The organism is Tepidimonas sp., from assembly GCF_046292505.1.
Taxonomy (GTDB): Bacteria; Pseudomonadota; Gammaproteobacteria; order Burkholderiales; family Burkholderiaceae_C; genus Tepidimonas.
Genome location: NZ_JBKBQX010000010.1, coordinates 1 through 55,806 on the forward strand (window position 1 = coordinate 1; position 55,806 = coordinate 55,806).

Sequence of the window (55,806 nt, forward strand, 5' to 3'; positions counted from 1 at the left end):
CGGTGGAAAACGGCCAGTTCCTCGGCAAAGCACAGGTCCAGCATGCGGTCGGCCTCGTCGAGGACGACGTGCTGCACCGCATCCAGCCGCAAATGGCCGCCGCGATGCAGGTCCAGCAGGCGCCCTGGGGTCGCCACCACCACGGCCGCGCCGGCCAGGCGCTGCAACTGCACCGCGTAGGGCATGCCCCCCACCACGGTCGCCACGCGCAGCCCGCGTGTGTGGCGCAGCAGGTCCACGGCGTCGTGCGCGACTTGCTGGGCCAGCTCCCGCGTGGGGCACAGCACCAGCGCCTGCGGCGCCGCGGGCTCGAAGCGACCGCGGCCCGGCCCGCGGCCGCGGCGAACGGACTCGCGCACGGGCTCGGCCCCAGCCTGTCGGCACAGGGCATCGAGCACGGGGAGCAGGTAGGCGGCGGTTTTGCCGCTGCCGGTCTGGCTGGACACCATCAGGTCGGCACCGTCCGCATCGCGGGCCAGCGCCGGCGGGATGGCCGCCTGTTGCACGGGGGTGGGCTGCACATAGCCAAGGTCGGCCACGGCGCGCAGCAGGGGGTCGGCAAGGCCGAGCGCGGCAAAGCCGCCGTCGCAGCCGATGGCTGCAGAGGTAGAGGGGTTCATGGTTGGGATCCGTCAGGTTGTCATCACATCGACCACCAACGAATCAATCCTTCCACGGGACCGGCAAGCAGCAGATGCAACAAAAAACCGGCGCCGATTGGGCGCCGGGTGGGCGAATTATGGCACAGATTTGGCGTCAGCGGGTCAACAGCAGCTCCACCACCCGGAACAGCACCGCCGCCAGCACGGCCGTCGCAGGCACCGTGACGATCCACGCCGCGACGATGCGCAGCACCACCGAGCGCTTGACGATCTCCTGCTTGTACGCCTTTTTGAAAGCCTTGCGCTCCTTCTTGCTGAACCAGTCCGGCGCCAGCTCGCCGCGGCGCTCCAGCTCCTTGGCGCGGCGTTTCATCTCCGCCAGCATGCGCTTCTTCTCATCCACGGGCGCGGCTTCGAAACGGGCCAGATACGCTTCGACGGCCTCGCGGTCCTCACCTTGGTGTGCAGCACGGACGACCGCTTCCATCTTGGCATAGTTGACTTTGAGCAACTCGCGCAGAAAGCCGACGCCGAACACCGCACCGATCGACACGTGGGTGGTGGACACGGGCATGCCAAGCTGGGACGCGACGATCACCGTCAACGTCGCCGCCATGGCGATGGCGTACGCGCGCATGCGGTCCAGCTCGGTGATCTCCTTGCCCACGGTCATGATCAACTTGCCGCCGTACAGCGCCAGCCCAAGCGACAGCCCCAGCGCCCCCAGCACCAGGATCCACAGCGGTGTTGCCGCCTTGGCCACCACGGCCCCGTGCAGAACCGCCTCGTAGATGGCCGCCAGCGGCCCGATCGCGTTGGCCACGTCGTTGGCGCCGTGCGCAAAGCTGAGCAGCGCTGCAGCAAACACCAGCGGCCACGTGAACAGCTCGTTGACCGCGGACTTGGTCCCGGGCAGCGCGGCGGCTCGGCGTGCAATGGGCGCGCGGATGACCGCATAGGTCAGCGCGGCAGCGACAAAGCCCATCACGACCGCCTGCCAGAACCCGATCTTCATGACGTTATTCAGGCCCTTGAGCAACATATACGTCGCGAAGGCCCACGCCATGGCGGCGATCAGCAGCGGCACACGGCGCCCGGCCGCCGCTGCCATATCGGCCTGATAAGTGATGGAGCGCTTGATCAAGTACAGGACAGCCGCCGCGACGGCCCCACCGAACAGGGGAGAGATGACCCAGCTCGCCACGATGGCGCCGATGGTGCCCCAGTTGACGACGGCCCAGCCACCTGCGGCTATCCCCGCGCCGGCCACCGCCCCGATGATGGAATGGGTCGTCGACACCGGCGCCCCGAGCACCGTGGCCAAGTTCAGCCACAACGCCCCAGCCAGCAAGGCGGCCAACATCAGCCAGGTGAAGCGCTGGGGTTCGGCGAAAGAGCGCATGTCGATGATGCCGCCCTTGATGGTGCCGACGACGTCGGCACCTGCCACGATGGCGCCCAGCGCCTCGAACAAGGCCGCCACGAGGATCGCTCCGCCGAGCCCGATGGCACCGGAGCCGACCGGCGGCCCCATGTTGTTGGCCACGTCGTTGGCGCCGATGTTCATCGCCATGTAGGCGCCGATGGCCGCGGCAATGATCAAAACCCACAGGGCCTGGGTGGACAGCCCCACCACGGCTTTGACCGAGATAGCGGCATACAAACCGGCTGCGACCAGACCGGCGACGGCCGCGGCGAGCCGCAGCGACTGCTCGAGCTGCTCACGGCCCGACCGGGTAACGGGGGACAGGATGGCGGACATGATGACGTGTCACAGAATAGTCAAAATTCCGTGAGCATACACCGGGCCGCCTGGCCCGCCGTTTCAGGCCGACAAGCGCAGGAAATGTTCGCGGTAGTGCGCCAGCTCGTCGATGGATTCGTGCACGTCGGCCAGTGCCGTGTGGCGCTGCTGCTTCTTGAACGCGCCATAGACCTCCGGCCGCCAGCGCCGCGCCAGCTCCTTGAGGGTGCTCACGTCCAGATTGCGGTAGTGGAAATAGGCTTCCAATCGCGGCATGTAGCGGACCAGAAAACGGCGGTCCTGGCCGACACTGTTGCCGCACATGGGCGATGCGCCCTTGGGCACGTAGCGCCCGATGAAGTCGAGCAACTGCTGCTCGGCCTCGGCCTCGGTCACCCGGCTGGCCTTGACCTTGTCGATCAGGCCGCTGCGCCCGTGCGTACCCTTGTTCCAGGCGTCCATGGCGTCGAGCACGGCGTCGCTCTGGTGGATCACCAGCACCGGCCCCTCGATGCGCGGGTGCAGGTGCGGACCGGTGACCACCACGGCCACCTCCAACAGGCGCTCGGCCTCGGGGTCCAGGCCGGACATTTCGCAGTCGATCCAGACCAGGTTCTGGTCGCTCTTGGGCAAGGTCAGGGCCTCGGCGGACAGCGGTTCGGGCAGGGTATTGGGGCTCGTCATGGCGCCTATTGTCGCCGACGCGCGGGCGCGACATTGGCTAGACTGCGTGCATGGACACCGCCCTGCCCGCGCACCTGCTCTGGACCTGGACTTTCGTGGCCCTGCTGGTGGCCAGCCTGCTGCTGCGGGGTTGGCTGTACGCCCGCCACATCGGGCACGTTGCGCGTCACCGCGACCGGGTACCCGAGGCATTTGTCCCGCACGTCAGCGCCCAGCAGCACGCCAAGGCCGCCGCCTACACGATCGACAAGACACGGCTGGCGTTGGCCGAGGCGGTCTGGAGCGCAGCCATCCTGGTCGGCTGGACCCTGCTCGGCGGGCTGGACTGGCTGAATCAGGCGCTGCTGCGGTGGCTGGGGGATGGCCTGACGCAACAGGTCGCGCTCGTCGGGGCTTTCTTCGCCATAGGCTCGTTGCTGGAGCTGCCGCTGGCGTGGTGGCGCACTTTTCGGCTGGAAGCCGCCCACGGATTCAACCAAATGACGCTGGGTCTGTGGCTGGCCGACGGGCTCAAGGGCGCGGTCGTGGCGGCGGCCCTGGGCCTGCCGCTGGCCGCGTTGGTTCTGTGGCTCTACGACGCCGCGGGCGACACCTGGTGGCTGTGGGCCTGGCTGGCCTGGATGGCCTTCAACACCACGCTGTTGCTGCTCTATCCCCGCATCATCGCGCCGCTGTTCAACCACTTCGAGCCGCTGGCCGACGCTCATTTGCGCGAGCGCGTCGAGTCTCTGCTGGCCCGCTGCGGCTTTCGCGCCGCGGGGGTGTATGTGATGGATGGCAGCCGGCGCAGCGCGCACGCCAACGCCTACTTCACCGGCTTGGGGCCCGCCAAGCGCGTGGTGCTGTTCGACACCCTGCTGCAGCGCCTGGATGCGGACCAGATCGATGCCGTGCTCGCGCACGAGCTGGGGCATGCCCGCCACCGCCATGTGCTCAAGCGCCTGATCTGGATGGGGCTGGGCAGTGGAGCCGCGCTGGCGCTGCTGGGCTGGCTGTCGCAGCAGTTGTGGTTTTACTTCGGCCTGGGGGTGACGCCCACCCTGACCGGCAGCAACGCCGCCCTGGCCCTGTTGCTGTTCGGGATGGTGCTGCCCCTGGCGGGCATATTCGTCGCGCCGCTGTTCAGCGCCCTGTCCCGCCGCGACGAATACCAAGCCGACCGCTACGCCGTGCAGCAGACGGGGGCGAGCGCGCTGGCGGGTGCCCTGCTCACGCTCTATCGCGACAACGCCAGCACGTTGACGCCGGACCCCTGGTTCGTGCGCTTCTTTTATTCCCATCCCCCGGCGGCGGATCGGTTGTTGCGCCTGGGCCCCACCGGGGAGTTGACATGAACCGGCGCCGCGACGCCGCTGCCCCCCCGCCCGGCGCGCACGACGGCCTGGTCGTCGCCACCTATGGCCGGCACCTGCTGATCGAGACGGCCGACCGCACCCGCACGCGCTGTCACCCGCGCGGCAAACGCCAGGAGGCCGTGGTGGGCGACCGGGTGCGCTGGACACCCTCCGGCGACGAGGGCGTCATCGATGCCGTGCTGCCGCGTCGCAACCTACTGTTCCGCCAGGACGCGCTGCGCACCAAAATGTTCGCCGCCAACCTGGATCAGGTGCTGGTGCTGCTGGCGGCGGAGCCGACGTTTGCCGAACCCCAGCTCGCCCGCGCGCTGATCGCGGCTCGGCAAGCCGGGATCGAGCCGCTGATCGCCCTGAACAAACGCGATGTGCAGCCCGCCTTCGCCGAGGCGTGGGCGCGTCTGGCGCCCTACCGCGCCATGGGCGAAACCGTGCTGCCGCTGCAATTGCAACCGGAAGACGCCGCCACCGCCGCCGATCTCGCTGCATTGACCGAGCGGCTGCGCGGACGGGTGACCCTCGTGATGGGGGCCTCCGGCGTGGGCAAAAGCACCCTGGTCAACCGGCTGGTGCCCCATGCGCAGGCCGACACGCAGGCCATCTCGCGCGCGCTGGGGACCGGCCGCCACACGACCACCCGAACGACCTGGTACTGGCTGGACGACGGGCACGGCGGCGCGCTCATCGACTCGCCGGGATTCCACGAGTTTGGGCTGCACCACATTGCCCCCGAGGCCCTGGCACGATGGATGCCAGACTTGGCCCCCTATGTCGGGCAGTGCCGCTTTCACAACTGCACTCACCGGCGCGAACCCGGCTGCGCGATTCAGGCGGCCATCGCCCCGCACGGTCCCGTCGCCCCACACCGCTGGCGGCTGTACCAGGATCTGTACGAGGAACTGGCCGCGGCGCGTGCGCCCTAAACCCAGGCGCTGTGCGTCAGAAGATGCGCGCCAGCAGCGCCAGCGCCAACAGCAGCAGCCACAGCACGACACTGCGCCACACCAGCCCCACCACACTGGCCAGATGGGCGAGTTGCGGCTCGGGCAAATCGGCCGCCAGGGGCTCATCCCCGACGACCCCGCGGAACAGGCGCACCTGAATGGCGCCTTCGGCGACCGACAACAGCAGGTCGTCGCTGGGCTCGCGCCAGGGCCGGCGCTGCTGCCGCCAACGCTCCAAAGCATCCTCGAAATGCCCCACCACGGCGAACCCCAGAACGGTCACGCGCGCCGGCCCGGCGTCGATCCAACACCACGCCCGCTGAGCCAGCCGGGCCACCGGCTCGCTCACCGGGGCATCCGGACGCCGCGTGCCGCCCCAGGCCTGAGCGAGCCACGCGGCCAAGCGGTACAGAACCGCACCCGCGGGCCCCAGGCCCAATGCGGCCAGCACCACAAACCAGACGAACACCCCAAACACATGTCTGTGCGACGACAGGATGGCATGGGCGATGACGCGCCGCAGCAACTCCTCACGCGGCCACTCGACGGCGTCGCTCCCCTGCCACTGAGCGAACAGGGCCCGCGCGCGCACCTCGTCGCCCGACTCCAGCGCCGCGCGAATCGCCGTAAAGTGGTGGCTGAACTGGCGAAAGCCCAAGGTGACATACAGCACCGCCACCGTCCACACGAAGGCCAACAAGCCGCTGGCCTGCGCCAGCAGAGCATGGATGAGGGCGGTCACCAGAACCGGCAATCCCAGCGCCACCGTCCAGACCAGCCAGCCGTGCACCGCATGCCCGGCGTCGAACTGGCGCTGCACCCAGGCCGCCCAGGCCCCGGCGGCGCCCAGCCAAGGCGCCTGCGGCCCGGCACACCGCGCCTGGTCGAGCACGAGGGCGATCAGGACCGCGAAAAATGTCATGCGCGGATCATAGCGGTCGCTGCGGCCAGAAGAAACCGATACAGGTTGCGCAGCATGCCCGCGGTGGCGCCCCAAATGAAGCGCTGGCCCAGCGGATCGTCGTAGGGCATGGACAGCCAGCGCCGCGTCACGCCACCCCAATCGATCTCATGGTGACGATGGTGACGGGGGTCCATCAGAAAATCCAGCGGCACCTCGAAGGCCTCGGCCACCTCCTGCGGATTCGGGCGCCACGGTCCGCTCGGGCGCACCAAACCGACCACCGGCGTGATCTCGAAACCCGAGCCGGTCGCATACACCGGCAGGGTGCCGAGCGGCTCCACCCATTCCGGGGCCACGCCGACCTCCTCCGCCGCCTCGCGCAAGGCGCAGCGCACGGGATCGCCCGCATCGCCGGCATCCAGCTTGCCCCCCGGGAAGGCCACCTGTCCGGCGTGCGTGGGCAGGTGCGCGGTGCGCTGCGTCAGCAGCACCGTCGGCCGCGCGCGCCAGACCAGGGGCACCAGCACCGCCGCGGGCTTGGGCGGGCCATCGACCCAGCGCGGCTCGGCGCGAATCTCGGGCGTCCACACCGGCGGCCGGGCAAACCAGACGCGCAAGTCCTGCTCACCCAGTCGCTCCACGGGCACGCGGGGCAGCCCGTCGTCCTGGGCAACCACGGGCACCTGGCGGGGATCGAACGCGGGCAGGGTCAAGGTCATCTCCGTTGTCGGCCCGATTGTGCCGCGGCCCGCTCATGCATGAATTGCATGGCCGCATGGGAAACCGGCTTTGGACAAGCCCGGCGGGCACGCCTATGCTGCGCGCCATGTTCAACTCTTGCATCGGATGACATGAGCTTGCATCCCGACACCGCCCCCCGCCACGCCCTGCCGTCCTACCTGGATCCGCACCACCTGGGCCCCTGGGGCATCTTTTTGCAACAGGTGGATCGCGTCACCCCGCACCTGGGCAACCTCGCGCGCTGGGTGGAAACGCTCAAGCGACCCAAACGCATCCTGGTCGTGGACGTACCGATTCAAATGGACGACGGCTCCATCGCGCACTTCGAGGGCTATCGGGTGCAGCACAACACCTCGCGCGGGCCGGGCAAAGGGGGCGTGCGCTTTCACCAGGACGTCACGCTCTCCGAAGTGATGGCGCTCGCGGCCTGGATGTCGATCAAAAACGCCGCCGTCAACGTGCCCTTTGGCGGCGCCAAGGGGGGGGTGCGCGTCGATCCCAAACAGATGTCCATGGGCGAGCTGGAGCGACTGACCCGCCGCTACACCAGCGAGATCGGCCTCATCATTGGCCCCACCAAGGACATCCCCGCACCCGACGTGAACACCAACGAACGCGTCATGGCCTGGATGATGGACACCTACTCGATGAACGTCGGGGAGACGGCCACCGGGGTCGTGACCGGCAAGCCGATCAGCCTGGGCGGCTCGCTCGGCCGCCACGAGGCAACCGGCCGCGGCGTCTTCACGGTCGGGGCAGAGTCGGCGCGGCGCATCGGGCTGGACGTGGCCGGTGCGCGGGTCGCGGTCCAAGGCTTCGGCAACGTGGGGGGCATCGCAGCCAAGCTGTTTGCCGAGGCCGGCGCCCGCGTGGTCGCCGTGCAGGACCACGCCGGCTGCGTGTACCGGGAATCCGGCTTGGACGTGCCGGCCCTGCTCGGCCACGTCAAACGCACGGGCAGTGTCGCCGGCTTCGAGGCGGCCGAGTCCCTGGAGCGCGACCGCTTCTGGGACGTGCCCTGCGACATCCTGATCCCGGCGGCCCTGGAGCAGCAAATCACCGCCGTCAACGCCCACCGCATCACGGCCCGCCTGATCATCGAGGGCGCCAACGGCCCGACCACCCCCGATGCCGACGACATCCTGCGCGACCGGGGTGTGCTCGTCGTGCCGGACGTGGTGGCCAACGCCGGGGGTGTGACGGTCAGCTACTTCGAGTGGGTGCAGGACTTCTCGAGCTACTTCTGGAGCGAGGAAGAGATCAACGAGCGCCTGATCCGCATCATGAAGGGCGCGCTGGACGCCGTGTGGCAGGTGGCCGAAGACAAGGGGGTGAGCCTGCGCACCGCCACCTTCATCGTCGCCTGCGAGCGCATCCTGCGTGCGCGCGATCTGCGCGGGCTCTACCCCTGACGCGCCGCGCTGGCCCCGCCCGGGGCCGCGCTATTGCAGCGGCCCCTTGAGGAGCGGCAGATCCGGCAGCGGCAGCACAGGGACGCCCTCCTCCAGCAAGGCCGCGGCCTCGCCGGGCGTCGCGACACCGCGGATGCTGCGCGCCTCGGCCTCGCCGTGGTGGATGGCCCGCGCCTCGGCGGCAAAACGCTCGCCCACGTCCTCGCTGTCCTGCACCCAGGCACGCAGCGCCCGCAAGACCTGGGCCTGCTGCTCGGGCGACAGGGGCGCCGATCGTTCCGCTGGCGCGACTTGCGGGGCCGTGGACCGCGGCTCCTCGGGCGGCTCGGCACGCCGGGTCTGCACATACGGCGCGCTCAATTGCTTTTCGATCGCCTGATCACCACACACGGGGCATTCGAGGAGGCCGCGCGCCGACTGGTCACGAAACTCCTCTTCCGAGGCAAACCAGCCCTCGAAACGGTGCCCGTGGGCGCAGGCCAGATCGAGCACCTTCATGGATGCCCCTGCTCGACGGCCGGTACCCCGCGCCAGGCCTCGGCCGGTCGCCACTCCAGCGGGCAAGCACCCGTTGACACGCTCTGCCACCACAACAGCGCGGCCAGCGTCTTGCCGTCGGTGACTTCACCGCGCCACACCGCTTGCAGCAGCGCCGCGGGGCTAACCGCCAGCACGTCCAAAAATTCCCCCTCGTCGAGCCGGCGCTCGCCCTCGCGCAGCGCGCGGGCAAACCAGATTTCAATGACCTCGTCCGAATACCCGATGGCAGGATGCAACACGCCCGCGCGCGCCCACTCACCGGCTTGGTAACCCGTTTCTTCGCGCAACTCGCGCTCGGCACAAGCAAAGGCCGACTCCCCCGCATCCCGCTTGCCGGCGGGGAACTCGATCATCGCGCGCCGCACCGGATAGCGGTACTGCCGCTCGAGCACCAACCGCCCGTCCACCAACATCGGCACGACCAGCACCGCCCCCGGATGGCGGAGGTATTCGCGCGCGGCCTCGCGGCCATCGGGCATTTGGACACGGTCCCGGCACAGCGACAGAAAATGCCCCTGCCACACCGTCGAGGTCTCGCGGCAGACTTCGACCAGGTGCGCGGGATGTCGCTCGGGCACGAGCGCGGCATCGGACACGGCGGCCCTCCAGAGCCCTCAGCGGCGCATCAGGTAGCGAAACACGAACCCCGGAAAGGCCAAGGTCAGGAACATCGATGCCGTGACGGCATAAAACTCCCAGCCCTGCGGGTAAATCTGCCCGAGGTTCTGCTCCAGCCCCAGGGCCGCGGCCCCGACGGCGAAATACAGCACCGTCAGTTCCCCCACACGCCCCCACAACGGCTTGACGCCACCGCGGACGGGCCACAGGGCCATCCAGCGCTCGTTGACGAAGGGCAAGTTGGCGCCCGCCAGCGCCAGGGCGATCACCAGGCCGACGGCCAAATCCAGACTCATGCGCGGACTCTAATGCGCCTCAGAAGACCGCGCGAACGGCCTGGATACACAGCGTCATCAGCCCCCCCGGCAGCAAGCCCAGGATCAGGACCAACGCCCCGTTGACGGACAAGACCGCGCGGACCTGCAGCGGCGCCTGGATCGGTGCGGTCTGCGCCGGCGCATCGAAATACATCACCTTGACGACGCGCAGGTAGTAGAACGCCCCCACCAGCGACGCCAGCACAGCGAACACCGCCAGCCCGACGTAAAGCCCCGCGCCCGCCGCCAGCAGCGCCTGCAGCACCGCCAGCTTGGCGTAGAACCCGACCAGCGGCGGCACCCCCGCCAACGAGAACATGCACGCCGCCAGCACCCCGGCATACAGCGGGCTGCGCTGGTTGAGGCCGGCGAAGTCGGCAATCTCCTCCGACTCGAAGCCTTCGCGCGCCAGCAGCAGCATCACGCCAAAGGTCGCCAGCGTCGTCAACACATAAGTCACGACATAGAACATGGCGGCGCCGAACGCCCCGCCCATGCCGGCGCGATCCCCGCCAACCACGCCGCCCACCAGCGCCAGCAGCATGAAGCCCATCTGCGCGATGGTGGAAAACGCGAGCATTCGCTTGAAGTTGCGCTGGGCCACCGCCGCCAGGTTGCCGACCAGCAGCGACGCCACGGCCAGAAAGGCCAGCATCTGCTGCCAATCGGCCGCCACCGCGGGCAGCCCCTCGGCCAACAGCCGCACCAGAATCGCAAACGCGGCCAGCTTCGGCGCGCCGCCGATCAGCAGCGTGATCGACGTGGGCGCGCCATGGTAGATGTCCGGCACCCACATGTGGAAAGGCACCACGCCCAGCTTGAACGCCAGCCCCGCCACCACGAACACCACGCCCAGCATCAGCACCTGCGGCTGGGCCACCCCCGCCTCGACAGCACGCGCCACATCGGCGATACCCAGGCTGCCAGTGGCGCCGTACACCAGCGACAAACCGTAGAGCAGAAAACCGCTGGCCAGCGCGCCGAGCACGAAGTACTTCATCGCCGCCTCGGTGGCGCGCACATCGTCGCGCCGCAACGCCACCAGCGCATAGCTGGAGAGCGTCAGCAGCTCCAGGCCCAGGTAGATCACCAGGAAGTGGTGGCCGCTGATCATGATGAACATGCCCAGCAGCGCGAACATGGACAGCGTGAACAGCTCGCCGCCGCGCAGCATGTCGCGCGCGCCCGCATACGGCCTCGCATAGACCAGCGTCACCATCAGTGCCACCGTCGCGAAGCACTTCAGCCACGCGGCCATGGGGTCGCTGACGATCATCCCACCAAAGCCCGTGAGGGTCTGGCCGCTGACGGCCAGATAGCCCTCCAGCACCGCGACCACGGCCAGCGTGAGCTGCGTGAGGCGGAACGTCGCATCGCGCAGCGGGGTATTGACGAACAGATCGAAAAGGGCGATCACACACGCCATCCCGAGCAACAGCAGCTCGGGGGTGGCCGTGGCCCAGCTGACAGCATCAATCATGTGACGAACGCTTTCTCGAATGGTTGGCCAGCACGGTCAGCCCAGCTTGGAGACGGCCACGTGCTGGAGAAGCTGCTGCACCGCCGGATCCATCGCGTCGGTGAACGGCTTGGGGTGGATACCGAAGTACAGCACCATGATCGCCAGCAGGGCCAGCATCAGAAACTCGCGCGCATTGATGTCTTTGAGGGCCTTGACGTGCTCATGCACGGGCGCGCCCATGTAGACCCGCTTGAACATCCACAGCGAGTACGCCGCTCCGAAGATGAGCGAGGTCGCCGCCAGCAGCCCGACCCAGAAATTGGCCTTGACCGCCGCCAGGATCACCATCCACTCGCCAACGAAGCCGGCCGTGCCCGGCAGGCCGGCGTTGGCCATCACGAACAGCAGGGCGAAAGCGCCGAACGCGGGCATGGTGTTGAGCACGCCGCCGTAGTCTTTGATCTCGCGCGAATGCACCCGGTCGTACAGCACGCCGATGCACAGGAACATCGCCGCCGACACGAAGCCGTGCGCGATCATCTGCACGATGGCGCCCGACAGCCCCAGATCGTTGAAGACGAAAAAGCCCAGCGTCACAAAGCCCATGTGCGCCACCGACGAATAGGCCACGAGCTTTTTCATGTCCTGCTGCACCATCGCCACCAGGCCGACGTAGATCACCGCCACCAGGGACAGCGCGATCATCAGCCCTGCCCACTGGTGGGCGGCATCCGGCGTGATCGGCAGCGAAAAGCGCAGAAACCCGTAGGCCCCGAGCTTGAGCATGATCGCCGCCAGCACGGCCGAGCCGCCGGTGGGCGCCTCGACGTGCACGTCCGGCAGCCAGGTGTGCACCGGCCACATGGGCACCTTGACCGCAAACGCCGCCAAGAAGGCGAAGAACAGCGCCGTCTGCACACCGCCCGCCAACGGCAGCTTGTGCCAGGTCGCCAGATCGAAACTGCCGCCCGAGGCGTTGTACAGATACACCAATGCCACCAGCATCAGCAGCGAGCCCAGCAGCGTGTAGAGGAAGAACTTGAACGCCGCGTAGATCTTGTTCGGGCCGCCCCAGATGCCGATGATGATGTACATCGGGATCAGCGTCGCCTCGAAGAAGATGTAGAACAGCATCGCATCCAGCGACGCGAACACCCCGATCATCAGGCCCGACAGGATCAGGAACGCGCCCATGTACTGGTGAACGCGCTCGGTGATCACCTCCCAGCCCGCGATCACGACGACGACGGTGATGAACGCCGTCAACAGGATCAGCCAGAGCGAAATCCCGTCCACCCCCAGGTGGTAATGGACGTTGAAGCGCTCGATCCACGGCGCCTTCTCGACGAACTGCATCGCGGCGGAGCCGACCTCGAAGCCCGTGTAGAGCGGCACGGTCACGGCCAGCCCCAACAACGCGCCGACAAGCGCCAGCCAGCGCACCGCGTTGGCGTGCTCGTCGCGACCGATCGCGAGCAGCACGACGCCAAAAAAGATCGGCGTCCAAATCGCAAGGCTCAACAAACCCATGCTGTCGTTCTCCTTATTTGGCGAGCCAGACGAAATAGGTCATGAAGGCCAGGACGCCAAGAATCATCACGAAGGCGTAGTGGTAGAGGTAGCCGGTCTGCACACGGCGCACCAGCCCCGCGACCGCCCCGACGACCTTCCAGCTCAGATTGACGATCCCGGCCTCGATCACGCCGCGATCGCCCCCCTTCCATAAGCCGACGCCGATACCGCGCGCGGCGCGCGCGATCACGTTCTCGTTGATCCAGTCCATGTAGTACTTGTTTTCCAGCACCACCACCAGCGGCCGCAGCGCCTGCGCGATCCGTCCGGGCAGTTCAGGGCGCACCATGTACAGGTACCAGGCCAACACCGCCCCGGCCAGCGCCAGGTAGAACGGCGGCGTGCTGAAGGCGTGCAGCGCCATCGCCAGCGGGCCGTGGAAGATCTCGGCGAACTTGGCCATCGCCGGATGTTGGTCGGCGTGCACCTCGATCGAGGCGGCCAGGAACTCGCCAAACAGCATCGGCTGGATCGTCAGGAAGCCGATCACCACCGAGGGCACCGCCAGCAGCAGCAGCGGCGCCGTCACCACCCACGGCGACTCGTGCGGCTTGCCATCGCCGTGGTCATCGTGATCGCCGTGATGGCCGTGGTGCGCATCCGGATTCTGGTCGTAGCGCTCCGCGCCGTGGAAGACCAGGAAATACACGCGGAACGAATAGAACGCCGTCACGAACACCCCGGCCAACACCGCGAAGTAGGCAAAGCCCGAGGCCGGCAGGTTGCTGAAGTGCACCGCCTCGATGATCGCGTCCTTGGAATAGAAGCCCGAGAACAGCGGCGTGCCGATCAGCGCCAGCGTGCCCAGCAAGAAGGTGATCCAGGTGATCGGCATGTACTTGCGCACGCCGCCCATCCAGCGGATGTCCTGGTTGTGGTGCATGCCGATGATGACCGAGCCGGCCGCCAGGAACAGCAGCGCCTTGAAGAACGCGTGCGTCATCAGGTGGAACACCGCCACCGAGTAGGCCGACGCCCCCAGCGCCACCGTCATGTAGCCGAGCTGCGACAGCGTCGAGTACGCCACCACGCGCTTGATGTCGTTCTGGATGATGCCGAGGAACCCCATGAACAGCGCGGTGATGGCGCCAATCACGAGGATGAAGTTCAGCGCCGCATCCGACAGCTCGTAGATCGGCGACATGCGCGCGACCATGAAGATGCCGGCCGTCACCATCGTCGCCGCGTGGATCAGCGCCGAGATCGGCGTCGGGCCTTCCATCGAGTCCGGCAGCCAGACGTGCAGCGGGAACTGCGCGCTCTTGCCCATCGCGCCGATGAACAGGCAGATGCCGATCACCGTCACCAGCATCGCCTCCTGCCCGAAGACGTACCAGGGGAACTCGATCGTGGCGAGCTTGCCGGCCTGATCGAAGATCTCGTTGTAGTTCAACGTGCCGGTGTAGGCCGCCAGCAATCCAATGCCGAGGATGAAGCCGAAGTCGCCGACCCGGTTGACGAGGAAGGCCTTCATGTTGGCGAAGATCGCCGTCGGCTTGTTGAACCAGAAGCCGATCAGCAGGTACGACACCAGGCCCACCGCCTCCCAGCCAAAGAACAGCTGCAGCAGGTTGTTGCTCATGACCAGCATGAGCATCGAGAAGGTGAACAGCGAGATGTAGGCGAAGAAGCGGTTGTAGCCCGGGTCGTCCTCCATGTAGCCGATGGTGTAGATGTGCACCATCAGCGACACGAAGGTCACCACACACATCATCATCGCGGTCAGCCCATCGACCAGGAAGCCGACCTCCATCTTCAGGCCGCCGATGACCATCCACTCATAAATCGTCTGGTCGAAGTAGGCGCCGTCGAGCGCGACGCGCTTGAGCGTGATCGCCGACAGGATGAACGAAACCAGCACACCCAGAATGGTCAAGCTGTGCGACCAGCGCCGGCCGATCCAGTTGCCGCCAAACTTCGTGCCCAGAATGCCGGCGGCGGCGGACCCGATCAACGGGGCCAGCGGCACGGCCAGCAGCATGCTTGCAGAGAGTGTCGTCATGGTGAGGGTCGCGTGGTATCCGGGATGCGCCTCAACCCTTGAGGGTGTTGAGCGTCTCGACGTCGATCGACGACTTGTTGCGGAACAGCAGCACCAGGATCGCCAGGCCGATGGCCGACTCCGCCGCTGCCACGGTCAGGATGAAGAAAACGAACACCTGCCCGTGCAGATCGCCCAGGTAATGCGCGAAGGCGACGAAGTTGATGTTGACGGCCAGCAGCATCAGCTCGATGGCCATCAGCAGCACGATCAGGTTCTTTCGGTTGAGGAAGATGCCCACCACCGACAGCGCGAACAAAATCGCGCCCACCGACAGAAAGTGCCCGACCCCAAGGGATCCGAGTGCGTTCATGCTTGCTCCTCCTTGGCCGCCTGGGGTGCGGCCGTCCGCGTCGCGGGCACGTTGAGCACCTGCAAGCGGTCGGCGGCCTTCACGCGCACCTGCACCCCCGGATCGACGGTCTTGGTGTCTTTGCGCCCGCGCAGGGTCAAGGCGATGGCGGCGATCATGGCCACCAGCAGGATGACGGCGGCTGCCTGAATCGGATACAGATACTCACTGTAGAGCAGGCGCCCCAGTTCGTAGGTGTTGCGGTGATCCGCCGCATGCATCGCCCCGGTCACCGACGGGCTGGCCGTGGCGGTGGGGAAGCCGGCCCACAGCACCGCGATCAGCTCGACGCTGACCAACGCCCCCAGCACCAACGCCAGCGGCAGGTGTTTCCAGAAGCCGGCGCGCAAGGCATCGACGTTGATGTCGAGCATCATCACCACGAAGAGGAACAGCACCATCACCGCACCGAGGTACACGAGCACCAGCGCGATGCCCAGGAACTCGGCCTTGAGCAGCAGCCACAGCGCCGCCGCCTGCGAGAAGGCCAGCATCAGATACAGCACCGCATGCACCGGGTTGCGCGCCGTGATGACGCGAAACCCGGCGAACAGCAGCACCGCCGAGAAGAAATAGAAAAAACCGGAGACGAAGTCCATGATGTGCTCGTGCGGTGACGGTGATCAGCGGTACTTCGCGTCGGCCGCCTTGGCCGCCGCGATCTCCTTCTCGTAGCGATCACCGACGGCCAGCAGCATGTCCTTGGTGAAATACAGATCGCCGCGTTTCTCGCCGTGGTATTCGAAGATGTGCGTCTCGACGATCGCATCGACCGGGCAGGCCTCCTCGCAAAAGCCGCAGAAGATGCACTTGGTCAGGTCGATGTCGTAGCGCGTGGTGCGGCGGGTGCCGTCCTCGCGCTGCGCCGACTCGATGGTGATGGCCATCGCGGGACAGACCGCTTCGCACAGCTTGCACGCGATGCAGCGCTCTTCGCCGTTTTCGTAGCGGCGCTGCGCGTGCAGGCCGCGAAAGCGCGGCGACAGCGGGGTCTTTTCCTCGGGGAACTGCACCGTGACCTTGCGGCGCAGCGCATAGCGGCCGGTCAGGGCCATGCCCTTGAACAGCTCCACGAGCAAAAAGCTCTTGAAAAAATCTTTGAGCGAGAACGGAGCGACGGCGGTGGCGGACATGGAACGGCCCTCCTTCACTTCCAGGGATTCCACGACGTCTGCATCACGGCGCCGACCAGCAGCAGCCAGATCAGCGTCACCGGGATGAAGATCTTCCAGCCCAGACGCATGATCTGGTCGTAGCGGAAGCGCGGGAACGTGGCCCGGATCCAGATGAACATGGACACCACGACGGTGGTCTTCAGGCCCAGCCAGACCCAACCCGGAATGGCGTTGAACACGGCGCTGTCGATGGGCGGCAGCCACCCGCCCAGGAACATCAGCACCGCCAGGATCGACACCAGCCACATGCTGGCGTACTCGGCGAGGAAGAAGATCGCAAAGCCCATACCCGAGTACTCGACCATGTGCCCGGCGACGATCTCGGCCTCGCCCTCGACCACGTCGAAGGGGTGGCGGTTGGTCTCGGCGACCGCCGAGATCAGGTAAACCATGAAAATGGGCAGCAGCGGCAGCCAGTTCCACGACAGGAAGTTCAGCCCCATGTCGGCCGCCACACCGCGCGATTGCGAGGCGACGATCTCCGACAGATTCAGGCTGCCGGCGGTCATCACCACCACCAAGAAGCAAAAGCCGATCGCGATCTCGTAGCTGACCATCTGCGCCGAGGCGCGCAGCGCACCCAGGAAGGCGTACTTGGAGTTGGACGCCCAGCCGGCGATGATGACGCCGTAGACCTCGATCGACGTGATGGCCAGAATTACCAGCAGGCCGGCGTTGACGTTGGCCAGCACGACGTCCGGCCCGAACGGAATGGCCACCCACGCTGCCAGCGCGGGCATGATGGCCATGATCGGCCCCAGGCGGAACAACCCACCGTTGGCCGCCGTGGGGCGGATCAATTCCTTGGTCAACAGCTTGAGCGCGTCGGCGATCGGTTGCAGCAAGCCGAACGGCCCGACACGGTTGGGCCCAAGACGCACCTGCATGAAGCCGAGCAGTCGCCGCTCCCACCACGTCAGGTAGGCCACCAGCAGCATCAGCGGAGCCAGCAACACGACGATCTTGAGCAGGATCCAAATCACCGGCCAACCGGCCTGCGTCCACCACGCCGCCGTGCTGAGGTGGAGCCCTCCTTGATAGATCGCGTCGATCATGCGCACACTCCTTCAGCGGCGGCCCGGGCCGCACGGCCATCCGCCGTCGCCTGCAGCGCGGGCGCGCGCCGCACCAGCGCATCCAACTGGTAGATGGCGGCCACACAGGGCTCGCCCTCGGCCAGCGTCAGGTCGATGCCCGCGACCGTGACGCGGTTGTTCAGCCGTTCGGCCGGCACGACGTCGCCATGGGCCACACCCGGCAGCACCTGGGCCAGCACCTCCTGCGACGAGGTCTGCTCGAAGCCGGGCAGCCCCAGCAGATTACCCAGCACGCGCAGCACCTTCCAGCCGGGGCGGGTTTCGCCGAGCGGCTTGACCACGGCCTGGAAGCTTTGCAGCCGCCCCTCGGCATTGACGAACGAGCCGGAGGTCTCGGTAAACGGCGCCACCGGCAACAGCACATCGCTGATGTCGAGGTTGGTCTTGAAGGGGCTCAACGTCACGACCAGCTCGGCGTCGGCCAGTGCGGCACCGTCGCCCGCGGTATCGGCGCCCGGCTCCACGCCCAGCAACACGGCGGCCTTGAGCGCGCCGCCCATCATGCGCCGCGCATCCAGCCCACCCTCACCCGGCAACACGCCGACGAGTTGGGCGCCCACGGTGTTGGCCGCCTCGGTCAGGTAGCCCCAGCGGGCACCGGTCTGCTCCGCGATCCACTGTGCCAGGGCCAGCAGCGATGCCGCGCGGGCATGGTGTGCCGCGGCATTGCCCAACAGCACGGCCTTGCGCTCGCCGCCGAGCAGCGACTGCGCAACCGCCCGGGCGGCGTCGTTGGCGGCAACACCTTCCGCCCCCGCGGGGACGGCGACGCCCTTGGCTTCGGCCACCGCAGCGGCGACGGCGGCCAAGGCGGCCACCCAGTCGGCAGCCGGTGCGGTCAGCACGCGGTGCAGGGGTATCGCCCAATCGACAGCCCGCCCTGCCAGCGCCGACACCTGAGCCCCCTTGCGGGCCGCTTGTCGAATGCGCTGCGCAAACAACGGATGGTCTTTGCGCAGGTTGGAGCCGACGACGAACACCCGCTCCAGCGTGGACAGATCGGCAATCGGCAGACCCAGCCAGCGGGCCTGACCCGCCGGCGCAGCGTGGTCGAACGCGGCGGCACGCAACCGGTGGTCCAGGTTGAGGGAGCCCAATCCGGCCATCAGCGCACGCGCCAGCGCCAGCTCCTCGACGGTGGCATGGGGGCTGGCCAGCAGACCGATGGCGCCCGCGCCGTGCTGCTCGCGCACGCCTTTCAGGCCATTGGCGACGTACTCCAGCGCGGTTGGCCAGTCCACCGTGCGCCATTCGCCGCCCTGTTTGATCATGGGCTGCGTCAGCCGGTCCGGCCCGTTGAGCGCCTCGTAGCTGAAGCGGTCGCGGTCGGCGATCCAGCACTCGTTGACGGCTTCGTTTTCCAGCGGCACGACGCGCAGCACCCGGTCGCCCTTGACCTGCACGATGAGGTTGGCGCCGGTGGAGTCGTGCGGACTGATGCTCTTGCGCCGCGACAGCTCCCAGGTGCGCGCGGCATAGCGGAACGGCTTGCTGGTCAGCGCGCCCACCGGGCACAGGTCGATCATGTTGCCGGAGAGTTCCGAGTCCACCGTCTGGCCGACGAAGGTCTCGATCTCGGAATGCTCACCGCGGTGGCTCATGCCGAGTTCCATGACGCCGGCGATCTCCTGCCCGAAGCGCACGCAGCGGGTGCAGTGGATGCAGCGGCTCATCTCCTCCATCGAGATCAGCGGCCCGACGTTCTTGTGGAAGACGACGCGCTTTTCCTCTTCGTAGCGCGAGCGCGTGCCGCCGTAGCCCACCGCCAAGTCCTGCAACTGGCACTCGCCGCCTTGGTCGCAGATCGGACAGTCCAGCGGGTGGTTGATGAGCAAAAACTCCATCACCGCCTTCTGCGCCTTGATGGCCTTGTCGCTCTTGGTGCGCACGACCATGCCCATCGTCACCGGCGTGGCGCAGGCGGGCATGGGCTTGGGCGCCTTCTCCACATCGACCAGACACATGCGACAGTTGGCCGCGATGGACAGCTTTTTGTGGTAGCAGAAGTGCGGCACGTAGACGCCCGCCTTTTCGGCCGCATGCATGACCATGCTGCCGGGCGGAACCTCCACCTTCTTGCCGTCGAGTTCGATTTCAACCATGGAGGCGCTCACTTCAGACGTAGGCCGGGACCATGCAGGTCTTGTGTTCGACGTGGTGGACGAACTCGTGGCGGAAGTGTTTGATCATCCCGCGCACCGGCATCGCCGCCGCGTCGCCCAGCGCACAGATCGTGCGGCCCATGATGTTTTCGGCCACGTTGTCGAGCAGGTCGAGATCGCTGGGGCGACCCTGGCCGTTCTCGATGCGATCGACCACCCGCCACAGCCAGCCCGTGCCTTCGCGGCACGGCGTGCACTGGCCGCAGGACTCGTGCATGTAGAAGTAGCTCAGCCGCTGCAGCGACTTGACCATGCAGCGCGTGTCGTCCATCACGATGACGGCGCCCGACCCCAGCATGGAGCCCGCTTTGGCGATGGCGTCGTAGTCCATCGTGCAGTCCATCATGATCGAAGCGGGCAGCACTGGCGCCGAGGACCCACCCGGAATCACCGCTTTGAGCTGACGCCCGGCGCGCACGCCACCGGCCAACTCCAGCAGTTTGGCAAACGGCGTGCCCAGGGGAATTTCGTAGTTGCCGGGCCGCTCGACGTCCCCGCTGACCGAGAAGATCTTGGTGCCGCCGTTGTTGGGCTTGCCGACTTCCAGATAGGCCTGGCCGCCGTTGCGGATGATCCAGGGTACCGCGGCGAAGGTCTCGGTGTTGTTGATGGTGGTCGGCTTGCCGTACAGGCCAAAGCTGGCCGGAAACGGCGGCTTGAAGCGCGGTTGACCCTTTTTGCCCTCCAGCGACTCGAGCAGCGCGGTCTCTTCCCCGCAGATGTAGGCGCCGAACCCGTGGTGGGCGTAAAGCTGGAAGCTGAAACCGCTGCCCAGGATGTCGTCGCCCAAGTAGCCGGCGGCACGCGCCTCTTCCAGCGCGGCCTCGAAGCGCTCGTAAACCTGGAAGATTTCCCCGTGGATGTAGTTGTAGCCGACCGAGATGCCCATGGCATACGCCGCGATCGCCATGCCCTCGATGACGATGTGCGGGTTGTGCATCAGGATGTCGCGGTCCTTGCAGGTGCCGGGTTCGCCCTCGTCCGAATTGCACACGAGGTACTTTTGGCCCGGAAACTGGCGCGGCATGAAGCTCCACTTGAGTCCGGTGGGGAAGCCCGCGCCACCGCGCCCGCGCAGGGCGCTGGCCTTGACCTCGGCAATCACTTGATCGGGCGTCAGGCCCTCGCCGCCGTCCTTGCCCAGGATGCGGCGCAGCGCCTGGTACCCGCCGCGCGCCTCGTAGTCCTTCAGGCGCCAGTTGGTACCGTCCAGACCCGCGTAGATCTGCGGCTGGATGTGGCGGCCGTGGAAGCAGGTTTGCACACCGGTCGCCTGGAACTGCTGCAGGAGTTGGTTGACGTTCATGCCTGGCCCTCCGCAGCCGTGGCGCGCAGGCCGTCGACCAGTTGGTCCAGCCGCTCGGTCGTCATGAAGCTGCACATGTGGCGGTCGTTGACCAGCATCACCGGCGCATCGGCGCAGGCACCCAGGCACTCACAGGGCTGCAGGGTGAAGATGCCGTCGGCCGTGGTCTCGCCCGGGCGAATGCCCAGCTTGTCGGCCAGATACTGCAGCGCCTTGGCGCCGTCACGCAACTGGCACGGCAGGTTGGTGCAGACGTTGAGCTTGAACCGCCCGACCGGCTGCTGGTTGTACATGTTGTAGAAGGTCGTGACCTCGTGCACGGCAATCGGGGCCATGCCCAGGTAATCGGCCACGGCCCGCTCGGCGGCCGGGCTGACCCAGCCCTGCTCCTGCTGCACGATGGCCAGACACGCCATCACCGCGGACTGACGCTGGTCGGCCGGGTATTTGGCGACCTCGCGCGCGAACCGGGCCAGCGTCGCCTCGGACAGCACCATCGGCTCGACGGTGCGGGATTCGGTGCTCATCGGTCGATCTCTCCAAACACGATGTCCATGGTGCCGATGATGGCCACGGCGTCGGCCAGCATGTGGCCGCGCGCCATCTCGTCGAGACAGGACAGATGGGCGAAGCCCGGTGCGCGGATCTTCAGGCGGTACGGTTTGTTGGCACCGTCGCTGACCAAGTAGATGCCGAACTCGCCCTTGGGATGCTCGACCGCCGCATAGGCCTCACCCTCGGGGACGTGGAAGCCTTCGGTGAAGAGCTTGAAGTGGTGGATCAGCTCTTCCATGTTGGCCTTCATCGCCTCGCGTTTGGGCGGTGCGACCTTGGTGTTGTCGGTGATGACCGGCCCCGGGTTGGCGCGCAGCCAGTCCACGCACTGCTTGATGATGCGGTTGGACTGGCGCATCTCCTCCATGCGCACGAGGTAGCGGTCGTAGGTGTCACCCGTCTTGCCCACGGGGATGTCGAAGTCGAGCCGGTCGTACACCTCGTAAGGCTGCTTTTTGCGCAGGTCCCAGGCGATGCCGGAGCCGCGCAACATGGGGCCGGTCATGCCCATGGCCAGCGCCTTCTCGGGCGACACGACACCGATACCCACGGTGCGCTGCTTCCAAATGCGGTTGTCGGTCAGCAGCGTGTGGTACTCCTCCAGGTACTTGGGGAAACGCTGCGTGAAGTCGTCGATGAAGTCCAGCAGCGAACCCTGGCGGTTCTGGTTGAGTTCCTCCAGCGCACGCGCGTTGCGAATCTTGCTGACCTTGTACTGCGGCATCGTGTCCGGCAGGTCGCGGTAGACCCCGCCAGGGCGGAAATAGGCCGCGTGCATGCGCGCGCCGGACACGGCCTCGTACATGTCGAACAGGTCCTCGCGCTCGCGGAAGCAGTACAACAGGATCGTGGAGCTGCCGCAGTCGTTGCCGTGCGAGCCCAACCACATCAGGTGGTTGAGCAGACGCGTGATTTCGGCAAACATCACGCGGATGTACTGCGCGCGGATGGGCACCTCGATGCCCAGCAGCTTTTCGATCGCCAGGCAGTAGGCGTGCTCGTTGCACATCATCGAGACGTAGTCCAGCCGGTCCATGTACGGCAGCGACTGGATGAACGTCTTGTGCTCGGCGAGCTTTTCGGTGGCGCGGTGCAGCAGACCGATGTGCGGGTCGGCGCGCTGCACGACCTCGCCGTCGAGCTCCAGCACCAAACGCAGCACGCCGTGCGCGGCCGGGTGCTGCGGACCGAAGTTCAGGGTGTAGTTCTTGATGTCAGCCATGACGGATCTACCCTCGGGGCGCGCGGCCCGTCAGTGCAGCCCCCCGTACGCGTCTTCGCGGATGATGCGCGGGGTAATTTCGCGCGGCTCGATCGTGACCGGCTCGTAGATGACACGCCGCCGCTCGGGGTCGTAGCGCATCTCGACGTGGCCGGACAGGGGGAAGTCTTTGCGGAACGGGTGGCCAATGAAGCCGTAATCGGTGAGGATGCGACGCAGATCCGCATGGCCTTCGAACACGATGCCGAACAGGTCGAACGCTTCGCGCTCGTACCAGTTGGCCGAGGGCCAGACCGACGTCACAGAGTCGATGACTGGAAAGTCGTCATCGGGGCAGAAGGTGCGCACCCGCACGCGCTGGTTCAGGCTGACCGACAGCAGATGGGACACGACGGCGAAGCGCGGACCTTCCCAGGCGCCGTCGCGATAGGTCGAATAATCCACACCACACAAGTCGAGCAGTTGCTCGAAGCGGCAACCCGGGGCGTCGCGCAGGATGCGCATGGCCTCGAGGTACTGCGACGCCGGCACCACCACGGTCACCTCACCGCGGGACAGGGTCACGCTCTGGGCCCGCTCGCCGAGGGCGGCGGCCACGGCGTCGCGTACCGCCTCCTCCGCCGGACGGACGGATTGGGAAGCGAGCGCCGCCCAGTCGGCGGCTTGCATCGTCGAGGTCATGGATATTCCTCCTCAGGCACCGCGCCGGGTCGCCCCGTCAGACACGGGCGATGGTGTTGGTGCGGCGAATCTTGTGCTGCAACTGGATGATCCCGTACAGCAGCGCCTCGGCCGTCGGGGGGCAGCCCGGCACATACACATCGACGGGCACGATGCGGTCGCAGCCGCGCACCACGGAGTAGCTGTAGTGGTAGTACCCGCCACCGTTGGCGCACGACCCCATGGACAGCACCCACCGCGGCTCGGCCATCTGGTCGTACACCTTGCGCAGCGCGGGCGCCATCTTGTTGCACAGCGTGCCGGCGACGATCATCAGATCGGATTGCCGGGGGCTGGCACGGAACACCTCGGCACCAAAGCGGGCGATGTCGTAGCGCGCCGTCGCGGCGTGCATCATCTCCACCGCGCAGCACGCCAGCCCGAAGGTCATCGGCCACAGCGATCCGGTCTTGGCCCAGTTCACCACGGCGTCATAGCTGGTGGTGAAAAAGCCTTCCTTGAACACGCCTTCGATCATCTGTCGCTCCCAGGTACTGCCTGTCGTTTCGCCTACCGTGCCGCCTTTCGCGCCGACTCACTCCCAGTCGAGCGCGCCCTTCTTCCACTCGTAGACGAAACCCACCACGAGGATCATCAGGAACATCACACCCGCCCAGAAGCCCGTCGCACCGATGTCGGCAAACGCCACCGCCCAGGGAATCAAAAAGGCGATTTCCAGATCGAACAGGATGAACAGGATGGCCACGAGGTAATAGCGCACATCGAACTTCATGCGCGCGTCCTCGAAGGCCTCGAAACCGCATTCGTAGGGGGAGTTTTTCTCGGGATCCGGACGATTCGGGCCGAGCAAGTAACCAAATACCTGTGGGAGTACTCCGACACCCAAGCCCACCAGAATGAACAGAAATACGGGAAGGTACTGCTCAAGGCTCACAGGCGTCTCCGGAAAAAAGCGCCCTGCGGGCGCTTCATCGGTATCTGGATTGGTGCCGACGGCGAGACTCGAACTCGCACAGCTTTCGCCACTACCCCCTCAAGATAGCGTGTCTACCAATTCCACCACGTCGGCAAGGGGACATCGTCGAGCGCTGGATTTGGCTGCACCGCTCCAGCTGCGAACCGTGCATCGACGATATTGGAGATTGTACCCGGAAAAGTTCCCCTTTCCGGGGCACGCGGGCGCGGTCGCCCGCGACTGCGGTCTCACTGACCCGGAATCTGCGCCGCCCCCCCTGCCGGCGACTGGGCCGGGGCGGTGCCAGAGGCGCCAGGGGTTACCGGAGCGGCCGGCGCCACCGGGACGGCCGGCACGCTTTCGAGCACGCTGCCGGAGCCAGTGGCCTTCGGGCGCTGGTAGCCCATGAAAGCCAGCGCCAGCGTCGAGGCGAGGAAGACCGTCGCCAGCACGGCCGTGCTGCGCGACAGGAAATTGGCACCGCCCGACGCGCCGAACAGGCTGGCCGACGCCCCACCCCCAAACGCCGCACCGGCGTCGGCGCCCTTGCCGTGCTGCACCAGCACCAGACCGATCATGGCCAGTGCGGACAGCACCTGCACCACCATCAACAACGTGAACAGCACGTTCATGAAGACTCCTGAAAGTTGACAAACAATCCGATCGGCGCACCCCGGTCAGGGCGCCGCCGCGATGATGTGGAGGAACTCGGTGGCCTTGAGCGACGCGCTGCCGATGAGTCCCCCGTCGATGTCGGGCTGGGCCAGCAGCGCCGCGGCGTTGGCGGCGTTCATGCTGCCGCCGTAGAGGATGCGCACGCGCCGGTCACTGGTCGCCGCCGCGCGCAGTTGCGCGCGCAGCACGGCGTGGACCGCCTGGGCCTGCTCGGGCGTGGCGGTGCGCCCCGTGCCGATCGCCCAGACCGGCTCGTAGGCGACCACGATTTCGGTGACGCAATGGCCCACGGCATGGATGACCGCGGCGAGCTGGCGCTTGACGACCAGTTCGGTGTCGCCCTGCGCGCGCTGGGCCTCCGTCTCGCCGACGCACACGATGGGGGTAATGCCGCAGGCCAGCGCGCGCTGCGCCTTGCGGGCGACCGCCTCGTCCGTCTCGCCATGGTACTGGCGCCGCTCGGAATGGCCGACGATGACCCAGCGGCAGCCGAAGTCGCGCAGCATCGTCGCGCTGACCTCGCCGGTGTAGGGGCCGGCCTCATGCGCCGAGACGTCCTGCGCCCCCCAGGTCACGGGGCTGCCGGCGCACAAGGCCTGCGCCTGCCCCAAATACGGGGCCGGCACGCACACGGCCACATCGGCGCGCGCACCGGCCGCCAACCCGTCGCGCAACGCGCGCAGCAACGCGTCGTTGTCGGCCAGGTTGCCGTGCATTTTCCAGTTGCCCGCGATCAGCTTGCGCACCCCAATCCTCCTGCGCGGCGTCAGGCCGCGGCACCCGTCCAGTCGAGCACGATCTTGCCGATGTGCTGGTTGCTCTCCATCAGGGCATGGGCGTGCGCCGCCTGCCCAGCCGGAAAGACGCGGTGCACCACCGGGCGGATCGCCCCGCGCTCGATGAGCGGCCAGACGTGCTGGCGCAGTTCACGCGCGATGGCGGCCTTGAACGCCACCGACCGTGGGCGCAAGGTGGAGCCGGTGATGGTCAGGCGCCGGCGCAGCACTTTGCCTGCGTCGAACGCTGCGTCGGTTCCGCCCTGCACCGCGATGATGACCAGCCGGCCGTCCTCGGCCAGGCAGTCGATCTCCCGCGCGACGTAGGGACCTGCGACCATGTCGAGGATCACGTCGACGCCCCGCCCACCCGTCAGCCGCGCCACTTCGGCCACGAAGTCCTGACTGCGGTACAGGATGGCCTGGTCGGCGCCCAGGCGCACACAGGCCTCGGCCTTTTCAGCCGAGCCGACCGTCACCAGCACGCGCGCGCCCATGGCGCGCGCCATCTGGATGGCCGTCACGCCGATGCCGCTGGAGCCCCCCTGCACCAGCAGGGTCTCACCGGCCTGCAGGCGACCGCGGTCGAAAACGTTGCTCCAGACGGTGAAGAAGGTTTCCGGAATGCCCGCAGCCTCGACATCGCTCCAGCCACGCGGAATGGGCAGACACTGGCCGATCGGGGCCACACAATACTCGGCGTAGCCCCCGCCCGCCACCAGCGCACAGACGCGATCGCCGATGCGCAAGCCCGCGGCTTCCATCGCCTCGACATCACCGCTGTCGATGACACCCGCCACCTCCAGCCCCGGCAGATCGGGCGCCCCGGGCGGCGGGGCGTACTGGCCGCGCCGCTGCAGCACATCGGGCCGATTGACGCCCGAAGCGCTGACGCGGATGCGCACCTCGCCCTCGCCCGCTTCCGGACGCGGTCGCTGCACCAAACGCAGCACGTCCGGCGCACCGTAGGCGGAGATCTCGATCGCGTGCATCAGCGGGGCCACGGGACACCTCCTGCCGGCCAAACCCGGCTCACTGCTGTTGCTGCTGCTGGGCGGCCGATTCGCCACGGTCCAGCAGGGCCTTCATCGACAGCTTGATGCGGCCCTTGTCGTCGGTCTCGAGCACCTTGACCTTGACGATCTGCCCTTCCTGCAGAAAGTCCGACACCTTCTCGACGCGCTGGTGGGCGATCTGGCTGATGTGCAGCAGACCGTCCTTGCCGGGCAGGATGTTGACCAGAGCGCCAAAGTCCAGAATCTTGGTCACCGGGCCTTCGTAAATCTGACCGACCTCCACCTCGGCGGTGATCTCTTCGATGCGGCGGCGCGCCTCGGCCGCGCGGTCGGCGTCGGTGGAGGCGATGGTGATGGTGCCGTCCTCGGCGATGTCGATCGTCGTGCCGGTCTCTTCGGTCAGCGCGCGGATGGTGGCGCCGCCCTTGCCGATCACGTCGCGGATCTTCTCCGGGTTGATCTTCATGGTGTACAGGCGCGGCGCGTAGGCCGAGATGTCCTCGCGCGCGCCGGCAATGGCGCTTTGCATCTTGTCCAGGATGTGCAGCCGCGCCTCCTTGGCCTGGGCCAGCGCCACCTGCATGATCTCCTTGGTGATGCCCTGGATCTTGATGTCCATCTGCAGCGCCGTGACGCCCTGCGTGGTGCCGGCGACCTTGAAGTCCATGTCGCCCAGGTGGTCCTCGTCACCCAGGATGTCGGTCAGCACCGCGAAGCGGTTGCCTTCCTTGATCAGGCCCATGGCGATGCCGGCCACGTGCGCCTTCATGGGCACGCCGGCGTCCATCAGCGCCAGGCATCCACCGCAGACGGTGGCCATCGACGAGGAGCCGTTCGATTCGGTCACCTCGGAGACGACGCGGATGGTGTACGGGAACTCGTCCTTGCTTGGCAGGCAGGCCACCAGCGCGCGCTTGGCGAGGCGGCCATGACCGATCTCGCGCCGCTTCGGCGCGCCGACACGCCCCGTCTCGCCGGTGGCGAACGGCGGCATGTTGTAGTGCAGCATGAAGCGGTCTTGGTATTCGCCCGACAGCGCATCGATGATCTGCGCGTCGCGCTCGGTGCCCAGGGTGGCGATGACCAGCGCCTGCGTCTCGCCGCGGGTGAACAGCGCCGAGCCGTGCGTGCGCGGCAGCACGCCGGTGCGGATCTCGATCGGGCGCACGGTGCGCGTGTCGCGCCCGTCGATGCGCGGCTCGCCGCTCAGGATCTGCTGGCGCACGATGCGCGCCTCGATCTCGAACAGCAGACCATCGACCTTGACCTCGTCGAACGCCATGCCCTGCTCGGCGAGGCCCGCCTTGACGGCGGCGTAGGCCTCGCGGCAGGCTTGGGTGCGCGCCTGCTTGTTGCGGATCTGGTAGGCCGCGCGCAGCCGCTCTTCGCCCAGCTCGGTGACCTTGGCGATCAGCGCCTCGTCACGCGCCGGCGGCTGCCAGTTCCAGGCCGGCTTGCCGGCCGCGCGCACCAGGTCGTTGATGGCGGCGATCGCGATGTTGCCCTGCTCGTGGCCAAAGACGACCGCGCCCAGCATCACTTCTTCGGTGAGTTGGTCGGCCTCCGACTCCACCATCAGCACCGCCGATTCGGTGCCCGCCACGACCAAATCCAGGCGCGAATTGGCCTTGTCCGCCGGGCTGGGGTTGAGCACGTACTCGCCATTGATGTAACCGACGCGCGCCGCACCGATCGGGCCGTTGAACGGGATGCCGCTGATGGCCAGCGCGGCGCTGGAGGCGATCATCGCCGGGATGTCGGCGTCCACGTCCGGATTGAGCGACAGCGTGTGGACGACGATCTGCACCTCGTTGAAGAAGCCATCCGGAAACAGCGGCCGGATCGGACGGTCGATCAGACGGCTGGTCAGCGTCTCGTACTCGCTCGGACGGCCCTCGCGCTTGAAGAAGCTGCCGGGAATCTTGCCGGCGGCATAAGCTTTTTCGACGTAATCGACGGTCAGCGGGAAGAAGTCCTGGCCGGGCTTGGCCTCGGGGCGAGCGACGACGGTGGCCAGCACGACGGTGCCGTCCATGTCGAGCAGCACGGCGCCGGTGGCCTGGCGCGCGATCTCGCCGGTCTCCATCGTGACCGTGTGACGGCCCCACTGGAAGGTCTTGGTGTGTTTCTGAAACAGGCTCATGGATGCAACTCCTGGAGAGGATGGCCGCCAGCGTCAGAACACGATGCCATTCCAGCGCGGCCCCAGACGGACGGGACGGCATTGGAATGACACAGCTTCGCTCTGGGCCGCTGTGGCCGCAGTGCCCTCAGGCCGGATCGACCCTCAGGCGGGAAAAACGGTCGTGATGCAACAAAAAGCGCCCTGGACCGACGGCCGGCCCCGGGCGCTTGACGTGCATGGCGGGCATACACCCGATGGCGTGGTCGATCGCCGATTACTTGCGCAGGCCCAGCTTCTGGATCAGCGCGACATAGCGGTCGGCGTCCTTGGCCTTCAGGTAGTCGAGCAGCTTGCGGCGGCGGCTCACCAGCTTGAGCAGGCCGCGGCGACCGTGGTGGTCCTTGGCGTGGGTCTTGAAGTGGGGGGTCAGCTCGTTGATGCGGGCCGTCAGCAGCGCGACCTGAACCTCGGGGCTGCCCGTGTCGTTGGGGCCACGGGCGTTGTCGGCGATGACTTTGGCTTTGACGTCGGAAGCAATCATGGATACCTCGGATAAACATGCGACCTGCCGCAGGTGAGCGCTTGACCGCCCATGGGATGACACCCATGGGACGGCGCGTTGCCGCAGCGGGCGTGATGCGCCCCGCACGACGCAGGGCAGCCGCACATTATAGCCGCAACCAATCCCGCAGGCGGTCGACGCCCTGCTGCAAGCGCGCCGGATCGCGGCTGGCAAAGCACCAGCGCAGCCACCCCCGGCCGGCGTCGCCGAAGGCGCTGCCGGGCGCGAGCCCCAGGCCCGCCTCCCGCACGAGCTGCTTGGCCAGCGTCAGATCGTCATCGCCCCGCCCGGACAAGCGGAAGAACACATACATGCCCCCCGGGGGCGGCGCCGCCTGCACGCCCGGCAGTGCCGTCAACGCCGCCAGCAGGGTGTCGCGCCCCTGCCGAAAGCGCGCCACCAGCGGCGGCACCAGCTCGTGCGCCTGTTGCAAGGCCGCCAGCGCCCCCCGCTGGACGAACACCGGCGCGCAGCTCGTGTTGTACTCGACCAGCTTGCCCAGCGCGTGGGTCAACGACGGCGGCAGGACCAGCCAGCCCAGGCGCCATCCGGTCATCAAAAAGCTTTTGGAGAAGCTGTGCGCGACGATCAGCCGATCCTCGGGTTGGGCCAGATCGAGAAAGCTCGGCGCGCAGGCGGTGTCGCCAGCGCCTTCGCCATCGGGGTAATACAAACGCTCGTACACCTCGTCGGCCACAATCCACGTCCCCGTGCTGCGGCAGCGGGCCAGAATCGCCGCCTGCTCGCGGGCGTCGAGCGTCCAGCCCGTGGGGTTGTTGGGCGAGTTGACGACCAGCAGCCGGGTCGCCGGGGTGATGGTGCCCAGCAGCGCGGGTAGGTCCAGCCGCCAGTGGCCGTGCGCGTTCGGCGCCAGTGACACGGTGCGCACCCGCGCCCCCAGAATGCGCGGCTGGGCGACCAGATTGGGCCAGGCTGGCTCGACGACGACCACCTCGTCGCCCGCATCGACCAGCGCCTGGGCCGCCAGCATCAGGCCGCTGACGCCGCCGGACGTGACCGCGATCCGGCCAAACCACTCGGCGGCCTGACGGGATTGGGCCGGATGGGTGTGTGCCATGTAGGCGGCGATCGCCTCGCGCAGCTCCGGCAACCCCAGGTTGTGGGCATAAAAGGTCTCGCCCGCCTGCAGCGACGCGATGGCCGCGGCGCGCACGACCTCGGGCGTGACTTCGTCGCTCTCGCCAAACCAGAAACGCAACACATCGGGACGGCCAAGACCGGCATTGGCCACCTCTCGGATGCGGGATTCTTCGAGCGCGGCGACGACGGAACGCATGGCGGAAAACTCCTCCGGGTCGCGGGCGGCCCGGCTTCAGGGACGGGTCATCCGGCAGGCATGGGGTTGCTCGGCCGCGGCGGCATCCAGCCGCTGCAGCACCCGAAAGCCATACCCCGACCCCTCGACGTCGAACGGCACGCCGGGGGCGCCCTGCCGGTCCATGACGGCGACCATCAACGGCTGCTGGGCCTGATGGTCGGCCGCCCGCATGCGCAGGCGCTGCCCGGCCAAGGCGACATCCGCCTGCTCCAGCGCCCGCGCGATGCGCGCCGCCCCCGGCAGTGTAGCCGCACTGCCCGCAGCGGCCCCCGTGCGGCCCGCGGATTCGATGGCCTGGGCCAGCGCCTCGACCATGAGCTGCATCCGCATGTGCACATAGTCGTCCGCGGGGTTGGGGAAGCGCTGCCGAAAAGCCTCGTAGAAGCGGCGCGACTCCGCACCCGGCGCGTTGGGGAACCAGTCCGCCACCGCAATCACCTTGCCGATGCCCGCGTCGCCGATGGCGGCGGGCGCCCCCAGCGCATTGCCGTAGAAGGTGTAGAACTTGCCTTCGAAACCCACCTCGCGCGCGGCGCGCACCAGCAGCGTCAGGTCATTGCCCCAGTTGCCGGTGATGACCGCCTGGGCACCGCTGGCCTTGATCTTGGTGACGTAGGGCAAAAAATCCTTGATGCGCGCCATGGGGTGCAGCTCCTCCCCCACGATGCGCACATCGGGGCGCTGCAGGGCGAGCTGGCGCCGGGCCTCCCGCAGCACCGCCTGGCCAAAGCTGTAGTCCTGCCCGATCAGGTAGACGCTGCGCACCTCGGTATCGGCCTTGAGCACACTCATCAGCGCCGCCATGCGCATGTCCGCGTGGGCGTCGAAGCGAAAGTGCCAGAAGCTGCAGCGCTCGTTGGTGAGGATGGGATCGACCGCCGAGTAGTTGAGGAACAGCACCTGCCGTTGCGGCTCGCGCTCGTTGTGGCGGTTGATGGCCTCGATCAGGGCCGCGGCCACCGCGGACGAGTTGCCTTGTGCGATCAGGGTGATGCCATCGTCGAGTGCGGCTTGCAGCGCCGACAGCGCCTCCTGCGGCTGCCCTTTGCTGTCGTAGCGCACGATCTGCAGCGGCCGACGCACCCCGGGAGCGACTTCGATGCCGCCACGGGCGTTGACACGTTCGGCCGCCCACACCAGATTGCGAAACACCGCCTCGCCGGTGTTGCCCATCGGGCCGGAAAGCGTTTCGATCAGGGCCAGCCGGATGGCCCCATCCCCGCGCCCCGCCGCCGACTGGGCGGACACCGCCCCGATCCATCCCGCCAACCCCAGTGCGCCGGCGCGCACCAACCACTGTCGCCGTCCCGCGTGCCGTCCATGCGTCATGCGTTCGATTCCTTTCTCTGTGTCGTGTTCGCCGGATCGCGGCCGGGATCGACCCCGCGCATCGCCATGCCGTGCGGGGCGGATTCTAGCGGGAAAACCCATTAATAATTCATAATTATGGAGCTGTGGTTAGAGGTGGAAGCCTCAGCGTCGGGGCGCCCCTCGGGCAGCGCCCGCCGCGCACGGGCCACCCCTGGGCCGGCTACTCCGCCACCGAGTCGGGCGCGAGGGCCACGGCCTCCAACGGCCAACGGGGCAGAACGTCGAAGGCCCACTCCCGATCCCCGGCGGACCAGGCGCCCACCTGCCAGCGCATCGCACCCGCCAGCGCGATCATGGCCCCGTTGTCGGTGCACCAGGCAACCTCGGGGTAATGCAGCCGCCAGCCGTGGCGCGTCGCCGCTTCGCTCAATTGGGCGCGCAGGCGCCGGTTGGCCCCCACCCCACCGGCGACGACCAGACGTTTCAAGCCCGTGGCCTTGAGCGCGGCACGCGACTTGTGCACCAGCACATCGACGATGGCCGCTTCGGTCGCCGCCGCCAGGTCCGCCTTGCGGGCCTCGAGCGCCGGGCCCAGCTTGCGCGCCTGGGTCAGCACCGCCGTCTTCAGTCCAGCGAACGAAAAATCCAGATCGCCGCTGTGCAACAGTGGCCGTGGCAGCGCAAACGCGGCGGGGTCACCCGGCTCGGCCAACCGCGACAAGGCCGGACCGCCCGGGTACCCCAGGCCCAGCACCTTGGCCGACTTGTCAAACGCCTCTCCAGCCGCGTCGTCGATGGTCTCGCCCAACAGGTGGTAGCGCCCCACGCCGTCCACGCGCATTAGTTGCGTGTGCCCGCCCGAGACCAGCAAGGCAACGAAGGGAAAGGCCGGTGGATCGGCACTCAAGAAGGGCGACAGCAGGTGCCCCTCCAAATGGTGCACACCGACCGCCGGCACGTCCAACGCGGCGGCCAAGGCACAGGCCACGCCCGCTCCCACCAACAGCGCCCCGGCCAGTCCCGGACCACGGGTGTAGGCCACCGCATCGACGTCGTGCAGCGCCACTCCGGCCTGGGCCAACGCGGCCTCCGTCAGGGGCAGCACGCGGCGAATGTGGTCGCGACTGGCCAGCTCCGGCACCACCCCGCCATAGTCCCGGTGCATGGCCACCTGACTGTGCAGCGCGGCCCCGAGCAGGCGCGGCACGCCCTGCGGCGCGGCCTCGACCAAGGCGACACCGGTTTCGTCACACGACGATTCGATCCCTAAAATTTTCATGGGTGCAGTGTACGCATTCCTCCTACAACGGTCCGGTCGAAGGGATCGTCCAATTGAATGCAGCGTCACCGCGCCTGGTCGCCTTGATCGGCGCTTCTGCCGGAGGATTGAAGCCGCTGCGCGAGTTGGTGGCCGCGATGCCGCACGACCCTCGCGTGGCGGCCATCGTGGCCCAGCACCTCGCCGGCAGCGAACCGTCGGCCCTGGTGCGATTGCTGCAGGCGGTCACGCGCATCCCCGTGCAGTCCATCGAAGACGGCACGCCCCTTCGTGGCGGCCTGCTGTACGTCACCCCGCCTGGACACCACGTCGAAATCGACGGCCGTGTGCTGCGGTTGTATGCCGCCAAGTCCGGCCCGGCGCCCGTGCCCTCGCTGGACCGCCTGTTCAGCTCCGCCGCGCGGGGGCTGGGGCGGCATGCGCTGGCCATCGTGCTGTCCGGCACGGGCCAAGACGGGGCGGTGGGCGCGCGCGTCGTGCGCGAGGCCGGTGGCGCGGTCTGGGCCGAACAACCCAGCGAGGCCCCGTTTTACAGCATGCCGCACGCCCTGATCGACCGCGGACTGGCGGACCACGTCGCCAGCGCCGTGGCACTGGGCCGGCGCCTGGGCGACTGGATCGAAGGCCCCGTAGCCGGGCACGGAACGGCCGACATGGCCGGCGAACGCTCCGCCTTTCGCGCACTGGTCGAACGCCTGGGCAACCGCTCCGGCTTGGATCTGGGCCAATACCAGGAGGCGACGCTGCGCCGCCAGTTCGAGCGTGTGATGCGCCAGCATGGCGCGTCCAGCCTGACCCAACTCGCCCAGGACGCGCAGAACGACCCTCAGCTTGTGCAAGCGTTGTTGCAATCGCTCACCATCGGCGTGACCGAATGGCTGCGCAATCCGTCGGCGTTCAATGCGCTGCGCCTGGCGTGGCGAGAATACATCCGGGCCCGCCACGTCGCGGGCGCGACCACCCTGCGCCTGTGGTCGGTGGGGTGCTCGACCGGCGAGGAAGTCTACGGCCTGGCCATGCTGACCGACGATGTCCTGGCCGAGCTGGGCTGCACCATGGACTGGGTGGTGCTGGGCTCAGACGTCAGCGACCCGGCCCTGGAGTAGGCGCGTAACGGGGTGTTCGACTAAGACAGCGTCCACGGCCTGCCACCGGCATGGCGCGAACGGTACTTCACCCGCATCGGGCACACGCTGCGGGTGCAGCAGGAGTTGCGCCGGCGCTGCGTGTTCGCCCACCACGACGTCGTGCAGGATCTGCCGTTCATGCGCATGGACCTGGTGGCCTGCCGCAATGTGCTGATCTACTTCAAGGGCGAGGCCAAGGACGACGTCTTGAGCCGTTTGCACTACGCCCTGGTGCCCGAAGGCTTGCTGATGCTGGGGCGCTCCGAGGGCTTGTCGAGCCGCGTCCACCCCTGGTTCCAGGCCGTTTCCGTCCAGGAGCATCTGTGGCGCAAGCGCAGCGATGCTCCTGCCCGCCAGCCGCTGCCGGGTCTGGGGCGGCGCCACCCCAGGCGCGGCATGGTCGCCCCCCTGCACCCCGCGACGCCGCCGCAGTTGGGCCCGGTGGACCGGCTGGAAAACGACTTGCGCGAGCGCCTGCTGAGCTACCTGATCGGCCGCTATGCCGCGCCCACCGTGCTGGTGGACCGCGAGGGCCACCCCCTGCACGTGGTCGGCCCCATGGAGGGCCTGTTGCATTGGCCGGCCGGCCCGACGGCGGAATTGGCCCTGCCCAACTTGGTGCCGGCCGCGTGGCGGCGCGATGTGCAATTGGCGCTGCACCGCCTGTTGATCACGCAGGAGTCCGCCGTGCGCGTACCCCTGCCGCCCATCGCGGAGCGGCCCGCGTACGTGCTCGAAGCCGCCCGGCTCGAGCAAGGACAGGACGCCTATCTGATCGTCAGTTTCGGCCGCCCGTCCAGCGCGGACACCGACGGGTCTGGGCGGCCGCCGCCCGCGCCCGACGAGCCGTATGGGCTGCACGAAGAACGCCTGCAAAGCCTGATCGAGGCGCTCGAGCACAGCCAGCGCCAGTTGCAGCAGGTCAACGAGGCGTTGAGCGTCACCTCCGAAGAGTTGGAAGCCGCCAACGAGGAGCTGGAGGCCTCCAACGAAGAACTGGAAGCGTCCAACGAGGAACTGCGCACCCTCAACGAGGAGCTGGACCGCTCGCTGCGCGAGCAGCAACAGCTCAATGACCTGCTGCACGCCGTGCAGGAAAGCGCGGGCACCGCCCTCGCCGTGCTGGACCACGAGCGGCGGTTGCTGCGCTACAACCGGACGGCGCAGGACATGCTCGTGCTGCGCGAGGCGCAACTGGGCCTGCCCTGGGCGTTCGACGACCGGCATTTCCCCTGGCCGGGGGAACTGGTGGAGCATGTGGCCAAAGGGGCGCCCGGCCCCTGGCAGGGCCAGATCGAGCTGGCCCAGGCGCGCTATCTGGTGCAGTTGGTGCCCTGGCAAACCCACGACGCGCGCACCGGCTACGTCCTCTCCGTCACCGACCTGACGGAGCTGCAAAGCGCCGAGAAAGCCCGACTGGAACTCCAGAGCCGGCTCAGTGCGCTGACCGAGGCGCTGCACGAGGCGGTCCTGCTGTTCGACCCCCGCAACGAGCGGTTGATCTACGCCTCCCACCGCTATCAGGACTGGTTCGGCCCGGCCGACGCGACCCCGACGCCGCCCAAGCTCGGGGCGTGGATCGACGCGATCGCCAGCGACGAACGCGCCCGTGTCATCGACCGATGGCGCGACGGCACGGTCCCGCAATGGACGCAGCGCTATCGGGTGCAAACGCGCGACGGCGGCTGGCGCCACCTGCAGGAACGTGCCAGCCGTATCACCGCCAGCGATGGCGAGACCTCGCTGATTGCCGCGTCGCTGCTGGATGTGACAGAGATGGTCCAGCTCGAGCAACGCGAGCGCAGCGCCCACGCGCGGCTGCAGGCGGTTTGGGACAACCCCAGCGTCGGCATCGCGGTGTGCGACAGCAGCGGCGTGGTCATCGAATGCAACGGCGCGCTGACCCTGCGGCTGGGCGCCACCGACGCCGAGGTGCGCGGCACCCGCTGGATCGACTGGGTGGACGTCGATGACCGGGGCGGTATGCAGGTGCAGTGGCGCTCGCTGCTCAGCGGGCGCTCGCCGCCGCCGCTGGAGCAACGCCTGCACACCCGCGAAGGCGCCCAGCGCTGGACACGGCAACACCTGTCACTGGCCCGGCACGCGCTGGGAACGGGCGATCTGGTGGTGGTCTTGCTCGAAAACATCGAAGAGGCCAAGCTGCGCGAGCAGACCATCTTTCGCCAGGCCAACTACGACGCCCTGACCGGGCTGCCCAACCGCAGCCTGTACCGGGACCGGCTGGAGCAGGCGCTGTTGCGGGCGCAGCGCGACGGCCATCCGGTCTACGTGATGTTCTGCGACCTGGACGGCTTCAAAGAGGTCAACGATGTGCATGGGCACGAGATGGGCGACGCTGTCCTCGTCGAGACGGCGTCGCGCATCCGCCGAACCCTGCGGCCGAACGACACCATCGCGCGCTTTGGCGGTGACGAGTTCGTGATGCTGATCGACGGGGCGGAGTCGCCCCTGGTGGTCGAGCGGATCGCCGACACCGTGCTGCATTCGCTGCGCCAGCCTTTCCATGTGGGCGACCAGACCCTGCGGCTGAGCGGCAGCGTCGGCATCGCCGCCCACCCCTCCGACGGCGAGACACCGGAAGAGCTGCTGCGCATGGCCGACACGGCCATGTACGCGGCCAAGAACGGCGGCCGCGACCGGATGCGGTTTTACTCGCCGCAGATGGAGAGCCGCACCCGGCGTCTGGCGGAAATCAAGGCCGGCCTGGAGCAGGCACTGGCCCAGGGCCAGTTCGAACTGCACTACCAGCCCCTGGTCACCTTGCCGCAGCGCCAAGTGCGCGGCGCCGAGGTACTGCTGCGCTGGCGTCAGCCGGAGCGCGGCCTCGTGTCGCCGGCCGAGTTCATCGGTGTGGCCGAGTCCAGTGGCCAGATCCGCCGCATCGGCGCCTGGGTGCTGCGCGAAACGGCCCGTGCCGCGATGGAGGCCGCGGCGCGTTGGGGCGACGATTTTCGGTTGTCGGTCAACGTCTCGGCCACGCAGTTTGGTGACAGCGCCCTGCGCGAATGGCTGGACGAACACGGTGCCGCCCTGCCCCACCTGACCATTGAGGTGACCGAGTCGGTTTGGATGGCCGACAGCCCCTCGACCCTGAGCTGGCTGCAGCGGGTGCGCGAGCGCGGCGCTCTCGTGGCGCTGGACGATTTTGGCACCGGGTATTCGAGCCTGGCCTACTTGCTGCGCACGCCGGTGGACGAGCTCAAAATCGACAAGCGCTTCACGGACCACGTCGGCACCGGCGGGCCGAGCGAGCGCATCGTGACGGCCGTGCTCGAGATTGCGGCCGCCCTGAACGCCCGGGTGGTCGTGGAAGGGGTGGAGACCGCCGCCCAACTGGCCTTTCTGGAGCCTCACGCTCCGCTGGACGTGCAAGGCTTTCACTTTGCGCGCCCGATGCCGTGGGAGGCATTTGCTCGCTTCGTGGACGCCTCGCAGGCCGCCCGCCCTTGACGGCACTCCGAGCGGCGACCGCTGCTCCCAAGCGCCAACAGGCCGATGCGACGTGGTCTGGATCTAGGAAAGCAAACAGCCCATGGGCACGGGGCGCATGGGCTGTGGTGTGTGGCGGAGCGGACGGGGCTCGAACCCGCGACCCCCGGCGTGACAGGCCGGTATTCTAACCAACTGAACTACCGCTCCAATGTGGCGACCCTACGGGGATTCGAACCCCGGTACTCACCGTGAAAGGGTGATGTCCTAGGCCTCTAGACGATAGGGTCTGTGTTCGTGGTGGAGGTAAGCGGGATCGAACCGCTGACCTCTTGCATGCCATGCAAGCGCTCTCCCAGCTGAGCTATACCCCCACGGGCCTGCTGTTGTCGATGATTTCGTTGTCGTTTTCGAAATCCGTCGTGCATCAGCAAGACCTGCATTATAGACACATTTTCGAGGCGTTTTGAAGACGAAGACGATTTTTTTGCGCCCCCCGCTCAGACCGCGGCCAGCCGCGCCAGCACGTCCTCGCGCCGGTGCAGCGCCAGCACCGCATCCACCGACGGCGTCTGCGCCACGCCCATCACCAGCACGCGCACCGGCATCGCCAGCTGCGGCATCTTCAGGCCGTGGCTGGCCAGCGTCGCCTTCAGCGCCGCGGCGATGTCGGCCGCCGTCCACGGCACGTCGGCCAGGCGCTGGCGCAGGTCGGCCAGCGCCGGACGCACCGCGTCGGTGACGTGCTGCGCCAGGTCCTCGGCGCCCGGGGTCGGGGCCTGGTAGTACGGCTGCGCCCAATCCGCCAGCGCCACCGTGGTGTCGCAGCGATCCTTGAACAGGCCGCAGATCGCCGGCAGCCGCTCGTCGGCCTGCACGCCGCGGCGCGCCAGCTGCTCGGCCACCAGCGGCGCCAGCCGCTCATCGGGCGTCATCTTCATGTGCTGCGCGTTGACCCAGCGCAGCTTGGCCTCGTCGAACTGCGCGGCGCTGCGGCCCAGGTGGTCGAGGTCGAACCACTGCAGGAACTGCTCGCGCGTGAAGATCTCGTCGTCGCCGTGGCTCCAGCCCAGCCGCGCCAGGTAGTTGATCATCGCGTCGGGCAGGAAGCCGGCCTCCCGGTACCACGTCACCGGCTTGGCGCCGTGGCGCTTGCTCATCTTCTCGCCCTGCTCGTTGAGCACGGTGGGCAGGTGGGCGTACACCGGCGGCTCGTGGCCGAGCGCGCGGATGATGTTGATCTGGCGCGGGGTGTTGTTGACGTGGTCGTCGCCGCGGATCACGTGCGTGATGCGCATGTCGATGTCGTCCACCACGACGCAGAAGTTGTAGGTCGGCACGCCGATCTGGCCGACCGGCGCCTGGCGCGCGATGACCAGGTCGTCCAGCTCGTCGTTGCGGATCTCGATGCGGCCCTTGACCTTGTCGTCCCACACGACGCTGCCGGCAAGCGGGTTCTTGAAGCGGATCACCGGCAGCACGCCGCTGGGGGGCGTGGGCAGCACCTTGCCCGGCTCGGGGCGCCAGGTGCCGTCGTAGCGCGGCTTGAGCTTGGCGGCCATCTGGCGCTCGCGCAGGGCCTCCAGCTCTTGCGGCGTCATGTAGCAGTGGTAGGCCAGCCCCGCCTGCAGCATTTGCGCGATGACCTCGCGGTAGCGGTCCATGCGCTGCATCTGGTAGTAGGGTCCCTCGTCGGGGGTCAGGCCCAGCCATTCCATCGCTTCCAGGATCACGCGCACCGCCTCGTCGGTGGAGCGTTCCTGGTCGGTGTCCTCGATGCGCAGGATGAAGTCGCCGCCGTGGGCGCGCGCAAACGCCCACGGATAGAGCGCCGAGCGGATGTTGCCGAGGTGGATGAAGCCCGTTGGCGACGGGGCGAAGCGGGTGCGGACTCGTTGCGTCATGATGGATCGGGATCGGAGGGTCGCGCTGGCTCGTCAGACGAGCGCATCCAGGCCGCGCGCCAGGTCGGCGGTGAGGTCGTCCAGATGTTCCAGCCCGACCGAGATGCGGATCAGCGCCTGCGTGATGCCGGCGGCTTGGCGCTGCGCTTCGGTCAGGCGCCCGTGCGAGGTACTGGCCGGGTGCGAGCACAGCGTCTTGGTGTCGCCGAGGTTGGTGGACAGCGAGGCCAGCCGCAGCGCGTCCAGCACCGCGAACGCCCGCGCCCGCCCTTCCTCAGGGCTGGCGGCCCGGACCTCGAACGAGACGATGGCACCGCCGCAGCCGCCCTGCTGGCGCATCGCCAGCGCGTGCTGCGGGTGGCTCGGCAACCCTGGGTGGTGCACGCGCGCCACCGCCGGGTGCGCCTGCAGCCACTGCGCCAGCGCCAGCGCGGTGGCGCTTTGCGCGCGCAGGCGCAGGTGCAGCGTCTCCAGGCCCTTGAGCACCACCCAGGCGTTGAACGGCGCCAGCGTCATGCCGGCGCTGCGCAGCACCGGCAGGAATTTGTCCTCCACCAGCGCGCGGCTGGCACACAGCGCGCCGGCCATCACGCGCCCCTGCCCGTCGAGGAACTTGGTGCCGGAGTGGATGACGATGTCGGCGCCGAATTCGGCCGGGCGCTGCAGCGCCGGCGTGGCAAAGCAGTTGTCCACCGCCAGCCACGCCCCGGCGGCGTGCGCGATGCCGGCCAAGGCCGCGATGTCGCACACCTCGGTCAGCGGATTGGTCGGCGTCTCGGCCAGCAGCAGCCGCGTGCGAGGTGTGACCGCCGCGCGCCAGGCGTCGAGGTCGGTCTGCGGCACGAAGGTGGCCTGCACGCCGAACTTGGCCAGGTCACTGCCGATCAGCTTGATCGTCGCGCCGAACATCGAGCGCGAGCACAGCACGTGGTCGCCGGCCTGCAGCAGGCCCAGTGCCAGCATCAGGATCGCCGCCATGCCGGAGGACGTGGCAATCGCCGCCTCGGTGCCCTCCAGCGCCGCCAGCCGCTGCTCGAAGCTGGCGGTCGTGGGGTTGCCGTAGCGGCCGTAGGTGTAGCCGTCCTCCTCGCCGGCAAAGCGCGCGGCCGCCGCCTCGGCGCTGGGCTGCACGTAGCCACTGGTGAGAAACAGCGCTTCGGCGTTTTCGCCGTAAGGCGAGCGCGGCACGGCCACGCGCACCGCGGCGGTCTCGGGGTGCAGCGCCACGGGCTCAGGCCTCCTGCGCGTTGGGCAGCGTCAGACGCGAGCCACCACCGTCCTCGTCGGCGGGATCGGCCTTGGCGGCCGCCTGGCGCGGCGCATTCATTGCCGTGACGGTCTCCAGGGTCACATCGCCCGTCACATACACACCGTCGAAGCACGATGCCTCGAAGCCGCACAGCCGCGGGTTGAGCGTGGCCACCGCGCGCTTCATCGCTTCGACGTCCTGGTAGATCAGCGCGTCGCAGCCGATCAGCTGGCGCACCTCCTCCACCGAGCGGCCGTGCGCCACCAGCTCCTCCTGCGTCGGCATGTCGATGCCGTAGACGTTGGGGTAGCGCACCGGGGGGGCGGCGCTGGCCAGGTACACCTTGCGCGCGCCGGCCTCGCGCGCCATCTGCACGATCTCGCGGCTGGTGGTGCCGCGCACGATGGAGTCGTCCACCAGCAGCACATTGCGCCCGGCGAACTCGCTGGCGATGACGTTGAGCTTCTGGCGCACCGACTTCTTGCGCACCGCCTGCCCCGGCATGATGAAGGTGCGGCCGACGTATCGGTTCTTCACGAAGCCCTCGCGGTACGGGCGGCCGATCAGGCGCGCCACCTCCATCGCCGCCGGACGGCTGGATTCGGGAATCGGGATGACGGCGTCGATCTCGCCCGGCGGCACGGTGGAGACGACGCGCGTGGCCAGCGTCTCGCCCATGTTGAGCCGCGCCTGGTAGACCGAGATGCCGTCGATCACCGAGTCGGGCCGCGCCAGATACACGAACTCGAAGATGCACGGATGGTGGCGCGGCGCGTCGGCGCACTGGCGCGCGTGGATCTGGCCGTCCAGCGTGACGAAGATCGCCTCGCCCGGGGCGACGTCGCGCTCGAAGCGGTGACCGGTGCCCTCCAGCGCCACCGACTCGCTGGCCGCCATCACCGTGCCGTCCGGGCCGCGGCCGATGCACAGCGGCCGGATGCCGAACGGGTCGCGGAACACCAGCATGCCGTGGCCGGCGATCAGCACCACGACGGCATACGACCCCCGCAGTCGCCGGTGCACCGCCGAGACGGCGGCAAACACGTCGTCGATCTGCAGCGGCACGCCCCGGGTGGCGCGCTCCAGCTCGTGCGCCAGCACGTTGAGCAGCACCTCGGAGTCGCTCTCGGTGTTGATGTGCCGGTGGTCCAGGCGGGCCAGCTCCTCTTTGAGCGCGTGGGCGTTGGTGAGGTTGCCGTTGTGCGCCAGCACCAGGCCAAACGGGGCGTTGACGTAGAAGGGTTGTGCCTCCTCCTCGCTGGCGGCATTGCCGGCGGTGGGATAGCGCACCTGACCCAGCCCGCAGTTGCCCGGCAAGGCCCGCATGTTGCGCGTGCGGAACACGTCGCGCACCATGCCCTTGGCCTTGTGCATGAAGAACTTGTGCCCCAGCTGCGTCACGATGCCCGCCGCATCCTGCCCCCGGTGCTGCAGCAGCAGCAAGGCGTCATAGATGAGCTGATTGACCGGCTGGGCGCTGACCACGCCAACGATGCCACACATGTCGTTGTCCTCGAACTACGGAAAATACACGGCCACCGGGGCCGGCACCAGCACTTTCACCGCCTGCAGCCCCTGTCCCAACCACCGCGGCCCCCACGCCTCGCGCCAGGCGGGGCTGTCCACCCAGGGGGTGAGCTGCACCAGCAGCGTCGCCGCCATCAGCAGCAGCACGCCGCGCAACACCCCGAACACCCCACCCAGCACACGGTCGATGGGCCGCAAGCCGACCGCCTGCGTCCCCTGCCGCACGAGCCAGGCGAGCAGCCCCCCGGCAAACGCCGTGGCGACGAACAGCACGGCAAACCCGGCGGCATACCGCAGGGGATCGCTCCATTCGGCCGACGACGGCAACCACGCCGCCGCCTCCAGCGCCCAGCGCTGGGCGACGACGAAGGCGGCCACCCAGGCCAGCACGGACAGCACCTCGTACAGCAGCCCGCGCCACCAGCCGAGCACGACCGACGCCGCAATCACCGCCAGCAGGATGACATCCACCGCGGCCATGGCTCAAAGCGTCAGCACCGCGGCCGGCAAGCCCAGGCCCTTGACCTTCTCCGCCACCTTTTCCGCCTCGGCCCGCGTGTCGAATGGCCCGACGCGTACCCGGATGCGCTTGCCTTCGGGGGTGTCCGCCACATGGGTGTAGGTCTTGAGGCCCGCCCGCTCGAGGCGCCGGCGCACCTCCTGCGCGCGCGCGGCCTCGGCGAAAGCCCCCACCTGCACGACCACGCGGACCTTGGCCTCGGCGTCGGTGCGCGCGGAGGGGGGCGCCGGGGTCACGGCAGCCGTCGGGGCTGGGGTGGGGGCCGACGCCTGGACGGCCGCCGGTGGTGCGGCATCGCCCTCGGCAGCGGCCGCGGGCCGCGGAGCCGCTGCCGGCGCCGGGGTTGCCGCGGGAACGGTTGGCGCCGACTCCGCCGCAGGCGCCTCGGCAGGCCTTGGCAGGGCGGCCGCATGGCCGTACGGCGGCTCCAGCGGCGCGACGGACTGACGCGCCGGGATCTCGATGGCGATGTCGACGGGGATGGGCCTGGGCTGCGACTCCAGCACCAACGGCAAGGTGATGACGGCCGCGGCGACCAGCACGGCCGCCCCGATCAGCCGCTGGCGGGCGCGCCGGCGCAGCGTCTCGATCGACGGCGGCGGTTGCTGTCGCCCGCCTCCCGGCGAGGCGGGCGATGGGCCGGAGCCGGAGCGGAGTTGAAACATGCGTCAGCCCTGCAGGTGCTTGGCGCCCAGGCGCGGCAACCCGTGTTGCAGCACGCCGCCCACCGTGTAGAAGGATCCGAAAATCACGATTCTACCAGCGGGGTCCGCCCCCGCGACCGCAGACCGCAAGGCGGCGGTGGGGTCCGAATGCACGGCCGCCTGGGCGTCGCGTCGGCGCGTGGCGGCCTGCCACAGTCCGTACAGATCGGTGGCGCGGGCGGCCCGGGCCGTGGGCAAATCGCAAAAATGCCAGGCGTCGATCAACGGATCGAGCCGCTCGAGCATCGGCCGCACGGCCTTGTCGGCCATGGCGCCGAACACCGCCTGCGTCTGCGGGTAAAAGCCCATCGCATCCAGGTTCTCGGCCAGGGCCGCGGCCGCGTGCGGGTTGTGTGCCACGTCCAGCACGATCACCGGCTGACCCGGCACGATCTGGAAGCGCCCAACCCACTCCACCAGAGCCAGCCCCTGCCGCACCGCCTGGGCGGCCACCGGCAGGCGGGGATGCAGGGCCTCCAGCACCGCGAGCGCGCCGGCGGCATTGACCAACTGGTTGACCCCGCGCAGGGCCGGATAGGCCAGCCCGCTGTAGCGGCGCGTTCGGCCCTGCCAGTTCCACTGCTGTCGGTCACCCGCGTGGCGAAAGTCGCGCCCCGCCAGCCACACATCCGCTCCCACCTCGATGGCGCGATCGATCACGCTGCGCGGCGGCACGGGGTCGGACACCACGACCGGACGGCCGGTGCGCACGATGCCCGCCTTCTCGTAGCCGATCGCCTCGCGGTCGGGTCCCAGGTACTCCACGTGATCCAGATCGACGCTGGTGATGACGGCGCAGTCCGCATCCCACAGGTTGACGGCATCCAGCCGCCCGCCCATGCCCACCTCCAGGATCAGCACATCCGGGCGTCGCGCCAGCAGCGCATGCACCAGCGCCAGGGTGGTGAACTCGAAGTAGCTGAGCGCGACAGCCTCGCCCGCGGTCCGGGCCGCCTCCACCGCCGCGAAGGACGGCACCAGATCGGCCGCCGCCATCGGCACGCCATCCAGCCGGGCGCGCTCTTCGAAATCGACCAGATGCGGCGAGGTGTAGAGCCCCGTGCGGTAGCCCGCCTGGCGGTAGATGGCCTCGAGCATCGCGCAGGTGGATCCCTTGCCGTTGGTGCCCGCCACGGTGATCACGGGACAGCGCGGCTGCACGGCATCGCCCAGGCGTCGGGCGACGGCCTGCACCCGCTCCAGCCCCAGCGTGATGCGCTGCCCATGCAACCGCTCCAAATGGGCCAGCCAGTGAGCAAGCGGCGAGGTGGCGTCGGGGGGCGACAACGCAGAATCTAGGGGGGTCGTGGTCATCGGGTCGGCCCATGCGCGGGGAAAACCCGCATTGTGCCAAGCCTGTTTGCCCCAGGCCCACCAAACGCACCGCCGCGCGCAGGCCCTTGCGCTACGATGCAAACATGATCCATGTCTACGGCATCCCCAACTGCGAAACCGTGAAGAAAGCCCGCGCCTGGCTCGTGGCGCGGGGCGTCGAGCACGCTTTTCACGACTTCAAAAAACAGGGCGTACCGGTGGCACGGCTCGATGCCTGGCTGGCAGCCCTGGGGTGGGAGGCGCTGCTCAACCGCCGCGGCACCACCTGGCGCCAGCTCGACGACGCCACCCGGGCCGGCGTGACCGACGCGGCCAGTGCCCGGGCCCTGATGCTGGCTAAGCCCAGCGTGATCCGCCGGCCGGTCGTGGAGTGGGGCGAGGCCGTCACGGCGGGCTTCGACCCCGACGACTGGCAACGCCGCTGCTGACCCGCCGCCGCACGCGTGCGGCACCGCGCCACGCCCCCAGGTCGCCAGGGCGCGGGGATGCAGCGCCTACAATCGGCGCACCATGAACGCCATCACCGACACCCTCAGCGGCGCGGCCGTCTCCACGCGCGCCAACGTCTATTTCGACGGCAAGTGCGTCAGCCACAGCCTGACGCTCGCCGACGGCACCCGCAAGTCGGTCGGGGTCATTCTGCCGTCCACCCTCACCTTCAACACCGGCGCGCCGGAAATCATGGAAGGCGTGGGCGGACACTGCGAGGTGCTGCTGCCCGGCGACAGCGAGTGGCGGCGCTTCGGCCCCGGCGAGCGCTTTGCCGTGCCGGGGCAGTCCAGCTTCCAGATCCGCGTCGACGGCGAACCCTACCACTACATCTGCCATTTCGGCTGACACCCTCCCCCCTATCCCCAACGTTGCACGGCCATGTCCACCATCCTGCAAAGCCTGCCCGTCGGCCAGAAGGTCGGCATCGCATTTTCCGGCGGCCTCGACACCAGCGCGGCCCTGTTGTGGATGCGCCAAAAGGGCGCCATCCCCTACGCCTACACGGCCAACCTGGGCCAGCCGGACGAGCCGGACTACGACGCGATCCCGAAACGCGCCCTGGCCTACGGGGCCGAGAAGGCGCGCCTGGTGGACTGCCGCCCGCAGCTCGCCTCCGAAGGGCTGGCGGCGCTGCAGTGCGGCGCCTTCCACATCAGCACCGCGGGCGTGACCTACTTCAACACCACGCCGATCGGCCGTGCGGTCACCGGCACCATGCTGGTCGCGGCGATGAAGGAGGACGACGTCCACATCTGGGGCGACGGCTCCACCTACAAGGGCAACGACATCGAGCGTTTCTACCGCTACGGCCTCGTCACCAACCCCGCGCTGCAGATCTACAAGCCGTGGCTGGATCAGACGTTCATCGATGAGCTGGGCGGCCGCAAGGAAATGTCGGAGTTCCTGATCCGCAACGGCTTCGACTACAAGATGTCGGTGGAAAAGGCCTACAGCACCGACAGCAACATGCTGGGCGCCACGCACGAGGCCAAGGACCTGGAGCACCTGAACTCCGGCATCCGCATCGTCAACCCCATCATGGGCGTGGCGTTCTGGAAGCCCGAGGTCGACGTCCAGCCCGAAGAGGTCACGGTGCGCTTCGAGGAAGGCCGCCCGGTGGCCCTCAACGGCCGCGAATACCCGGATCTGGTGGAGCTGTTCCTCGAGGCCAACCGCATCGGCGGGCGCCACGGCCTGGGCATGAGCGACCAGATCGAAAACCGCATCATCGAGGCCAAGAGCCGCGGCATCTACGAGGCCCCCGGCATGGCGCTGCTGTTCATCGCCTACGAGCGGCTGGTCACCGGCATCCACAACGAGGACACCATCGAGCAGTACCGCGACAACGGCCGCAAGCTCGGCCGCCTGCTCTACCAGGGCCGCTGGTTCGATCCGCAGGCCATTATGCTGCGCGAGGCCGTGCAGCGCTGGGTGGCACGCGCCATCACCGGCGAAGTGACGCTGGAGCTGCGCCGGGGCAACGACTATTCCATCCTCAACACCGAAAGCCCCAACCTGACCTACCACCCAGAGCGGCTGACGATGGAAAAGGGCGCCTCGGTGTTCACGCCGCGCGACCGCATCGGTCAACTCACCATGCGCAACCTGGACATCACCGACACGCGCGACAAGCTGTCCATTTACACCCAGGCTGGCCTGTTGGCGATCGGCAAGGACGGCGATCTGCTCAAGCTCGGCGGTTGACACTTGCCACTTGCGCGCTGCCCGCGCGCCGTCACGTCCCGTCGCGCGCCCAGCGCACGATGCGTGCCGCCAGGCGTTGCGTCGTGTTGGGCGAGCGCAGGTCGCCCGCAATCACATGCTGTTCGCGGTCGGTGCTGTCCTCCACCCGTTCCAGACGCTTGACGGGGCTGCCCAAGCGGGCGAACAGCGCCTCGGTCAGGCCCGGATCGACCGTGCGGTCGCGCGGGCTGTACAGCACCAGCACCGGCGTCTGTATGGTGGACGCATCCGCCTCGCGCACGCGCTGCACCAGTGCCATCATCGGCAACAACGCCTGCACCGGGTAGACACGGGTCCAACCCGCCTCGATGCGCGGGTCGTCGCTGGGCGCGCCGACCGTACCGCCCGTGATGGCCTGCGCCAGTTGCGCCCCCCAGGGGCCATTCAGCAGCTCGGTGCGTTTGTCCGCCGGCCCGAAGTTGGGTGATATCCACACCTGCCGCGCCACCGGCACGCCAGCCGCATCCGGCCGCAAGGCCAGCCACGCGCCCAACGTCCCGCCGGTGGAGGTGCCGATCACCAATACCCGCTCGCCGATCGCGTGACCGATACGCACCGCCTCGACCGCGTCGGCCAGCCAGTCCTGCGGGGCGACGGCCACCAGCGCCGCTGGGGGCAACCCGTGGCCCGCCAGCCGCGTGTGGAACAGGTTGGCCCCGAGGTCTTGCGCCACCCGTTCGGCCAGGGGGGCGGTCTCCACCCGGCTGGCGGTAAACCCATGCAGGTACACCACGGCCCAGGGGGTGCGCGTGCCGGGGGCACCGTGCCAGACGATGCCCTTGGCCGTACCCGGGCGCAAACCGGGGTGGGTCGCCTCCTGCGCGGCCAGCCAGCCGTCCAGTTCGGCCAGCGCCGCGGGCGGACGCGCGCGGGGCGCGGGCTCGTCGGGGCCATAGGCATACCGAGGGCCGGCGAACCACAGCACCGCCAGCACCCCCACCACGGCCATCAGGCCCGTCGCCCAGCGGCGCAGGCGCCCCGTCGGGGCCGTCGGGCGCGCAGCCCCCCGCGCACCGGTCTGGGATGGCGATGGAACGGACATGGCAACTCCAAAAATGACGAAACGTTGACGCCCGAGCGGGGCCGCGCCCCTGGCCCGTGACTGTAACCGGCCGTAACAACCGTCTCTCATTGCAAGAACCCCTTGGCAGTGCGCGGCTTGTTTCGAAGAATGCGGTCACCCGGCTCGACGCCGGGCCATTCTCACAGGAGATCCGCCATGTGGCTGCACGCCCCCTTCGACCCGCCAGTGATCGACCAGATCAATCGCATGCAGGCGGGGGTGATCCCGTCGCCCATTCACCCGCTGACTTGCCCGAATGCGAAAGATGGCCGACATGCCTTTGCGGGCGGCTACCTGGGCGTGCTGGTGGCCCAGCGTCAAGGCTTGGTTTGCCCCTCTTGCGGACACACGCAGGACTGGCTGAGCCGTGCCACCGTGGCCTGTGCCGAACGCGAGGGCAGCGCCGCCATGGGCAACCCGTCGCAGCGCATGGAAAAAGCGCGTCAGCGCGCGCTGGACGATTTCGCCCGGCTGGTGCGCGAAGGCCAGCCGCACGCGCAGGCCATGGTCGATTCGCTGCAGGCATCGGCGGACCGGCGTGCCAGCCGTCCCGAGGCCGCTGCCGTGCCCGACCACTCGACCGTGCTGCCCGAGCCGCTGGCGGCCTGAGTCGTCTGCCGACCGGACCGGCCAGCCCCGCCCACCGGCCCCCCGCGAGGCGAGGGTTCAGATCACCACCGGCTCCGGCTCCAGCCGGATGCCAAAGCGCTCATAAACGCTGGTCTGGATCAGCCGCGCCAGCGTCATCACCTCCCCGCCCGTGCAGGGGTGTTCGGCGTCGCCACGATTGACCAGCACCAGCGCCTGCTTGTCGTACACGCCGGCGTGGCCGACGGTTTTGCCCTTCCAGCCGCAGGCATCGATCAGCCACCCGGCGGCCAGCTTGACCGTGCCGTCGGGCATGGGGTAGTGCACCACCTTGGGATCGCGACCGATGATGTCGGCGCACTGCTCGGGCGTGACGGTCGGGTTCTTGAAAAAGCTGCCGGCGTTGCCGAGCACCGCAGGGTCGGGCAGTTTGGCGCGGCGAATCTCGCAGACCCAGTCGAACACCTGGCGCGGCGTCGGGTGGGCGATGCCGGTCTCGGCCACCTTGCGCTCCAGGTCGTGATACCCCAACTGGGGGCGCCACTGCCGCGGCAGCCAGAAGCGCACGCGGGTGATCAGCGCGCGGCCCTTGAGCCCCATGCCGCGCTCGCCCGCGCGCTCGTGTTTGAACACCGAATCGCGGTAGCCAAAGGCGCAGTGCTCGTGCCGCAGGGTCAGGGGTGCGCCCGTCTCCAGATCGATCGCATCCAGCGAATGAAAACGATCCTGCAGTTCGACGCCATAGGCGCCGATGTTTTGCACCGGGGCCGCCCCGACCGTACCAGGAATGAGGGCGAGGTTTTCCAGACCGGGCCAGCCCTGTTGCAGCGTCCAATCCACGAACGCGTGCCAACGCTCACCGGCGCCCGCCTCCACCAACCAGCCGCGCTCGTCCTCGCGCAGCAGACGCCGCCCGGGGATTTCCACCTTCAGCACCAGTTGCCGCACATCGCCGGTCAGCACGATGTTGCTGCCGCCACCCAGGATGAACGTGTCCTGCCGGCGCCAGTCCGGGTGGCGCACGAGGGCCCACACATCGTCCTCGCGGCGGATACGCGCCAAACGGTGCGCGCGCGCCGCGATGCCGAACGTGTTCAGGGGCTGCAACGGCACATGGTTCTCGACTACCATGCGCGAATTGTCGCAAACCCCTTCACGCCCCCAAGGAACCCCGCATGCCTTCGTTCGATACCGTGCTCGAACCCAACCTGGTCGAAGTGAAGAACGCCGTCGAGCAGACGCAACGCGAGATCGGCACCCGCTTCGACTTCAAGGGCTCGTCCGCCGCGGTGGAACTCAAAGACCACGACATCATCGCGCACGCGGACAGCGACTTCCAGCTCCAGCAGGTGGAGGACATCCTGCGCAACAAGCTCACCAAACGCCACGTCGATGTGCGCTTCCTGGACCCGGGCAAGGTCGAGAAGATCGGCGGCGACAGGGTCAAGCAGGTCTTTCACGTGCGCAGCGGCATCGGCAGCGAGGACGCCAAGAAGATCCAACAGCTCATCAAGGGCAGCAAGCTCAAGGTGCAGGCCGCCATCCAGGGCGATGCCGTGCGCGTCAGCGGGGCCAAGCGCGACGATCTGCAAACGGCCATCGCCCTGATCCGCAAGGAGATGGCGCAGTTGCCCCTGAGCTTCGAGAATTTCCGCGACTGAGCGAGCGCCGCCCGAACGCCCCCAACCTGCCGGCCCACCGGACCCCCATCATGGCCTTGACCGCCCAACCCGACCCCATCTACGGCGCGATGCAGGACTGGATGGCCCGCTGGACGGAGCTGGAGGCCCAGTTGGCGGCGCTGCTGTCCGCCCCACGGCAGTACGCCGACTTTCTGCCGCGCCTGGAGCGGCTGCGGGCCGACGCCGAAGCCTTGCTGGACACGGACGAAGACGCCACGCTGTATTGGCTGTTCCAGCTCGCGGCGTCCACCTCGGTCGGCTACAGCACGTCGCATGCGATGGCGTGCTGGGCCATGTGCCGACTGGTCGGCCCTGCGGTGGGCGTGTCGGCCCCGGACGCAGCGGCGCTGGAGCGGGCGGCGCTGACCATGAACATCGGCATGACGCGGCTGCAGGATACCCTGGCCGCGCAGGCCCACCCGCCTACCGAGGAGCAGCGCACCCTGATCGACACCCACGCGGCGCGCGGCGCCCAGTGCCTGCGCGAATGCGGTGTGCGCGATGCGCGTTGGCTGGACATCGTCGAGCTGCACCACGAGGCGGACAGCCACGATACCGCGGTGCGGTTGCTGCAGCGCATGGATCGCTACACCGCCCTGATCAGCCCGCGCGAGACGAGACCGGGGCGCAACCTGACCGACTCCGCCCGCACCCTGTTGGTGCAGCCCGGCGGACGACTGGACGATATCGGGCGTGCGTTGCTGCAGACGCTGGGCATCTGCCCTCCCGGGACCTTCGTGCGGCTGGCCGACGGACAGGTGGCGGTGGTGCTGCGCCGCTCGGGCCGCCCCGGCGAGCCGTGGGTGAGCGCCGTGCTCGACGCCGACGGTCACCCGGTGCTGGAGCCCGCGCTGATCGACACCGGCGATGAGGCCACCGCGATCGAAGCCGCGCTGCAAACCGCTACGGTGCGGGTGCGCCTCAACCACCCGCGACTGCTCCAGCTTTCGCGCCTGGCGTTGCAGCGCTGACCCGCGGCGTCAGCGGGCGGTACCGCCTTTTTTGCTGCCGATCTTGCTCTCCTGCCCGGCCAACAGGCGCTGGATGTTGCCCGCATGGCGCCACAACAGCAGCAGGCTCATGGCCGCGACCGCCAGCCCCACCGGGCCGCGCACATCCCACGCGGCGCCGTCGCCAAACCAGTAATAGAACGGCGCAAATACCGCAGCCACGATGGCCGCCAGGGATGAATAGCGAAAAAACCCGGCGATCAGAATCCAACTCGCAAGCACGGCAACGCCCAGCCACGGCTCGAACGCCAGCAGCACCCCGGCGGCCGTGGCCACCCCTTTGCCGCCCTGAAAGCGGAAAAACACCGGAAACAGGTGCCCCAGAAAAGCCGCCAGCCCGACGGCTGCCAGCGTGCCGTCGCCCAGCCCCCAAGCGGCGCCCCATTGACCGACCACCCACACCGGCACCCAGCCCTTGACCGCATCGAGCAGCAGCGTCAGCGCCGCCGCAGCCTTGTTGCCCGAGCGCAGCACATTGGTGGCACCGGGGTTCTTGCTGCCGTAGGTGCGCGGGTCACTCAACCCCATCAAACGGCTGACCAACACCGCAAACGACAACGACCCCACGGCATAGGCCAGCGCCACCGCACCCATGGGCATCCACCACTGCATCATCCACCTGGCTCCTGAAAATCGTCCAAGGACCCGGCCGCACGCCGGGGCCGCAAGCTTACCCGAGGCGTCGCCACGCGTGCCAGCGATACCGCGCCGCTCACTGGGCTGGGTCGCGCACCTCCCAGCGGATGCGGTCGATGGCCTGCAGCAGCTCGGGCGTGAGCTGCACGTCCCACGCGTCCAGGCAGGCATCCAGCTGCGCCCGCGACGTCACGCCGATGATGGTGCTGGCCACGCGCCAGTTGCGGTAGCAGAACGCCAGCGCCAGCTGCGCCGGCGTCAGGCCATGCTCGCGCGCCAGCGCGTTGTAGCGCCGCGCCGCGGCCAGCGCCTCCGGCCGGCCCCAGCGCTGCTTGCGCATGCTCTCGAACAGCGCCAGGCGGCCCTGCGGCGGCCCGGCGTGCTCCAGCCCGGTGTCGTCGTACTTGCCGGTCAGCAGCCCGAAGCCCAGCGGCGAGTACGCCAGCAGCGCCACGCCGAGGCGGTGGCAGGTCTCGTCCAGGCCGTTTTCGTAGCTGCGGTTGATCAGGCAGTACGGGTTTTGCACCGTCACCACGCGCGGCAGGCCGGCCTGCTCGGCCACGCGCACGAACTCGTGCACACCGTACGGCGTTTCGTTGGACAGGCCGACGCAGCGCACCTTGCCGGCACGCACCAGGACGTCCATGGCCTCCAGCTGCTCGGCGATGCTGGCGCACGGGCGGTCCTTCGACGGATCGAAGGTGATCGCGCCGAACATCGGCACGTTGCGCGCCGGCCAGTGGATCTGGTAGAGGTCGATGACATCGGTGCGCAGCCGGCGCAGGCTGCCCTCGCACGCCGCGATGATTTCGGCCTTGGTCAGGCCCGAGGCCTCGCCGCGGATCCACGGCATGCCGCGCGACGGCCCGGCCACCTTGGTGGCCAGCACCACGCGCTGGCGCACGCCGGGGCGGCTGGCGAACCAGTTGCCCAGGATCGTCTCGGTGGCGCCATAGGTCTCGGCGCGCGCCGGCACGGCATACATCTCGGCGGTGTCGAGGAAGTTGACGCCGCGCTCCAGCGCGCGGTCGAGGATGGCGTGGGCGTCGCGCTCGGCGACCTGCTCGCCAAACGTCATCGTCCCCAGGCAGATCGGGGAGACGGACAGGCCGCCAGCGGCCAGGGTGACGGGTTGCATGGATGGGACTTCCTCGGGATGGTGAAAGGGTGTCTCGGACGGGGACCGGATTCAGGCACCTGCCACCGCGCCGGCACGGGCGTTCGCGCGCGCTTCCTCCTGCAGGCGCAGCACGCGCCGCTGCACCTTGCCGGTGGTGGTCATCGGCAGCGCGTCGATGAACTCGATCTCCTTCGGGTACTCGTACGGCGCCAGCCGGCCGCGCACGTGCTGCTGCAGCTCGGCCACCAGCGGCGCGTCGAACTCGGCGGCCGGGTCGGCGCAGCGCGCGCGCCGCTCGGCCCAGGCCGGCGCCAGCACCACGTAGGCCTTGACGACGGCACCCCGCTCGGCGTCGGGCTTGGGCACCACCGCGGCGTTGGCCACCGCCGGGTGCTTGACCAGGCAGTTCTCGATCTCGCCCGGGCCGATGCGGTAGCCGGCCGACTTGAAGACGTCGTCGGCCCGCCCCTGGTACCACAGGTAGCCGTCGGCGTCCTGCACCGCCAGATCGCCGGTGCGGCACCAGCTGTCGGCCGGGTCGCCGGTGAACTTGGCGCGCGTGGCCGCCTCGTTGCCCCAGTAGCCGAGGAAGAACACCGGGTCCGGGTCGCCGTGCACGTCGCGGCGGTGCACCGCCACCTCGCCGACCGTGCCGGGCGGCACCGGCTGGCCGGCCTCGTCCAACAGCGCGACGCGGTGCCCGGGGTAGGCGCGGCCCATGCTGCCCGGCCGCGCCGGCCACAGGCGCGCGCAGTTGCCGACCACGTAGTTGATCTCGGTCTGGCCGAACATCTCGTTGACGATGACGCCCAGCTCGTCGCGGCACCAGGCGAACACCGCATCGCCCACCGCCTCGCCGGCACTCATGATGGCCTGCAGGTGCAGCCGCCAGCGCCGCCGCGGCTGCGGCTCGGCCTTCATCATGGCCTTGAGCGCCGTCGGAAACAGGAAGGTGTGCGTGACGCGGTGACGCTGCAGCAGCGCAAACGCCTCCAGCGGGTCGAAGCGCCCGCGCCAGGCGACGATCGGGCGGCCGAAGTACAGCGTCGGCAGCAGCGCATCCATCAGCCCGCCGGTCCAGGCCCAGTCGGCCGGGCTCCAGAACACGGCGTCGCTGCGCCGGCGCGCGTCGAACGGATCGAAGCCGAACCAGTTCTGGCTGCAGACGAAGCCGCTCAGGTTGCCGATCAGCGCGCGGTGCGGGATCAACGCGCCCTTGGGATGGCCGGTGGTGCCGCTGGTGTAGATCAGCACCGCCGGGTCGTCGGCGGCGGTGTCCACCAGGTCGAAACGCCGGCGCAGGCCCGCGCGCGCGCCGGGCCAGTCGAGCACATCGGTGTCGAACGCGCCGGTGAGCCCGACAACGTGGCGCAGCGCCGGACAGCGCGCACGCACCGCCTGCACGCCGGGGCCGGTGGCCTCGTCCACCAGCGCGACGACGGCGGCGCTGTCCTGCAGCCGGTACTCCAGCGCCTCCGGCCCGAACAGCTGCGACAGCGGCACCGCCACCGCCCCCATCTGCAGCACGGCCATGTAGGCCACGGCGGTCTCGAAGCGCTGCGGCAGCACGATGGCCACGCGGTCGCCGCGCTGCACGCCCAGCAGCCGCAGCGCGTGCGACAGGCGGTTGGCCTCGGCGGCCAGCTCGCCGTAGCCGTAGCGGCGTGGGCGGGTCAGGGTTGGCCCGTCCTCGATGATGGCCAGCGCCTGCGCCAGGACGGGATCCTCCACCCAGCGGCGCAGACAGACCTGCGCCAGGTTGAAGCGCGCCGGCACCTGCCAGCGAAAGTCGCCATACACGGCATCGTAGAGGTCGGGCGCTGCGGCGCGGTTGTCGTGCGCATGACTGGGCATGGAAGGCATCCCCGTTTGTCTCCTGAATAATCACGAGAATGTATCAAGTCCGACGACCTTCGCGCAGCACCTTCGAGACCGTGCGCGGCCAGCGCTATCACTTGCGGGAGTGGGGAACGCCCCACCCCGACCGACCGCCGCTGTGGCTGTTGCACGGTTGGATGGACGTGTCCGCGTCCTGGCAATTCGTGGTCGATGCCTTGGCCCACGAACGCCACTGCATCGCCCCCGACTGGCGCGGGTTTGGTCTGACGCGCTCCGCTCACCTGGAGGATGACCCC

Annotated in this window: 51 protein-coding genes, 4 tRNA genes and 2 pseudogenes (1 of these 57 only partly in view); 12 read left to right on the forward strand and 45 right to left on the reverse strand. The window is 68.5% G+C overall.

The annotated features are described in order from the left end of the window. The 3 genes from ACK4TH_RS06340 to orn all read right to left on the reverse strand — a co-directional run. A partial coding sequence (locus tag ACK4TH_RS06340; protein WP_409623962.1) for a DEAD/DEAH box helicase occupies positions 1-620 on the reverse strand: 620 nt, incomplete at its 3' end. A 136-nt stretch (positions 621-756) separates the two neighbouring features. Continuing rightward, complete coding sequence (locus ACK4TH_RS06345) at positions 757-2,364, reverse strand: inorganic phosphate transporter (protein ID WP_409623964.1); 1,608 nt, start codon at positions 2,362-2,364, stop codon at positions 757-759. Between the two features lie 63 nt (positions 2,365-2,427). Continuing rightward, positions 2,428-3,030: an oligoribonuclease gene (gene orn, locus ACK4TH_RS06350; protein WP_068609210.1), complete on the reverse strand. Its 603-nt coding sequence runs from the start codon at positions 3,028-3,030 to the stop codon at positions 2,428-2,430. Between the two features lie 50 nt (positions 3,031-3,080). On the opposite strand from orn, the gene ACK4TH_RS06355 reads away from it, so the two are divergent. Together ACK4TH_RS06355 and rsgA are read left to right on the forward strand one after the other, a co-directional pair. Beyond that, a complete protein-coding gene (locus ACK4TH_RS06355; protein ID WP_409623966.1) occupies positions 3,081-4,364 on the forward strand; it encodes a M48 family metallopeptidase in 1,284 nt (427 codons plus the stop codon). Beyond that, positions 4,361-5,305 carry a ribosome small subunit-dependent GTPase A gene (rsgA, locus tag ACK4TH_RS06360; protein WP_409623968.1) on the forward strand — a complete coding sequence of 315 codons (945 nt, stop codon included), beginning with the start codon at positions 4,361-4,363 and terminating at the stop codon, positions 5,303-5,305. The genes ACK4TH_RS06355 and rsgA overlap by 4 nt, the downstream gene beginning before the upstream one ends. A gap of 16 nt (positions 5,306-5,321) precedes the next feature. Here rsgA and ACK4TH_RS06365 read toward each other — a convergent pair whose 3' ends face one another. After that, positions 5,322-6,248, reverse strand: a complete 927-nt coding sequence (locus ACK4TH_RS06365) for a cobalamin biosynthesis protein (RefSeq protein WP_409623970.1) — start codon at positions 6,246-6,248, stop codon at positions 5,322-5,324. After that, positions 6,245-6,949, reverse strand: coding sequence for a CoA pyrophosphatase (locus ACK4TH_RS06370; protein WP_409623972.1), 705 nt, complete (start codon positions 6,947-6,949; stop codon positions 6,245-6,247). Before ACK4TH_RS06370 ends, ACK4TH_RS06365 begins: the two co-directional genes overlap by 4 nt. A 132-nt stretch (positions 6,950-7,081) precedes the next feature. On the opposite strand from ACK4TH_RS06370, the gene ACK4TH_RS06375 reads away from it, so the two are divergent. Next, positions 7,082-8,383 (forward strand): Glu/Leu/Phe/Val family dehydrogenase, encoded by a 1,302-nt coding sequence (locus ACK4TH_RS06375; RefSeq protein ID WP_409623974.1) that lies wholly within the window; start codon positions 7,082-7,084, stop codon positions 8,381-8,383. 30 nt (positions 8,384-8,413) lie between these two features. On the opposite strand, the gene ACK4TH_RS06380 is transcribed toward ACK4TH_RS06375, so the two are convergent. The 26 genes and pseudogenes from ACK4TH_RS06380 to tsaD all read right to left on the reverse strand — a co-directional run bounded on the left by ACK4TH_RS06380 (position 8,414) and on the right by tsaD (position 33,521). Next, a complete protein-coding gene (locus tag ACK4TH_RS06380; RefSeq protein ID WP_409623976.1) occupies positions 8,414-8,881 on the reverse strand; it encodes a DUF1178 family protein in 468 nt (155 codons plus the stop codon). Continuing rightward, entirely contained in the window at positions 8,878-9,519 is a 642-nt protein-coding gene (locus tag ACK4TH_RS06385; protein WP_409623978.1) for an NUDIX domain-containing protein, read from the reverse strand. Before ACK4TH_RS06385 ends, ACK4TH_RS06380 begins: the two co-directional genes overlap by 4 nt. Before the next feature lie 18 nt (positions 9,520-9,537). After that, positions 9,538-9,837: a DUF2818 family protein gene (locus tag ACK4TH_RS06390; RefSeq protein WP_409623980.1), complete on the reverse strand. Its 300-nt coding sequence runs from the start codon at positions 9,835-9,837 to the stop codon at positions 9,538-9,540. Between the two features lie 19 nt (positions 9,838-9,856). Beyond that, positions 9,857-11,338: an NADH-quinone oxidoreductase subunit NuoN gene (gene nuoN, locus ACK4TH_RS06395; RefSeq protein ID WP_409623982.1), complete on the reverse strand. Its 1,482-nt coding sequence runs from the start codon at positions 11,336-11,338 to the stop codon at positions 9,857-9,859. Positions 11,339-11,374: 36 nt separating this feature from the next. Further along, entirely contained in the window at positions 11,375-12,850 is a 1,476-nt protein-coding gene (locus tag ACK4TH_RS06400; protein ID WP_409623984.1) for an NADH-quinone oxidoreductase subunit M, read from the reverse strand. Between the two features lie 13 nt (positions 12,851-12,863). Then, a complete protein-coding gene (gene nuoL / locus ACK4TH_RS06405; RefSeq protein WP_409623986.1) occupies positions 12,864-14,894 on the reverse strand; it encodes an NADH-quinone oxidoreductase subunit L in 2,031 nt (676 codons plus the stop codon). A gap of 31 nt (positions 14,895-14,925) precedes the next feature. Continuing rightward, positions 14,926-15,246 (reverse strand): NADH-quinone oxidoreductase subunit NuoK, encoded by a 321-nt coding sequence (gene nuoK / locus ACK4TH_RS06410; protein WP_334153706.1) that lies wholly within the window; start codon positions 15,244-15,246, stop codon positions 14,926-14,928. Continuing rightward, the gene (locus ACK4TH_RS06415) at positions 15,243-15,884 is read right to left on the reverse strand and encodes an NADH-quinone oxidoreductase subunit J (RefSeq protein ID WP_409623989.1); all 642 of its coding nucleotides are present in this window, start codon (positions 15,882-15,884) and stop codon (positions 15,243-15,245) included. Before ACK4TH_RS06415 ends, nuoK begins: the two co-directional genes overlap by 4 nt. A gap of 24 nt (positions 15,885-15,908) precedes the next feature. Further along, entirely contained in the window at positions 15,909-16,418 is a 510-nt protein-coding gene (gene nuoI, locus ACK4TH_RS06420; protein WP_068609894.1) for an NADH-quinone oxidoreductase subunit NuoI, read from the reverse strand. Positions 16,419-16,432: 14 nt separating this feature from the next. Further along, on the reverse strand, positions 16,433-17,515 hold the full coding sequence (gene nuoH / locus ACK4TH_RS06425) for an NADH-quinone oxidoreductase subunit NuoH (RefSeq protein ID WP_068609892.1): 1,083 nt from the start codon (positions 17,513-17,515) through the stop codon (positions 16,433-16,435). Then, positions 17,512-19,659 (reverse strand): NADH-quinone oxidoreductase subunit NuoG, encoded by a 2,148-nt coding sequence (gene nuoG, locus ACK4TH_RS06430; protein ID WP_409623991.1) that lies wholly within the window; start codon positions 19,657-19,659, stop codon positions 17,512-17,514. Before nuoG ends, nuoH begins: the two co-directional genes overlap by 4 nt. Before the next feature lie 13 nt (positions 19,660-19,672). After that, entirely contained in the window at positions 19,673-21,025 is a 1,353-nt protein-coding gene (nuoF, locus tag ACK4TH_RS06435) for an NADH-quinone oxidoreductase subunit NuoF (protein ID WP_409623993.1), read from the reverse strand. Continuing rightward, positions 21,022-21,552, reverse strand: a complete 531-nt coding sequence (gene nuoE, locus ACK4TH_RS06440) for an NADH-quinone oxidoreductase subunit NuoE (protein ID WP_409623995.1) — start codon at positions 21,550-21,552, stop codon at positions 21,022-21,024. Before nuoE ends, nuoF begins: the two co-directional genes overlap by 4 nt. After that, positions 21,549-22,802 carry an NADH-quinone oxidoreductase subunit D gene (locus ACK4TH_RS06445; protein WP_409623997.1) on the reverse strand — a complete coding sequence of 418 codons (1,254 nt, stop codon included), beginning with the start codon at positions 22,800-22,802 and terminating at the stop codon, positions 21,549-21,551. The genes nuoE and ACK4TH_RS06445 overlap by 4 nt, the downstream gene beginning before the upstream one ends. A gap of 30 nt (positions 22,803-22,832) precedes the next feature. After that, positions 22,833-23,471: an NADH-quinone oxidoreductase subunit C gene (locus ACK4TH_RS06450; protein ID WP_409624075.1), complete on the reverse strand. Its 639-nt coding sequence runs from the start codon at positions 23,469-23,471 to the stop codon at positions 22,833-22,835. Between the two features lie 49 nt (positions 23,472-23,520). Further along, the gene (locus ACK4TH_RS06455) at positions 23,521-24,000 is read right to left on the reverse strand and encodes a NuoB/complex I 20 kDa subunit family protein (RefSeq protein ID WP_068609170.1); all 480 of its coding nucleotides are present in this window, start codon (positions 23,998-24,000) and stop codon (positions 23,521-23,523) included. 57 nt (positions 24,001-24,057) lie between these two features. Then, complete coding sequence (locus ACK4TH_RS06460; RefSeq protein WP_334153716.1) at positions 24,058-24,417, reverse strand: NADH-quinone oxidoreductase subunit A; 360 nt, start codon at positions 24,415-24,417, stop codon at positions 24,058-24,060. A 50-nt stretch (positions 24,418-24,467) separates the two neighbouring features. Then, positions 24,468-24,552: transfer RNA gene (locus ACK4TH_RS06465), tRNA-Leu, on the reverse strand. A 134-nt stretch (positions 24,553-24,686) separates the two neighbouring features. After that, positions 24,687-25,070, reverse strand: coding sequence for a preprotein translocase subunit SecG (gene secG, locus ACK4TH_RS06470; RefSeq protein WP_409624000.1), 384 nt, complete (start codon positions 25,068-25,070; stop codon positions 24,687-24,689). A 45-nt stretch (positions 25,071-25,115) separates the two neighbouring features. Beyond that, positions 25,116-25,865 carry a triose-phosphate isomerase gene (tpiA, locus tag ACK4TH_RS06475; RefSeq protein WP_409624077.1) on the reverse strand — a complete coding sequence of 250 codons (750 nt, stop codon included), beginning with the start codon at positions 25,863-25,865 and terminating at the stop codon, positions 25,116-25,118. Positions 25,866-25,879: 14 nt separating this feature from the next. Next, positions 25,880-26,881: an NAD(P)H-quinone oxidoreductase gene (locus tag ACK4TH_RS06480; protein WP_409624079.1), complete on the reverse strand. Its 1,002-nt coding sequence runs from the start codon at positions 26,879-26,881 to the stop codon at positions 25,880-25,882. 40 nt (positions 26,882-26,921) lie between these two features. Next, positions 26,922-29,048, reverse strand: coding sequence for a polyribonucleotide nucleotidyltransferase (gene pnp, locus ACK4TH_RS06485; RefSeq protein ID WP_409624002.1), 2,127 nt, complete (start codon positions 29,046-29,048; stop codon positions 26,922-26,924). A 256-nt stretch (positions 29,049-29,304) separates the two neighbouring features. Beyond that, positions 29,305-29,571: a 30S ribosomal protein S15 gene (rpsO, locus tag ACK4TH_RS06490; RefSeq protein ID WP_068609165.1), complete on the reverse strand. Its 267-nt coding sequence runs from the start codon at positions 29,569-29,571 to the stop codon at positions 29,305-29,307. Between the two features lie 127 nt (positions 29,572-29,698). After that, a pseudogene (locus ACK4TH_RS06495) lies at positions 29,699-30,916 on the reverse strand (pyridoxal phosphate-dependent aminotransferase); the annotation flags it as partial. Between the two features lie 9 nt (positions 30,917-30,925). Continuing rightward, positions 30,926-32,260, reverse strand: coding sequence for a branched-chain amino acid ABC transporter substrate-binding protein (locus ACK4TH_RS06500; RefSeq protein WP_409624004.1), 1,335 nt, complete (start codon positions 32,258-32,260; stop codon positions 30,926-30,928). A gap of 202 nt (positions 32,261-32,462) precedes the next feature. After that, positions 32,463-33,521 carry a tRNA (adenosine(37)-N6)-threonylcarbamoyltransferase complex transferase subunit TsaD gene (gene tsaD / locus ACK4TH_RS06505; RefSeq protein WP_409624006.1) on the reverse strand — a complete coding sequence of 353 codons (1,059 nt, stop codon included), beginning with the start codon at positions 33,519-33,521 and terminating at the stop codon, positions 32,463-32,465. A gap of 83 nt (positions 33,522-33,604) precedes the next feature. On the opposite strand from tsaD, the pseudogene ACK4TH_RS06510 reads away from it, so the two are divergent. Both ACK4TH_RS06510 and ACK4TH_RS06515 read left to right on the forward strand, forming a co-directional pair. Next, positions 33,605-34,951, forward strand: a pseudogene (locus tag ACK4TH_RS06510) (CheR family methyltransferase); the annotation flags it as partial. A gap of 93 nt (positions 34,952-35,044) precedes the next feature. Further along, positions 35,045-38,119: an EAL domain-containing protein gene (locus tag ACK4TH_RS06515; RefSeq protein ID WP_409624081.1), complete on the forward strand. Its 3,075-nt coding sequence runs from the start codon at positions 35,045-35,047 to the stop codon at positions 38,117-38,119. A 112-nt stretch (positions 38,120-38,231) separates the two neighbouring features. On the opposite strand, the gene ACK4TH_RS06520 is transcribed toward ACK4TH_RS06515, so the two are convergent. From ACK4TH_RS06520 to folC, 9 genes are all read right to left on the reverse strand, one after another. After that, positions 38,232-38,308: transfer RNA gene (locus ACK4TH_RS06520), tRNA-Asp, on the reverse strand. A 4-nt stretch (positions 38,309-38,312) separates the two neighbouring features. Further along, positions 38,313-38,388 (reverse strand) — tRNA-Glu (locus tag ACK4TH_RS06525). An 8-nt stretch (positions 38,389-38,396) separates the two neighbouring features. Beyond that, positions 38,397-38,472, reverse strand: a tRNA-Ala gene (locus ACK4TH_RS06530). Positions 38,473-38,598: 126 nt separating this feature from the next. After that, a complete protein-coding gene (gene gltX / locus ACK4TH_RS06535) occupies positions 38,599-40,002 on the reverse strand; it encodes a glutamate--tRNA ligase (RefSeq protein WP_409624008.1) in 1,404 nt (467 codons plus the stop codon). Positions 40,003-40,035: 33 nt separating this feature from the next. Beyond that, complete coding sequence (locus ACK4TH_RS06540; protein ID WP_409624010.1) at positions 40,036-41,229, reverse strand: O-succinylhomoserine sulfhydrylase; 1,194 nt, start codon at positions 41,227-41,229, stop codon at positions 40,036-40,038. 4 nt (positions 41,230-41,233) lie between these two features. Further along, positions 41,234-42,754, reverse strand: coding sequence for an amidophosphoribosyltransferase (purF, locus tag ACK4TH_RS06545; RefSeq protein WP_409624012.1), 1,521 nt, complete (start codon positions 42,752-42,754; stop codon positions 41,234-41,236). Between the two features lie 15 nt (positions 42,755-42,769). Continuing rightward, positions 42,770-43,258, reverse strand: coding sequence for a CvpA family protein (locus ACK4TH_RS06550; RefSeq protein WP_409624014.1), 489 nt, complete (start codon positions 43,256-43,258; stop codon positions 42,770-42,772). Positions 43,259-43,261: 3 nt separating this feature from the next. After that, positions 43,262-43,963: an SPOR domain-containing protein gene (locus tag ACK4TH_RS06555; protein ID WP_409624016.1), complete on the reverse strand. Its 702-nt coding sequence runs from the start codon at positions 43,961-43,963 to the stop codon at positions 43,262-43,264. A gap of 3 nt (positions 43,964-43,966) precedes the next feature. Beyond that, on the reverse strand, positions 43,967-45,316 hold the full coding sequence (folC, locus tag ACK4TH_RS06560; protein WP_409624018.1) for a bifunctional tetrahydrofolate synthase/dihydrofolate synthase: 1,350 nt from the start codon (positions 45,314-45,316) through the stop codon (positions 43,967-43,969). Between the two features lie 104 nt (positions 45,317-45,420). Between folC and ACK4TH_RS06565 the strand changes: the two genes are divergently transcribed. The 3 genes from ACK4TH_RS06565 (at position 45,421) to argG (ending at position 47,533) form a co-directional block, all read left to right on the forward strand. Further along, positions 45,421-45,765: an ArsC family reductase gene (locus tag ACK4TH_RS06565; RefSeq protein ID WP_409624020.1), complete on the forward strand. Its 345-nt coding sequence runs from the start codon at positions 45,421-45,423 to the stop codon at positions 45,763-45,765. A gap of 82 nt (positions 45,766-45,847) precedes the next feature. Then, entirely contained in the window at positions 45,848-46,174 is a 327-nt protein-coding gene (locus ACK4TH_RS06570; protein ID WP_409624022.1) for a pyrimidine/purine nucleoside phosphorylase, read from the forward strand. A 33-nt stretch (positions 46,175-46,207) separates the two neighbouring features. After that, complete coding sequence (argG, locus tag ACK4TH_RS06575; protein ID WP_409624024.1) at positions 46,208-47,533, forward strand: argininosuccinate synthase; 1,326 nt, start codon at positions 46,208-46,210, stop codon at positions 47,531-47,533. 31 nt (positions 47,534-47,564) lie between these two features. Here the strand turns inward: argG and ACK4TH_RS06580 are convergent, their stop codons facing one another. Next, entirely contained in the window at positions 47,565-48,614 is a 1,050-nt protein-coding gene (locus ACK4TH_RS06580) for an alpha/beta hydrolase (RefSeq protein ID WP_409624026.1), read from the reverse strand. A gap of 177 nt (positions 48,615-48,791) precedes the next feature. Between ACK4TH_RS06580 and ACK4TH_RS06585 the strand changes: the two genes are divergently transcribed. Next, complete coding sequence (locus tag ACK4TH_RS06585; protein ID WP_409624028.1) at positions 48,792-49,244, forward strand: hypothetical protein; 453 nt, start codon at positions 48,792-48,794, stop codon at positions 49,242-49,244. Between the two features lie 57 nt (positions 49,245-49,301). Here the strand turns inward: ACK4TH_RS06585 and murB are convergent, their stop codons facing one another. Then, positions 49,302-50,354: a UDP-N-acetylmuramate dehydrogenase gene (gene murB / locus ACK4TH_RS06590; protein ID WP_409624030.1), complete on the reverse strand. Its 1,053-nt coding sequence runs from the start codon at positions 50,352-50,354 to the stop codon at positions 49,302-49,304. 44 nt (positions 50,355-50,398) lie between these two features. On the opposite strand from murB, the gene ACK4TH_RS06595 reads away from it, so the two are divergent. Beyond that, on the forward strand, positions 50,399-50,884 hold the full coding sequence (locus ACK4TH_RS06595; RefSeq protein WP_409624032.1) for a YajQ family cyclic di-GMP-binding protein: 486 nt from the start codon (positions 50,399-50,401) through the stop codon (positions 50,882-50,884). A gap of 50 nt (positions 50,885-50,934) precedes the next feature. Next, on the forward strand, positions 50,935-51,876 hold the full coding sequence (locus ACK4TH_RS06600) for an HD-GYP domain-containing protein (protein WP_409624034.1): 942 nt from the start codon (positions 50,935-50,937) through the stop codon (positions 51,874-51,876). A gap of 9 nt (positions 51,877-51,885) precedes the next feature. Here the strand turns inward: ACK4TH_RS06600 and plsY are convergent, their stop codons facing one another. From plsY to ACK4TH_RS06615, 3 genes are all read right to left on the reverse strand, one after another. After that, positions 51,886-52,527, reverse strand: a complete 642-nt coding sequence (gene plsY, locus ACK4TH_RS06605) for a glycerol-3-phosphate 1-O-acyltransferase PlsY (RefSeq protein ID WP_409624083.1) — start codon at positions 52,525-52,527, stop codon at positions 51,886-51,888. 100 nt (positions 52,528-52,627) lie between these two features. After that, the gene (locus tag ACK4TH_RS06610) at positions 52,628-53,689 is read right to left on the reverse strand and encodes an aldo/keto reductase (protein ID WP_409624036.1); all 1,062 of its coding nucleotides are present in this window, start codon (positions 53,687-53,689) and stop codon (positions 52,628-52,630) included. A 51-nt stretch (positions 53,690-53,740) separates the two neighbouring features. After that, complete coding sequence (locus ACK4TH_RS06615; RefSeq protein WP_409624038.1) at positions 53,741-55,534, reverse strand: acyl-CoA synthetase; 1,794 nt, start codon at positions 55,532-55,534, stop codon at positions 53,741-53,743. Positions 55,535-55,563: 29 nt separating this feature from the next. Between ACK4TH_RS06615 and ACK4TH_RS06620 the strand changes: the two genes are divergently transcribed. Continuing rightward, positions 55,564-55,806 carry the beginning of an alpha/beta fold hydrolase gene (locus tag ACK4TH_RS06620; protein ID WP_409624040.1) on the forward strand. It continues 774 nt past the right edge of the window, so the window shows 243 of its 1,017 coding nt (coding positions 1-243); the start codon lies at positions 55,564-55,566; its stop codon lies off the right edge, out of view.

Bases quoted from the DNA above. Each gene is read 5' to 3' on its own strand.
- argG (WP_409624024.1), top strand. From the start codon at position 46,208: ATGTCCACCATCCTGCAAAGCCTGCCCGTCGGCCAGAAGGTCGGCATC.
- ACK4TH_RS06500 (WP_409624004.1), bottom strand. From the start codon at position 32,260: ATGACGCATGGACGGCACGCGGGACGGCGACAGTGGTTGGTGCGCGCC.
- nuoN (WP_409623982.1), bottom strand. From the start codon at position 11,338: ATGATTGATGCTGTCAGCTGGGCCACGGCCACCCCCGAGCTGCTGTTG.
- ACK4TH_RS06570 (WP_409624022.1), top strand. From the start codon at position 45,848: ATGAACGCCATCACCGACACCCTCAGCGGCGCGGCCGTCTCCACGCGC.
- ACK4TH_RS06445 (WP_409623997.1), bottom strand. From the start codon at position 22,802: ATGGCTGACATCAAGAACTACACCCTGAACTTCGGTCCGCAGCACCCG.
- ACK4TH_RS06555 (WP_409624016.1), bottom strand. From the start codon at position 43,963: ATGTTTCAACTCCGCTCCGGCTCCGGCCCATCGCCCGCCTCGCCGGGA.
- pnp (WP_409624002.1), bottom strand. From the start codon at position 29,048: ATGAGCCTGTTTCAGAAACACACCAAGACCTTCCAGTGGGGCCGTCAC.
- nuoG (WP_409623991.1), bottom strand. From the start codon at position 19,659: ATGGTTGAAATCGAACTCGACGGCAAGAAGGTGGAGGTTCCGCCCGGC.
- ACK4TH_RS06595 (WP_409624032.1), top strand. From the start codon at position 50,399: ATGCCTTCGTTCGATACCGTGCTCGAACCCAACCTGGTCGAAGTGAAG.
- ACK4TH_RS06515 (WP_409624081.1), top strand. From the start codon at position 35,045: ATGGTCGCCCCCCTGCACCCCGCGACGCCGCCGCAGTTGGGCCCGGTG.
- ACK4TH_RS06615 (WP_409624038.1), bottom strand. From the start codon at position 55,534: ATGCCTTCCATGCCCAGTCATGCGCACGACAACCGCGCCGCAGCGCCC.
- nuoL (WP_409623986.1), bottom strand. From the start codon at position 14,894: ATGACGACACTCTCTGCAAGCATGCTGCTGGCCGTGCCGCTGGCCCCG.
- ACK4TH_RS06415 (WP_409623989.1), bottom strand. From the start codon at position 15,884: ATGGACTTCGTCTCCGGTTTTTTCTATTTCTTCTCGGCGGTGCTGCTG.
- ACK4TH_RS06585 (WP_409624028.1), top strand. From the start codon at position 48,792: ATGTGGCTGCACGCCCCCTTCGACCCGCCAGTGATCGACCAGATCAAT.
- ACK4TH_RS06365 (WP_409623970.1), bottom strand. From the start codon at position 6,248: ATGACATTTTTCGCGGTCCTGATCGCCCTCGTGCTCGACCAGGCGCGG.
- ACK4TH_RS06455 (WP_068609170.1), bottom strand. From the start codon at position 24,000: ATGATCGAAGGCGTGTTCAAGGAAGGCTTTTTCACCACCAGCTATGAC.
- ACK4TH_RS06345 (WP_409623964.1), bottom strand. From the start codon at position 2,364: ATGTCCGCCATCCTGTCCCCCGTTACCCGGTCGGGCCGTGAGCAGCTC.
- nuoH (WP_068609892.1), bottom strand. From the start codon at position 17,515: ATGATCGACGCGATCTATCAAGGAGGGCTCCACCTCAGCACGGCGGCG.
- nuoF (WP_409623993.1), bottom strand. From the start codon at position 21,025: ATGAACGTCAACCAACTCCTGCAGCAGTTCCAGGCGACCGGTGTGCAA.
- folC (WP_409624018.1), bottom strand. From the start codon at position 45,316: ATGACCACGACCCCCCTAGATTCTGCGTTGTCGCCCCCCGACGCCACC.
- plsY (WP_409624083.1), bottom strand. From the start codon at position 52,527: ATGCAGTGGTGGATGCCCATGGGTGCGGTGGCGCTGGCCTATGCCGTG.
- tsaD (WP_409624006.1), bottom strand. From the start codon at position 33,521: ATGAAAATTTTAGGGATCGAATCGTCGTGTGACGAAACCGGTGTCGCC.
- ACK4TH_RS06390 (WP_409623980.1), bottom strand. From the start codon at position 9,837: ATGAGTCTGGATTTGGCCGTCGGCCTGGTGATCGCCCTGGCGCTGGCG.
- ACK4TH_RS06370 (WP_409623972.1), bottom strand. From the start codon at position 6,949: ATGACCTTGACCCTGCCCGCGTTCGATCCCCGCCAGGTGCCCGTGGTT.
- ACK4TH_RS06565 (WP_409624020.1), top strand. From the start codon at position 45,421: ATGATCCATGTCTACGGCATCCCCAACTGCGAAACCGTGAAGAAAGCC.
- rpsO (WP_068609165.1), bottom strand. From the start codon at position 29,571: ATGATTGCTTCCGACGTCAAAGCCAAAGTCATCGCCGACAACGCCCGT.
- nuoE (WP_409623995.1), bottom strand. From the start codon at position 21,552: ATGAGCACCGAATCCCGCACCGTCGAGCCGATGGTGCTGTCCGAGGCG.
- ACK4TH_RS06610 (WP_409624036.1), bottom strand. From the start codon at position 53,689: ATGCAACCCGTCACCCTGGCCGCTGGCGGCCTGTCCGTCTCCCCGATC.
- rsgA (WP_409623968.1), top strand. From the start codon at position 4,361: ATGAACCGGCGCCGCGACGCCGCTGCCCCCCCGCCCGGCGCGCACGAC.
- ACK4TH_RS06550 (WP_409624014.1), bottom strand. From the start codon at position 43,258: ATGGCCGCGGTGGATGTCATCCTGCTGGCGGTGATTGCGGCGTCGGTC.
- nuoI (WP_068609894.1), bottom strand. From the start codon at position 16,418: ATGTCCGCCACCGCCGTCGCTCCGTTCTCGCTCAAAGATTTTTTCAAG.
- murB (WP_409624030.1), bottom strand. From the start codon at position 50,354: ATGGTAGTCGAGAACCATGTGCCGTTGCAGCCCCTGAACACGTTCGGC.
- ACK4TH_RS06355 (WP_409623966.1), top strand. From the start codon at position 3,081: ATGGACACCGCCCTGCCCGCGCACCTGCTCTGGACCTGGACTTTCGTG.
- nuoK (WP_334153706.1), bottom strand. From the start codon at position 15,246: ATGAACGCACTCGGATCCCTTGGGGTCGGGCACTTTCTGTCGGTGGGC.
- purF (WP_409624012.1), bottom strand. From the start codon at position 42,754: ATGTGTGGCATCGTTGGCGTGGTCAGCGCCCAGCCGGTCAATCAGCTC.
- ACK4TH_RS06480 (WP_409624079.1), bottom strand. From the start codon at position 26,881: ATGCACGCGATCGAGATCTCCGCCTACGGTGCGCCGGACGTGCTGCGT.
- secG (WP_409624000.1), bottom strand. From the start codon at position 25,070: ATGAACGTGCTGTTCACGTTGTTGATGGTGGTGCAGGTGCTGTCCGCA.
- ACK4TH_RS06600 (WP_409624034.1), top strand. From the start codon at position 50,935: ATGGCCTTGACCGCCCAACCCGACCCCATCTACGGCGCGATGCAGGAC.
- ACK4TH_RS06400 (WP_409623984.1), bottom strand. From the start codon at position 12,850: ATGGGTTTGTTGAGCCTTGCGATTTGGACGCCGATCTTTTTTGGCGTC.
- ACK4TH_RS06375 (WP_409623974.1), top strand. From the start codon at position 7,082: ATGAGCTTGCATCCCGACACCGCCCCCCGCCACGCCCTGCCGTCCTAC.
- gltX (WP_409624008.1), bottom strand. From the start codon at position 40,002: ATGACGCAACGAGTCCGCACCCGCTTCGCCCCGTCGCCAACGGGCTTC.
- orn (WP_068609210.1), bottom strand. From the start codon at position 3,030: ATGACGAGCCCCAATACCCTGCCCGAACCGCTGTCCGCCGAGGCCCTG.
- ACK4TH_RS06380 (WP_409623976.1), bottom strand. From the start codon at position 8,881: ATGAAGGTGCTCGATCTGGCCTGCGCCCACGGGCACCGTTTCGAGGGC.
- ACK4TH_RS06580 (WP_409624026.1), bottom strand. From the start codon at position 48,614: ATGTCCGTTCCATCGCCATCCCAGACCGGTGCGCGGGGGGCTGCGCGC.
- ACK4TH_RS06450 (WP_409624075.1), bottom strand. From the start codon at position 23,471: ATGCAAGCCGCCGACTGGGCGGCGCTCGCTTCCCAATCCGTCCGTCCG.